This is a genomic window from Elioraea rosea (genome assembly GCF_007644105.1).
Classification (GTDB): domain Bacteria; phylum Pseudomonadota; class Alphaproteobacteria; order Acetobacterales; family Acetobacteraceae; genus Elioraea_A; species Elioraea_A rosea.
In genome coordinates this window covers 1-56502 of sequence record NZ_VFAC01000021.1, presented here as the reverse complement: position 1 = coordinate 56502, position 56502 = coordinate 1, and the positions used below count along the sequence as shown (strand labels likewise).

Here is a 56502-nt window from a genome sequence, read left to right as displayed (position 1 = left end):
GAGATCGTCGACCAGCGCCTCGAGCTTGGCGCGGCTGAGCTTGACCACGAGGTGCTTCGGGCCGGAGGCGTCGGCCGTGATGAAGGGCAGGTTGATCTCGGTCTCCTTGGCGGAGGAGAGCTCGATCTTCGCCTTCTCTGCGGCTTCCTTCAGGCGCTGCAGGGCAAGCTTGTCGCTGCGCAGGTCGATGCCCTGGTCGCGCTTGAACTCGTCTGCCAGGTAGTCGATCACGCGCTTGTCGAAGTCCTCGCCGCCGAGGAACGTGTCGCCGTTCGTCGACTTCACCTCGAACACTCCGTCCTCGATCTCGAGGATGGAGATGTCGAACGTGCCGCCGCCGAGGTCGTACACCGCGACGGTGCCGGCCTTCTTCTTCTCGAGCCCGTAGGCGAGCGCGGCGGCCGTCGGCTCGTTGATGATGCGCAGCACCTCGAGGCCGGCGATGCGGCCCGCGTCCTTCGTCGCCTGGCGCTGGCTGTCGTTGAAGTAGGCGGGGACGGTGATGACGGCCTGCGTCACCTTCTCGCCGAGATAGGCCTCGGCCGTCTCCTTCATCTTGCCGAGGATGAAGGCGCTGATCTGCGAGGGGGAATACTTCTCGCCGCGCGCCTCGACCCAGGCATCGCCGCCATCGGCCTTGATGATCTTGTAGGGGACCATGCCGATGTCCTTGGCGACCATCGGGTCCTCGAAGCGGCGCCCGATGAGGCGCTTCACGGCATAGAGCGTGTTCAGCGGGTTCGTCACCGCCTGGCGCTTGGCGGCCTGGCCGACGAGGCGCTCGCCGCTGTCGGCGAAGGCGACCATCGACGGCGTCGTGCGCGCGCCCTCGGCGTTCTCGATGACGCGGACATCCTTGCCCTCGAGGATCGCCACGCAGCTGTTCGTGGTTCCGAGGTCGATGCCGATGACTTTGCTCATGGTCTTCTCCTGTTCCGGCGAGACGCAACGGCCCTGATCAGGCGCCCTTGCATCCCCCAACTCCGTTGCTTGATCGCGGCCGTCGCCGCGTCGGACCAGTGGGATGTATTCAGCACCCCCACCCCCGACAAGGGGCGGGCGTTACAAGGCAGGCTCCTGCCGCGGCAGCGGAAGCGGCCCAGCGCGCTTCACCCGCCGCAGCGAGACGTTCGAGCGTATGTCGGCCACCATCGGCAACCGGAGCAGATGGTCGCTCAGGAACCGCTCATAGGCGGCGAGGTCCGAAACCACAACCTCGGCGAGGAAGTCGGCCGTGCCGGAGACCATGTGGCACGAGACGACCTCGGGCAGGCCGGCGAGCGCCTGGTCCAGCGCATCGGCGTTCTCGCGGGTATGGCGGTCGACCTTCACTTCCACGAACACCGTCAGGCCGAGGCCGACCGCTTCGGGACGCAGGATGGCGCGATAGCCCTCGATCACTCCTTCTGCCTCGAGGTGCTTCACCCGCCTGAGACAGGGCGAGGGCGAGAGGCCGATGCGGTCGGCGAGTGCGACGTTGGCGAGCCGCCCATCCTCCTGGAGTGCCGCGAGGATGCGAAGATCCGTGCTGTCGAGCGGTGGCATGATATGCCTCGAAACGATGCAGACGAGGCACAGTCTGCCAATATGTCCCCGCTTTTGCATCATCTTCGCAAGGACATGCCCCGGCTATCTCGGCAATCATCCCGTCCGTTGCAAGGCATCGGAAGGAGAACCGCGATGATCAGCCGCATCTGGTACGGCTGGACGCAGCCCGACATGGCCGACCGTTACGAGACCCTGATCCGCGACACGATCTTCCCCGCCATCCTCGCCCGGAGGGTCGCGGGTCTGGACCGGCTCGAGCTGCTCCGCCGCGACGCGGGCGGGGAGGTCGAGTTCGTCACGGTGATGGCGTTCCGGTCGATGGACGCGGTGCGGGCCTTCGCCGGCGAGGACTGGGAGACGGCCGTGGTTCCGCCCGAGGCACGGGCTGTGCTAGCGCGGTTCGACCCGCGCTCGGCGCATTACGAGGTGCGGGTGGCGGCGGCAGCGGAGACGGCGGCCGCCTCAATGGGATAGAGCAGCTTGGACCGACCCGGTGGAACCGGCGTCGGTTCCATCGGGTCGGGCGCTGCTCTAAGCCTTCGTATCGAGCGTCGCGCCCGGCTCGGCCGCTGGGGCCTGCTCGGGGCTCGCCTGCGGCGGCGCGCCCTTCGACACCACGACCATCGCCGGCTTGATCAGCCGCCCGTTCAGCGTCCAGGCGGGCGTCCAGGCCTGGATCACGTGCCCGACCGGAACCTCCGGGCTTGGCGCCTCGGCCATGGCCTGGTGGAGCTCAGGGTCGAACTTCGCCCCCGCGGCGTCTTGGCGGGCAACGCCGTTGCGCTCGAGCGCGCCCTGGAAGGAGCGGCCGATCGCGGCCACGCCCTCGCGCAGCTTCCCGACGATCTCGGGCTCGCCCTCCGCCTCGGGCGGCAGCGAGGCGAGCGCCCGCTCGAGGTTCTCGGCCGCCTCGACAACGTCGAGAGCGAATTTCTGCGCGGCGTAGTTTCGCGCATCCTCCACCTCGCGGCGGGCGCGGTTGCGCACGTTCTGCGTCTCCGCCTCGGCGCGGAGCCACTTGTCCTTGAACTCCGCCGCCTCCTGCTCGAGCGCCTTGATGCGCTCGGCAGCCTCGGCCATCAGCGCCTCGGAGGAGGAGGGGGAAAGCCCCTCGCGGAGCATCTCGCCCTCCGGACCGAGGGGGGAGGAGCCGGGCTTGTCTGGTGTGTCTGGCTTGTCCTGCATGGCCGGGCACACTTAGGCGCACGGCCCCGTGAAGGGAAGGGTGGAAGCCTCAGCCCTGCACGAAGCGCAGACCGTACCGCTCCGCCGGAGCGAGCAGCCGCGCGACGGCCGCCTCGTCGAGCGCAGGCGCCGGCCTGCCATCTCCCGCCGGGGTGCCGACCTCGCGGAAATAGCCGCAGAATCCGCCAGGCGTGACGGCGACGAGCATCCGCGCTGGCCGGTTCGAGCGGTTCTCGAACCGGTGCGGGATGCCGCGCGGGCCGAACACCGCCTCGCCCGCCGCGACCACGCGGCTCTCGCCACCGACCCAGAAGGTCACCTCTCCCTCGAGAACGCGGAAGGTCTCGTCCTCGCGGTCATGCACGTGCATCGGCGGCCCGCCCCCGGGCTCGACGGAGATGTCGAACAGCGAGAGCGTGCCGCCCGACTGCTCTGCCCCGATCAGGATCTCCACCCTGTCGGCGGCGACGAAAAGCGCGCTCATGCCGCCCTCGCGAACCGTACCGGCGCCTGATCTGCCACATCTGCGGCCTCGGCGCAGGGGAAGGGCGACGGCATGGGCGGAACGAGGCGCGCGCCCGTCCGCATTGCCGGCGCGGGCGGGATCATCCCCGCAAGCCGCGCGCCCCAGCGCCAGGGGCGCATCACCTCGGCCCGCACCGTCGCCATCGCTTCGGGAAGCACCTCGATCGCGAGAGAGGGCTCGACCGCGACGGAGACGACCGCGTGGCCGCAGCCCACCCCGGCCTCACCGAAGCGCATCGCATGGCGGCTGAGCCAGCCCTCGGTCGCGGCAAGCGCGTGTACTGCGGTTTCCGACAGGCGCGTGGCGATGGCGAGCTGCATCGCCGGGCGGGGCAGGGAAGCGGGCTCGACGACGACGCTCGCGATGCCCTCGCCGCTCGCGAAGGCGATCCAGGCGCCTTCGATCTCCGGCACGGGCATCGCCTCGGTGCCCCAGAGAAGAGCGAGGAAGCGGGCGACCCTCTCGGGCTCGGCGGCATGGAGCGTTGCGTGGATCAGCATGGCGTGCCCTCTCTTTTTCGTTCGTGTGCGAACAATGTCGCGCGGGCAGCGCTATGAACCCGGAATGTTTCAGGTACGTGTCCGTCGACGCAGGATGGGGTGCTGATGCGTGACTTCCGTCACACCGCCGCGCTGGCGGCCCCTATCGGCCGAGCGCGTCGCCGATGCGCCCGAGCACATGGCCGGGGCTCGCCTCCATCACGGAGGCGGGAAGCCCGAGCGTGGCAGCGGCGGCGGAGGAGCGGATCGCCGCGAGCCCATGCAGGCACGACCAGATGAACAGCGCGTCGAGTCGGATGGCGTCCTCGCCCGGGCTTGTGCCGCGCGCCACCGCCCGCCGCCGGAGGCCTTCGCAGAGCAGGGCGAAGGCATGCCGCGCCTGGCGCATCATCTCGGGATGGTCCTCGCCCGGAGGCAGCGGCGTGCCGAACATCAGCCGGTATTCGAGAGGATGGGAGATCGCATAACCGAGATAGGCGACACCCATCCGGCCGAGATCGGCATCGGCGTCGGCCGATTGCGGGTGGGCGTCGAGATGGCGCGCGAAGTCGCCGAAGGCGCGCGCGACGATCTCTGCGAGGATGTGGTCGCGGCTCGGGAAATGCTTGTAGGGCGCCTGATGCGACACGCCGAGGCGTCGCGCCACCTCGCGCAGGCTGAGCTTCTCGACGCCCTCTGCCGCGATGATGGCCATGGCTTCAGCCACGCAGGCCTCGCGAAGGTCTCGCTGGGACTTGGGCACGACGGACCACCACATAGGCTCGGGCGAGCCTCGTGCGGGGATCGCGCCAGGCTCAGCGACAGGGTCTCAGCGATAGCCCTCCCGCGTGCGGCCAAGCACGTCAAGCGCCTCGGCCCAGCTCGGTGGCCCGTCCCCGCGGCGCCGTTCGAGCCGCGCGAAGCGCGTGCCGGTCAGCGCCGCCCTGCCGGATGCCATAGCGGCGCGATGCGCAGGAGACAGGACGAACCGGTCGAGATCGGCCTCGGTTTCCCACATCGTCATGGTCCATGTCCGGTTGCCGAGGAGCTCGCGTCGCACCGAGTAGCCGATGAGGCCCGGCTGGTCCTTGAGCGTCCGCTCGACTGCCCACACGCCCTCCCAGAACGCCGACCGGGCCGCGCTGTCCGGGCCGAGCGTCGCCTCCGTGAGCGCGACGACGGCCGGCGCTCCGCCGTCGCCGCCGCCGGCGGTGGAGCGGAACGGGGTCGCGATGGCGCAGCCGCCGACCAGTGCCGCAAGAAGGGTCGCCGCGAGGCCTCGCTTGGTCGCCATGGCACGGGGTCTCCGACACGCGTTGGTTGACAGTGTCACCAACCGTAGCGATCGAAGTTGACGGCGTCAACCACACAGGCACACGGTAGGCGGCAACCCTGCCTCGGCGCTGCCGGGCCGTCAGCCCAGCAGCCGGCCGATCACCTTGGCTGTGTAGTCAACGGCCGGGATGATCCGGCCGTAATTGATCCGCGTCGGGCCGATTACCCCGATCGCGCCCACGATGCGGTCGCGCGCATTGCGGTAGGGGGCGACGATCATCGTCACCCCCGCTGCCTCGAACAGGCGGTTCTCGCTGCCGATGAAGATCTGCACGCCCTCCGAGGCCTGGGCGAGCTCGAGAAGGCGAAGCAGGGTTTCCTTCGCCTCGAGCCGTTCGAACAGGCCGCGGATCGTCTCGAGCCGCTCCAGCGCCGTGACATCGGCCAGAAGCTGCGCCTGGCCGCGGACAATCAGCGCGCGGCCCGCCGCCGCGCCGGCCTTGGTGGCGAGCCCGGCTTCGACCACCTTGCCCGTCAGGTCGTCGAGCTCCGTCCGGTGGGCGGAGATCTCCTCCTCGAGTGCGTTCCGGGCTTCCTCGAGCGTCCGCCCCGTCAGCCGGGCGTTGACGTAGTTGCTGGCCTGGGCGAGTGCGGAGGGGGGAAGCCCCTGCGGCGCCTCGATCACCCGGTTCTCGACCTGGCCGTCCTCCGTCACCAGGACGACGAGGACGCGGCCGGGGCCGAGCGAGACGAACTCGACATGCTTCAGCGCCGCTTCCGATTTCGGCGCGAGAACGAGGCCGGCGGCGTGCGAGAGGCCCGCGAGCAGCCCCGATGCCTCGGCCAGGACCTCCTCGATCGAACGTCCCTCGGCGCGGCAGCGGGCAAGGATCGCCTCCTCCTCCTCCGGCGTCAGCGCGCCGCGCTCGAGCAGGCCGTCGACGAACATGCGAAGGCCCCGGTCTGTCGGCAGGCGGCCGGCGGAGGTGTGGGGGGCGAAGATCAGGCCGCTTTCCTCGAGATCGGCCATGACGTTGCGGATGGTCGCGGGCGACAGCGCCATCGGCAGGCGGCGCGAGAGGGTGCGGGAACCCACCGGCTCACCAGTCGCGACATAGGCCTCGACGATCTCGCGCAGGATCATCGCCGACCGGCCGGGCAGGCCCTGCCCGCCAGGGTCGTCACGCCGGGTGCTGTCGCTTGCCATATCGCAGAAGGTATGGACGCCCCCCGTGGGGGTCAACGCAAGCGCAGAAAGGGTGATGGGGTGACGACGATTGCCGCCTACGCGGCCGTGGCGGTCGCCGAGATCGCTGGCTGCTTCGCCTTCTGGGCCTGGGCGCGCCTCGGCCGTTCGGGCTGGTGGCTCGTTCCTGGGATGATGGCGCTCGCGGCCTTCGCCTGGGCGCTGACGCGCGTGGAGGTCGAGGCGGCCGGGCGTGCCTACGCGGCCTATGGCGGGGTGTACATCGCCGCCTCGCTGCTGTGGCTCTGGGCCGTGGAAGGGCTGCGGCCGGACAGGTGGGACATCGTCGGCGCCGCCGTCTGCCTTGCCGGCGCGGCCATCATCCTGCTCGGGCCCCGCGCAGGCTGAAGGCGCCGCGCAAGGGGGGTCGCGCCGCGCCCGCGGCGTGGCTAATGTCCGCCGCCTCGCAGACACGCACACTCGATCCGAAGGGAAGGCCGCTCCCATGCGCCCCTCAGGCCGCGCCGCCGATGAACTCCGCCCCGTCAGCCTCGATACCGGCGTGTCGCGCCACGCCGAGGGCTCCTGCTTCGCCAAGTTCGGCAACACCCATGTTCTCTGCACCGCCTCTGTCGAGGGCAAGGTGCCGCCCTTCCTGCGCAACCAGGGCCAGGGATGGATCACCGCCGAGTACGGCATGCTGCCGCGCTCCACCCACACGCGGTCGGACCGCGAGGCGGCGCGCGGCAAGCAGTCGGGGCGGACGCAGGAGATCCAGCGCCTGATCGGCCGCTCGCTTCGCACGGTTGTCGATCTCAAGGCGATGGGAGAGATGACCGTCACCCTCGACTGCGACGTGATCCAGGCCGATGGCGGCACCCGCACGGCTGCGATCACCGGCGCCTGGGTCGCGCTCTCCTGCGCCTTCAACAAGCTCGTGCGCGCCCGCGTTCTGAACGCCTCGCCGATCCGCGGCCAGGTGGCAGCCATCTCGTGCGGCATCCATCGCGGGATGACCGTGCTCGACCTCGACTATGCCGAGGACAGCGAGGCCGAGGCGGACGGCAACTTCGTGCTGACCCGCGACGGCGGCATCGTAGAGGTGCAGGCGACCGCCGAGCGCCGGCCGATGACCCAGCGCGAGATCGACGAGCTGATGGCGCTCGCGCGCGGCGGCTGCTCGACGCTGTTCGACCTGCAGAAGGAAGCGGTGAATGGGTGACGCGCGCCGCCTCGCGCGCGGCGACAGGCTCGTCGTCGCCACCCACAATGCCGGCAAGCTGCGCGAGATCGGCGAGCTTCTCGCCCCATTCGGCATCGAGGCGGTGAGCGCCGGTGCGCTCGGCCTGCCCGAGCCGGAGGAGACGGGCGAGACCTTCGCGGAGAACGCGACGATCAAGGCCCGGGCCGCGGCGACGGCCGCGAACCTCCCAGCGCTCGCCGACGACAGCGGCTTCTGCATCGCCGCGCTGAGGGGCGGGCCCGGCGTGCGCACCGCCGATGCCGCGATGCTGCCCGACGGCTCGCGCGACTACGGCGTCGGCATGGCGCGGGTGCGGGCGAATCTGGGCGAGCCGGAGAACACGGCCGCCTGGTTCGTGTGCGCGCTCGCGCTCGCCTGGCCTGACGGCCGTGTCGATGTGTTCGAGGGACGGGTGGACGGCACCTGGGTGTGGCCGCCGCGGGGCGAGCGCGGCTTCGGCTTCGACCCGATGTTCCTACCCGAGGGCGGCAGCGAGACCTTCGGCGAGATGGACCCGGAGGCGAAGCATGCGATCAGCCACCGCGCCCGCGCCTTCGCGCTTTTCAAGGCGAAGGCGCTGTAGGCCGGCCGAAAGGGTGCCGCGACCGGCTGCCTCCATTCATACCGTGACGCGGGTTCCGTCGAAGCGGGTGAAGCTGAACCCGTCGAAGCTTTCCCGCAGCGTCATGCGCACCTCCCTGAGCATGCCGATGGCCACCTCCTCGCCAATGGGCATCGACGCGGCGGCGTCGGACCGCCAGTGGATGCCGCCCCAGTTGCGCGCGTAACCGTAATTGGTCGCGAGCTTGTTCAGCTCGCCGCCGAGCGTCAGCGGTGGCCCCTGGTAGGGGACAAGCCGCGTCGGATCGCGCGGATCGGGCTCGACCGGGTTCTCGATCACGCGTGTCTCGTCGAAGAACGCCTTGAGCATCGTCGCGACCGCAGAGGCCACGGAGGACGCGCCCCCGGGATAGGCGGAGAAGTTCGGTGAGCCGTCCGGATAGATCTGCGACAGGAGCAGCGTGCCGTGTTTCGCCCTTGTGCGATCCAGCGCCTCGGAGCGCAGGACGGCATCGGGAACAGGGTAGTCGGTGACGCCATTGACCAGCCGGTGATGCGCGAGCCCGCCATAGGCTTCCGGCCGCAATGTCCGGTGCACGAAGAATTTCTGCCAGTAGGCCGCGCGAATCGTGTTGTTCACCGCATCGACAACCAGCGCCGCTACATGCGGCGGGCCGAAGCTCGCGGCGGGATTCTGCTTCCGCAGGCCGCGATACGGGTTTGCGGGATGGGTCGGCGGCTGCGCGGCGGGGTACATCCCGCCGTAGCGCGGGTCGGGCCCGAACGCCCCGGTCGTGATCAGCTGCATCGCGAACGCCTGGAAGGGTGGGATGTGCCGGACCCATTCGCCGAGGTCGCGGCCCGTCGCGATGTAGCGCGGCGTCTCCTCGTAGGTCACGCCGCGGCGCGGCGGTTCGCCATTCTGGGCCCGGAGCCAGTCCTCCTCGTTGGTGAGGAACTCGCTTGAGGGCGTCGCCGGGCGGATGCGCGCGCTCATCCACTGCGCGCCGAAGGGGACGTCGCGCAACAGGAACTGCGAGATCATCGGGCCGTCCAGCACGCCAGGCGGCGTCACCACGCGCCCGCGCGGATCGGGGCCGTCGGCGTAGAGTGCCGTGCCGCGGAACAGTGTCGCCGGCGTCACGCGCCCAGCCGCCTTCGGGCCGCGGAAATCGCCGAGGGCGTTCAGCTCGGCGCAGGCGGCGACGACATCGCGATGGTCGGAGCCGTCGCGGAACGCGGCAAGTGGCACGTCGCGCAGCAGCGCCTGCCAGTACACCTCGACGGCCTCGCCGGCGCGTTCTTCCCCCGCAAGCGTGGGCGCAGGGGGGATGGTGATCTGGGTCGGGTCAAGGCCGCAGAAGCTGACCGCGAGGGTGCCCATCGGGTTGCCAAGGCGTCGGCTCCCGCCGAGCGGCACATTCTCGAAGTCCGCCGTCTCGCCGGACCGGCACGCCGTCAGGTAGGCCTGCCAGGCAGCGGGGTCGACCTCGCCGCGCGCGTTGTGCGGCAGGCTGCGCGTGTCGCTGCCGATGGCGTTCGGATAGCGCGCCTCGTCGCCGTTAACCGGGTGCGGGGCGACCGGGATGGCGCCGGTCTCGCGCGCGCAGGCCTCGCGGACCTCGCGCGCGCGGCGGTGGGTCATCTCATCGATCGGTCTTGCGCCGGCCGCCGCTTGCTGCGACGGGGCGGCCGGTTGGGCGGCCGCCGGCGCGATGGCGGCGGTGTTGGACGCGATCAGTCCTGCGCCCAGGCCGAACCCCGCGCCGCCGATCACGTCGCGGCGCCTGAGCGTTGAGCGGGGCGCATGTGGCCCGTTCCGGGCAGGTCTCTCGCCTTTCATGGTCTTCTCCCATCGTTTGACGAGCACACAAAAGGATGCGGAGGCGCAACGGCCTTGTCATCCTCCGAACGGAGGATGCGCATGGCGAGGCGACCTCGCAGGGCGGTCTCGGCCCCGTGCGCCGGATGCGCGACCGTTGGGGCTCCGGCCAGGGCGATTCCCGCTGTTGCGATGTCCGTCACGGCTGCCAGGATCGTCCTTGCGCTCACGGACATGTCCCCTTTGGCCGGTCCGGCAGCGCCGGACCGTTGCGCCATCCTTCAGGTCGCCGGCCTGATGTTCTGGTTCACGCGGAACAGGTTTTCGGGGTCGTATCGTTGCTTGACGGTAGCGAGCCTCGCGTGGTTGTCGCCGAACGCGGCCTTCACGCGCGCATCGCCCTCGTCGTCCATCATGAAGTTTGGGTACGCGCCGCCGAGCGTGTGGGGATGCACGGCCTCCCAGTAGGCCTTCGTCCATGCGGTGATGGCGCCGGCCTTCGCCGGCTCTGGGTCGATGCCCGCGATCACCATCGACCACGTGGCGTCACGGCAGTGCCACGCCGTGTCGCCTGGCGCGACGCGATGCACCGCGCCGTCGATGGGATAGAGATGCATCAGGCAGAGCTCTCCCGGCGCGCGAGCCGCCTGGTCGAGATGCGCCTCGATCGCCACGTCCGGCAGGGCCTTCACGAAATCGCCCCGCCAGTACCACTGCATCCCCCTCGGGTAGAGCCCGTCGAACATGCTCTGCACGGCCGGGTAGGGCATCATCCCCATCCAGTTGAACCAGGGCTCGGGGAGTGCATCGAGCAGTGGAGCGAGCGCTTTCCTGCCCTCCTCCTCCGGCCCGTCGTAGCAGCACATCAGGAGGCACATGGGCCTGCCCCAGTGTTCCTTCGGGAAAGGGTCGCAGGACAGCACCGTCTTGAGGCCGAGGAAGATGCCGAGCGCCTCCGGCGCCCGCGGCAGGAAGTCGCGATAGCGCTGCATGATCGTGCGCGCATGCGCCTGGTCGAACACGATCGGTCCGGCGAACACCTGGCCCACCGGGTACAGCCGGAACAGGAAGCTCGTGACGACGCCGAAATTTCCGCCGCCCCCGCGCAGCGCCCAGAAGAGATCGGCGTGCTCGGTCGCGCTCGCGGTCACGAAGCTGCCGTCCGCGAGGACGACATCCGCCTCGAGCAGGCTGTCGATCGTCAGCCCATGCTTGCGCGTGAGGTAGCCGTGCCCGCCGCTCAGCGTGAGCCCGGCGATGCCGGTGGTGGAGATGATGCCGGCGGGAACGGCGAGCCCGAACGCGCCAGCCGCGTGATCGAGGTCGCCCTGCGTCGCGCCGCCCTCGACCCGCGCCGTGCGGGCCAGGGGATCGATCCTGACCCCCTTCATCGCGGAGAGGTCGATCACGAGGCCATCGGTGACGCTGCCCAGCCCCGGGCCGTTGTGCCCGCCGCAGCGGATCGCGATCGGCAGGCCCGCATCGCGCCCCGCGTTCACGGCGGCGATCACGTCGGCGACGTCGGCGCACCGGGCAATGACGAGCGGGCGCTTGTCGATCATCCCGTTGTAGAGGGCCCGGGCCTCGTCGTAGCGCGGGTCGGACCGATCGATCAGCGTGCCGCGCAGACCGCTTCGCAGCGCCTCGATCGAGGCATCGATCGGAGCCCGGGTGTCCTCCCTCGCGGGCGCGTCAGGCATGGCCGTTCTCCTTGCTTCGTTCGTGTCGGGTTGGCCTGTCCGGAGCGCCGCCCTCACAGCCGCCAAAGCAGGTCGTCACGGTCGCCGAACACGCCGTCGAGTTCCTGCTCCGGCAGGAGGCCGATGTCGCGCTTCGCGTGCGCGCCGAGCCTCGGCTCGCCCGCGATCGCCATCCACGCGCACACCCAGGCACCGGTGCGCGCGACGAGGCGGCAGGCGCCGGCCACGGCCGAACCGGCGATGCCGGCGGCGCGGGACTGCCAGGCGCTGCCGGACACCGTCGTCGCGTCGGCGGGAGCCAGCGTGATGGGAAGGACTGCGGTCATGGTCTCCTCCGTTGATCCTGGCCGGCGCGGAACGGCGACGGCGATGGAGGCAGCCTGCGCCCGGTACGGCAGGCGAACCATCGTCCGGACTGGTGAGGGCCCCGGAGCCGACGCGCGCGGGGCCTGCTCATCAGAAATGATGAGGCGGCGCGTTCAGGCCGGTGGCGGCGGCGCCCGGCCGTTGCCCGGCTGGCGCAGCGCATAGGCCGCCGCCTCCGTGCGGTTGGCGCAGCCGGTCTTGGCCAGGATGCTGCGCACGTGGGTGGCGACCGTGTTCACGCCGATCGCGAGCACCAGTGCGATATCGGCGTTGGTCCTGCCCATCGCGATCAGGTCCAGCACCTCTGCCTCCCGCGGCGTCAGCGCATCGGGGTCGGGAGGCGGCGGCGCGACCTCGGCAAGGCGTTCCCTCACCCGGCGGGCCAGTGCGGCGAGGCCGAGCCGCGTCGCTTCGGCGAGCGTCTGGTCGAGGAGCGCCCGGGCGCGCGCGGCGTCCCCCGGTCCGCCTCGGCCGAGCAGCATGGCGGCGAGGTCGTGGCGCGTATGGGCGAGGGGCGCGAGCCCGCCCGTCGCCTCGTTCAGGGCGAGCGCGGCGGCGAAGTGCCGTTCCGCATCCGGCCAGTTCCCCATCGTGGCGGCGAGCAGGCCAAGCTGTCGGTCGGCCGCACCGACGCTGCCAGCGCCATTGCCGGGAACAAGGTTCCGCCCGGCATAGGGCAGCAGAAGCCCATAGAGGATCGCCGCCCTCGACGCGTCGCCGAGGGCGACGCAGACCTCAGCGAGGAAGGCCATGCTGCTGATCCATCGTCCGTCGCGTGCTAGGCCGACGAACCCGTCTGCGGCGAGCCCTTCGAAAAGCCTTCGCGCGGCGTCGTGCCGGCCGAGGTCGACGAAGAGCAGCGCCAGCCCCGGCCGCCAGACCGCGGCGGCATCATCGCGGGCGATGGCCTCGACCAGGGGGGCGACCTCGGACAGCCGGTCCTGCTCGCGCCGGAGCGCGAAGACGAGCAGCGCGAGTGGATCGCCGGCATCGGATCGGGTCGTCCGGTCGAGGCGGATGCCCTCGCGGATCAGCGTCTCCGCCTCGTCGAGGTCGCCACGATGAAGCGCGAGCGCCGCCCTGAACCCGATCTCGAACAGGGTGAAGACGAGCTGGCGCACCTGCCTGCCGACCCGGTGCAGCGAGGCGATTGCGGCGCGGCACGCCTCCATCCGCCCGAGCTCGAGGGCGAGGCCGGCACAGAGGAGGTGGGTCTGCGCGGCGATCTCCATTTCGCCGCCGCGTTCGGCCATCGCCGCCACGTCATGTCCGAGAGCCAGCATCGCCACCGTCTCGTGCGGCTCCGCCGGGATCTCCAGCTGCACCAGCAAGCTTCGGGCGGTGATGCCATCATCCCCGAGCGACCGCGCAAGTGCGGCGGCTTCGCGCGCGGTGACCCTGCCCGCCGCGACGTCACCCGAGTAGAACTGCGCGCGCGCGAGTGCAGTCAGGACCCTGACCCGCCTTGCCGTCTCCGACGCCGGCAGCGCGGCAAGCGCTTCCTGAAGCAGGGACCGGTTTCGCTGCCCGATGTAGCCCCTCCGAAACGTCGAGACCTCGAAGCTGACGGCGGCATCGGCGAGGAGATCGGGCAGACGGTGCCGACGCGCGAGCTCCACCGCAGTCCGCAGGCTCGTTCGCGCGGCGTCGTAGTCGTTCGCCTTGCGCTGCGCGTCGCCGACGCGGACCAGCAGCGCGGCGTGCGCGCGTGCATCGGGTTCATTCTGCTGCAGCATCAGGTCGAGCGCGGCCTGGAACAGGCTCGTCGCCTCCTCGAACGCCAGGACCGCCTCGGCCTGCTGCCCCGCGCGCTGGGCGTAGTCGATCGCCTTCGCGGTGTCGCCGCCTGCCTCCCGGAAGTGGCGCGCAAGCTCGGGCAGCACGGCATCAGGGTCGTGCCGGTTGAGCCCCTCCAGCGCCTCGCCGACCGCGCGATGCAGGCGCTGGCGCTCGCCCGCGCGCAGCTCGTCCTGCAGCGTCATGCGGATCAGCGCATGGGTGAACTGGTAGCGATCGGGCCTGACATCCTCGACGATGCGGGCATCGAGCGCCTCGTCGAGTGCGGCGGTGACGGCGTCGGACCCGTCCTTCCAGACGCGGTGCAGCAGCGCGACGTCGAACTCGCGGCCGATCACGGACGCGACGCGCAGCACCTGGTTGCACGCGGGCGAGAGCAGGTTCAGCCGCTGCCCGATCACCTCGCGCACGCCTTCGGGGATGCGCAGCGAGGCCGGCACCGCCATGCCCCGGGCTGGGTCGAGCAGCCCCCGCTGGCCGAGGAAGCGGACGATCTCGCGCAGGAAGAGGGGGTTGCCCTCGGTCTGCGCATGCAGCGCCCGCGCGAGGGAGGGCGGTGGCGCGGTACCGGCCATCCCCGCCATCAGCGCACCCGACTCCTCCGCGGCGAGGCCGGTGAGGCGAAGCCGCATGACGCCAGCCGACCGCACGACATCGCCCAGCGCGTCGGAGAGCGGATGCTGTCGCGACAAGGCGTTCTCGCGATAGGTCGCGATCAGCATCAGCCGAGCCGTGCCGAGCTCGGGAACCAGGAAGCGGAGGAAGCGGAGCGAGGGCGCATCCGCCCAGTGCAGGTCATCGAGGACCGTGACGAGGGGGCGCCGGCGCGACGCGGCGAGAAGGAACGCCGCCATCGAGGCGAACAGGCGGAAGCGTGCCGCGGCGGGGTCGCTCGGCGTCGCGACGAGGCCAATTCCGGGGATGCGCGCGCGAAGCTCCGGGATCACCTCGGCGATGTCCGGCGCGCCGGCGCCGAGATCCTCGCGCAGCGCGTCCTCGCCGAGCGCGCCGGCGAGTGTGCGGAGCGCCTGCGCCCAGGGCCAGTACGAGGGCGCACCGGCCTCCTCGTGGCAGCGGCCCCACAGGACGAGCGTACCGGCCTCTTCGGCTTCCGCCGCCAGCGCCTGGGCCGTTCGCGTCTTGCCGATGCCAGGCTCGCCGGAGAGGAGGACGAGGCGGCTTTTTCCCGCGAGCGTGTCGGCAAGCGCAGCGCCAAGCTGCGCAAGCTCGTCCCGGCGCCCGACGAAGGGATCTCCCGAATCCGGCATTGCGGCCTCGGCAGCCTCGGATCACGGATGATTGTCCCGGATGCGAAACCCGATGACAAGGAATTCGGCGCGGGCCAGACTAGTCGCGCCGGGCAGACAAGAAACGATTGGCGCACCCTCGGCCGGTGCGGGAGGTCGTGCATGCCCCTGTTCCTGATCGAGCGCAATTTCGCCGAGGAGCTGGAGGTCACGGCGGACGGCACTGCCGAGATCCGCCGCATCAACGACGAGATCGGCGTTCAGTGGATCTTCTCGTTCCTCAGCGCCGACAAGCGGAAGACCTACTGCCTCTACGAGGCGCCAAGCCCGGAGGCGATCCGTGCCGCGGCGGCGCGCGCTGGCATTCCGGCAGATGTCATCGTCGAGGTGAGCGAGCTTCGCCCCGACATGTTCGGCACGCCGCTCGTTCCGTCAGCGTGAGTGCGTCGCGGGGCGTGGTCATGCCCGCCGGCCGTTGCGAATGCAAACTGACTAACAACTCCGGAGGAAGCAGCCGATGTCGCTCACCCGTCGCACGACGCTCGCCGCGCCGGTGCTCCTGCTCACCCCCCACGCCTTCGGCCAGGCGGCGTTCCCCACCAGGGCGGTGCGCATCGTCGTGCCCTATACCCCAGGCGGGGTGAGCGACATCACGGCACGGCTGATCGCCGAGCCGATGGCCGCACGCTTCGGCCATCCCGTGCCGGTCGAGAACAGGCCGGGCGCGGATGGGATCATCGGCACCGATGTCGTCGCCAAGGCTCCGCCTGACGGCCATACGCTCGGGCTCGTCTCGGTCGCGCACTCGGTCAACGCGGCCTTCTATCGTCTTCCCTTCGACACGCTGCGCGACTTCACCTTCATCTCGATGACGACGCGCACGCCGCTTGTGCTCTGCGCGCCGAAGGCGTTCGGACCCTCCACGCCGGCGGAGCTCGTCGCCTACGCCCGCGCCAATCCGAAAGGCCATGTCACCTTCGCGGGCACCGCGGGCGTCGTACGCCTCGCGCCGGTGCTGTTCGCCCAGCGCGCCGATGTCGAGTTCACCTACATTCCCTATCGCGGCTCGACCCAGGCGCACCCTGACCTCATCGCCAACCGCGTGAACATCATGTTCGACACGGTTCCCGCCGCACTGCCTCACATCCAGTCAGGCGCCCTGAAGGCCCTGGCGACCACGGGCGCGCAGCGCGCCCCGCAGCTTCCCGACGTGCCGACGATCGGCGAGGCCTTCATGCCGGGGTTCGAGGCGTCCACCTGGGGCATCGTCATCGCTCCGGCCGGGCTTCCTGCCCCAACCGTGGCGCGGCTCAACGAGGCAGTGGTCGCGGCGCTGAAGGTTCAGTCGGTCGTCGACCGTCACCGCACGCTCGGCGCAGACATCGTCACGACGAGCCCCGAGGAGACGGCGCGCATGGTCGCAACCGAGCTCGCGAAATGGGGCGACGCCGCTGCGAAGGCCGGGATCGAGAAGCAGAACGTCTGACCTGCCTGCCGTGGCTCCCGGCTGGCGCAAGGCCGGGGGCCACGCCACATAGGGGGCGTGTCGAACCCTTCTCCAGAGCCCGTCGCCCTCTACGTCCACTGGCCGTTCTGCCTGGCTCGCTGCCCCTACTGCGACTTCAACGCGCATGTGCGGGAGCGGCTGGACGAGCCGCGCTACCGCTCCGCCATCCTCGCCGAGCTCGCTTTCGAAGCGGCCCGCATCGGCCCACGCCCGCTCGGGAGCCTGTTCTTCGGGGGTGGCACGCCGAGCCTGATGTCGCCCGACACCGTGGGCGCGATCATCGCGGCGGCGAAGGCGGCGTTCCCGGGGGCAGAGGAGCCCGAGATCACGCTCGAGGCGAACCCGACAAGCGTCGAGCTCGGTCGGCTCGCAGGCTTCCGCGATGCCGGCGTCAATCGCATCAGCCTCGGCATCCAGGCGCTGGATGACACCGCGCTTGCGTTCCTCGGGCGGAAACACACGGCGGAGCAGGCGCTCGCCGCGCTCGCCCAGGCAAGGAGCCTGTTCCGGCGCGCGAGCTTCGACCTGATCTATGCCCGCCCGGGCCAGAGCGTTACCGCCTGGCGCGACGAGGTGCGCCGCGCGCTCGGCTTCGGGCTGGACCATCTTTCGCTCTACCAGCTCACCATCGAGCCCGGCACGCCGTTCGAGCGCGCACATGCGCGCGGCGAGATCGCGCTGCCAGACGAAGCCGAGCAGGCCGCGCTCTACGCCGCGACGGTGGAGGAAGCGGCGAAGGCCGGCCTCTCGCCCTACGAGGTGTCGAACTACGCGCGGCCGGGAGACGAGAGCCGCCACAACCTCGCCTATTGGAGCTACGCCGACTACGCAGGCATCGGCCCCGGCGCGCATGGACGGATCCCGCTCGCCGGCGTGCCGACCGCGACGGTGCGCATCCGCGCGCCCGAGGCGTGGATGGAGGCGGTGGAAAGGCGCGGCCACGGCGTGCGCGAGGAGGAAGCTCTCCCGCCCGAGGCGCGTGCACGCGAGATGCTGCTGATGGGGCTGAGGCTCACGCGCGGCATCGATCCTGCCCGGTTCGCCGCGCGTGCCGGGATGCCGCTCGAGGACGCGCTCGAGCCGCGCGCGCTGGCGCAGGCGATCGGCGAAGGCTGGCTGGCGTGGACGCGGCATGGCGCCCTCGCCGCGACCGCGGCGGGGCGCCTCAGGCTCGATGCGTTGCTTCCGGTGCTAGTGCGCTAGAGGACGAAATCGCTCGCGGTCAGTGTGTGTGTCCCCTGCAGCGCGATGGTGATGTCGGCCGCGCCGTCGCCGTTCACGTCGCCCTGGATGTAGGTCCAGCCATTGAAGGCCTGGGCGCGGAGCTCGCCTGGCGAAAGGTTCCAGGAGTGACTCGGTTCGCCGCTGAAGGGCTGCGCGCCGATGAAGGTGAAGACGTCGTTCAGCCAGCCGCCGTCGGTCGTGTCCGCGTCGATCTGCGACAGGTCGATCTTGTCCAGGCCGCGCTGGAAGTCGGTCACGACGTCCCAGATGCCGCCGCTCGCGCTCTCGGACACGGCCTTCCAGACGAAGCTGTCGTAGCCGTTGCCGCCGGTCATCTGGTCGAACCCGGCGCCGCCGATCAGCGTGTCGTTGCCGTCGCCGCCGTTCATGACGTCGTTGCCGGCCTCGCCGAACAGCATGTCGGCGCCGCTGCCGCCGTTCATCGTGTCGCTGCCGTCGCCGCCGACCAGCATGTCGTTGCCGTTGTCGCCGCCCATCCTGTCCGCGCCGGCCCCGCCGTAGAGGATGTCGTTGTCCTCGGCACCGTTCATCGTGTCGTTGCCGTCGCCGCCGACGAGCACATCGTCGCCGGTGCCGCCGATCATCGTGTCGTTGCCGGCATCGCCGTACATCTCGTCGTAGCCGGAGCCGCCATACATCCGGTCATTGCCGTCGCCACCGCGCATGTAGTCGGTCGCGCCGTCGCCGTACATGAGGTCGTCGCCGCCCTGGCCGTAGAGCTGGTCCTGGTCGTCGCCGCCAGAGATCGTGTCGTTGCCGTTTCCGCCCTCGATGCGATCCTTGCCGTAGGCGCCGTAGAGCGTGTCGTTGCCATCGCCTCCGTAGAGCGTGTCGTCGCCCGCCTGGCCGCGCAGCACGTCATCGCCGCCATTGCCGTAGGCCGTCTCCGACACAGCGGTTCCCCACCACACGTCGTTGCCGCCGGAGCCGAAGAAATCGCCGAAGTCGATCGGCACGTAGGGGCCGTCGGCGACCGGACCATCGAGAAGCGACTGCATGCCGGCCCACTGCACGGCCGGCAGCTGCACGGCCGGGAGCTGAACGGCCGGAAGCTGCACCGCCGGAAGCTGCACGGCTGGGAGCTGCACGGCTGGGAGCTGCACGGCCGGGAGCTGCACCGCACCGCGCGAGAGCGACGCGAGAAAGTGGAAGTCCTGCATGGTGATCCTGCTTGCCATCGTTTCCTCCTTTGTTGGTGTTTCGTGGCGTTGGAGGAATGACGGGGCCCTGTTGCGACAATGTTGCATTCGATATGAAATCGCGTTTCAAGGCTTTCTGCCTCAGACATCTCCCCAGCGACGCGGCACCGGATCGCCCCCCATCCGAAAGGTCCCAGCAGTGACTGACCTCTCCCTCCGCGCCCTCGAGAACCAGATCGATCGCCTGATCGAGCCGTGGGCGAAGGACTTCTCCCCAGGCGTGACGCTCGGGGTTGTCCGGGGGCGGGAGCTGATTGCACATCGCCACGCCGGCTTCGCGAGCATCGAACACGGCGTGCCGATCGGGCCGGGAACGCGGTTCCGCATTGCCTCGGTCTCGAAACAGTTCACCTGTGCGGCGATCCTGCTTCTGGCCGAGCGCGGGCTGCTCGACATCGCCGCTCCGGCGCGCTCCCTGCTTCCTGATCTGCCGGAGGCCTATGCGCCGATCACCATCGCGCAGCTGATGCACAATACGAGCGGCATCCGCGACATGCTCGAGATCCAGCGCCAGGGCGGCGGCGATCTCGGCACGCCGCTGACCGCGACCGACCTGCTTGCCGGCATACAGCGCCAGCGCACGCTGAACTTCGCGCCGGGCACCCGCTATCTCTATAGCAACTCGAACTTCTTCCTGCTCGGCCTGATCGTCGAGAAGCTGTCGGGCCTCCCGCTCGAGCGCTTCCTCGAGAGCGAGATCTTCGCGCCGCTCGGCATGACCGCGACGGCGCATACGCCGAACGTTTCTGTGCCGGTTCCTCATCTCGCCGCTGGCTATGTCGAGCACGAGGGACGGATGATCCGCGCCCCCCACGCCTTCCCGCTCGGCGGCGAGGGCGGGCTCGTCTCCTCGGTGACTGACCTCGCGATCTGGGCGGTGAATGCGCGCGAGCGCGGCGTGCCCGGGCCGCGCGTGCTCGACGGACTCGAGCAGCCGGCGCCATTCGTGAACGGCGAGGCCAACTTCTACGCGCGCGGCCTGATCACACGGCGCTACCGTGGCGTCGCGACCCTCAGCCATGGCGGGCTCTGGCCTGGCTTCCGCACCGAGTACCTGCGGGTTCCTGGCCATGACCTCGCCGTCATCGCGATCGCGAACCATGGCGGCATCGATCCGAACCAGCTCGCCTATCGCGTGCTCGATGCGATGCTCGACCGTGCCGGCGTCGTCTCTGCGCCGGCGATGCCGGGAAGCGATGCCGTGCGTGGTCTCGCCGGGCGCTTCATGTCGCCCGAGAGCGGTGCGACGGTGGACATCACCGTCGCCGAAGATGGGGCGGTGACGCTCAACACCTATGGCATGCCGGTCGTGGCGGCGCCGACGGACGATGGCTTCCTCGCCGTGCCGCGCTCGAGCACCGTGTTCGCCGTGCGCGCGATCGACGGCGAGACCATCGAGGTGCGGCTAGATGCCGGAACGGTCGAGCGCTGGGTGCGCGTGCCCGACGGCGCGGTGCTGCCAGACGATCTCGCCGGCACCTACGAGAGCGCGGAGATGGCGGCGCGCTGGATCGTCTCGCGCGAGGTGGATGGCGGTCTCAGCGTGCGCGCGCATGGCCCCGTCGTGCGCGGCCCGGAATGGCGCATCGAGCCGATCACCGAGCGCGACATGCGGCTGCACATCCTGGGCACGCTCATGCGCGGCTGGCTCGACGTGCGGCTCGAACGCGACGGTGCGGGCGCGGTCGCCGCGCTGTTGGTGAGCGGTGGACGGGCGAAGGCGGTGCGCTTCGAGAGGGCCTGAGTGGGGCGGGCGGCGGTCCCATTCCGCCGTCACTTGACGATTCGCAAGAGAAAGGAGAGCCGCTCCGCGCGCCGCTTGACTCCTTCATAGGCTAACCGTATCGAGCCGCCGCACATCAGGCGGCGACGATGATTGCAGGCGAGTTCATTCCGGTCTGGCACCACCATGGCGTGCGGTGAGGGAAACCGCGCCCAGGGTCCGGGGCAGTGACCGACCTGGCAAGGCGTGGAACCCCCGCGCCGTGACGGCCCTCTCCGTCTCCTCCCCTGCACGCTCCGGTATGCGCTGGTTGCTCGCGGCGTCCGTGCTTGGCGCCGTGCTGTGCGCCTTCGCAGCCGAGTTCATTCTCCGCGAGATCACCTACCTTCCCGGCCAGTGGCGCCCCGACCCCGTGCTCGGCCTCACGCGGCCGCCGCACAGCCTCGTCTTCGTCGGTCTCGAGGGCGGGGTGAAGCTGCGGTTCGACCGGCATGGACTGAACAACGACGACGCGGTGTGGGACGCAGCCGCAGGCGCCGTCGCGCTGATCGGGGACAGCTTCGTCGAGGCTGTCGAGGTTGCGCGCGGGCAGAACATGACCAGCCGCCTCGCGGAAAGCATCGCGCCGGTGCGCGTGCTCAATCTCGGCCGTGCCGCGGCAACGCCGCAACTGCTTCCTGCCCTGCTCGAGGGTGTCGACGCCGCTGGCGCGCTCGGCCTCGTCGTCATGGTGGTATCGACAACCGATGCCGGCGAACTTCGCGGCGCAGCGCAGGCGATGAGCGCGGAGGAGCGCGGGCGCTGCCCGGTCGCGCGGCAGGGCGGGGGCGGAACCGGGGCACTCGCCAGCGCGCAGGAGGTCTCGGCCCTTGCCGCGCGCATTGGGAGCCGCCTGCGCGAGACCCGGCGACGGATTGCGGGAACCATCGCCTTCGCCCGACCGCGCCAGGCCGTCGCGGGCGCGGGGCCCGACCATGCGGCCGAGGACGCAGCCGCCGCGCAGCTTCTCGCGGGCTGCCTCCGCCGGCTCTCGGCGCGGCATCGTGTCGTCGGCGCGCTCCTGCCTCCCGTCACGCTCGGCGACAGCACGCGCGCCGTGCGGCTTGGGGGCTGGCGGCGCGACGCAGCGATGCACCAGGCCGGCTTCGATGCCGCCGCCATCCCGCTGCTGGTTCCGCCCGACGCAGTGATCTCGCGGTTCGCCGCGGCGCCTGCCGTCGCCGGCTTCGCGAACGCCGTGGTGGGCGAGGGGCACCTGAACGAGGAGGGTCACCGCGTCGTCGCCGCATGGCTCGCCTCGGCGCTTGCGGGGCATCTCCCGCGATGATGTTCAACGGGCTCGAGTTCCTGGCCTATCTCGCCGCGCTCGTCGTGGTGTTCGCCGTCACGCCGTGGCGCACGGGGCGCAAGCTCGTCCTGATCGCCGCAGGGCTCGTCTTCTATGCGAGCTGGGATGCCGCGTTCCTTCCGGGCCTGTTGGTCTATGCCCTGCTCGGGTGGGGCGCGGGACGGGTGATCGACACGCTTGAGGAGGATCGGCGCCGCGCCGCCGCCGGCGTGGCGGTCGCGCTCACCTTCGTCGCCGCGCTGGGCTGGTTCAAGTATCGCCGCTTCCTCTCGCTGCAGCTGGCGGCACTCGGGCTCGGCAGCGGCATCGAGGCGCCGCTCGCGCCACTCGGCATCTCGTTCTTCACCTTCGAGATCGTCAGCTACGTGATCGACGTGAAGCGTCGCGACACGAGGCCGTTCTGCACGCTGCTCGATTTCTGCGCATTCCTCATGTTCTTCCCGCGCATGATTGCGGGGCCCATCGTGCGGCCCGCCGATTTCGCGCGCCAGCTCGAGGATCCGCGCGCACTGAGGCTGACCGACCCGTTCAAGGCGGCGGAGCTCTTCGTGATCGGCGCCGTGCTCAAGGGGGTGATCGGCGATGCGCAGGTGGGCTTCGTCGATGCGGTGTTCCGCGAGCCGTGGCTGTTCACCTCCTCGACCGCGGTGCTCGCCGCCATCGCCTACGGTATCCAGATCTTCTGCGACTTCGCCGGCTACTCGCTGATGGCCTCGGGGCTGGCGCGCCTGTTCGGCTTCACCATGCCTTGGAACTTCGACGCGCCCTATGCCGCGCGCTCGATCACCGAGTTCTGGCGGCGCTGGCACATGTCTCTGTCGTTCTGGCTGCGTGACTATCTCTACATCCCGTTGGGGGGCTCGCGCGGCAGCCATGCCGCGACCTGCCGGAACCTGATGGTCACGATGCTCCTCGGCGGCCTCTGGCACGGGCCGGACTGGACCTTCGTCCTCTGGGGCGGCGCGCATGGCGCGCTGCTGGCGGCCGAGCGCACCTGGCGCGTGCGCGAGCTGCCAACTCCACCACGCGCCCTCTCCACCGCGCTTACTCTCCTGATCGTGCTCGCGCTGTGGATCCCCTTCCGTGCGCCAGGCCTTGCCGGCACCTGGGCGATGGTCGCAGCGATCGCCGGTCCCGGCGCGGGGATGACCACCTGGCACTCGCCCTGGACGCTGCTCGCGCTCGCCGCGATGCTTCCGGCCCATGTGCTCTACGAGACACGGCCGGCCTTCCGCGACCTGTTCGACCCGACCGCGCCCGAGCGCCGCGCGGGCACCACGGCGCTTGCCCGCGCCGTGGGCGTCGGCGTCGGAGCCTGGTGGCGGTCATCTGGACGCAGCGGACAGAGAACGCGTTCATCTACTTCCAGTTCTGAGGTGCGGATGCGCGCCGCGCTGGTGCTTGCCGCGTCTCTGTTGGCCGGCGCCGCCGCAGCGGTGCCGCTCCCCGAGCCGCCCGATCGCGCCATCCTGCCCGTGGTCGGACGCGAAGCGGCGGTGACGCTCGCCGGCACGGGCCAGGCTCCGGCAGCGCTCGTCGTCAGGCTGCTGCGCGATGACGGAACGGCGGTTCCCGTCCGCGCCGTCACGCGCACGCTGCCCGATCGGTGGGAGGTGCAGCTCACCGTTCCGGCGGGCGGGTGGTATCGGCTCGTCGCGCGGGGGGGCGGCGAGGAATGGGTCGGCACCAGGCGCTTTGCTGCCGGGCTCGTCATCGCGATCACGGGACAGAGTCAGGCCGACGCGTTCGTGCGCGAGATCGGAGCCCCGCTCGGCTCGGCGCAGGCACGCGATCCTCTGCCTGCGGGCCTCGTCTCGTCCGTCCTGATTCCCGCAGGCGGGGCAGGGCCCTGTACTGGCGATCACAGCGCACGCTGGGTGCCGGCGGATGATCGCCGCGCGAACCAGATCGGCGCGCGCGCCTTCGCCGAGCGCCTCGCGGCGCATGCGTCGATGCCCGTTGCGCTTCTCGCCACGGCGTGGGGTGGCGTCGGAATCGAGGCCTTCGCCACGCAAGGGTGCCTCGCGCAGCGCATCGCCGCCTTCGGCCGTGCCGCCGATGGCGTGCATGCGGTTCTGATGCTCGGCCACGGCACGACGGATGCGTGGCGCGGCACGGCGCGCGAGACCTATGCGGCAGGCCTCACCGCGTTTGCGCGGGTGATCGCCGAAGGCGTCCCTGGTGTCGGCGGTGCAGCGCCGCTCGCCGCGCTCGCCCCTGCCTCACGTCAGCACGCACCGCTCACCATCGCACGCTCGGCGTGGCTTGCCCGCGCGCTGCTCCCGGCCGGAAACGCCGAGACGCTCGCGACATCGCTCGGCTTTGCCGCGCCAGCACGGGCGCCGCGCTTCGAGGCCGGCCTGCGTTCGGTACGCACCGCGCAACTCGATGCGATCGAAACCGGTCTGTTCCGTTTCGGCGGGGCGCTCGATGCCGTGCCAGTGCGGGCGGACGGCGTGCACTGGGCGGAGGCCGCGCACGCCGAGGCGGGGCGGGCACTCGCTGACGCGATGGCCCATCATCTCGGTTTCTCCGACAGGAACCCGCGCGGCCCGGCGTTGAGCGAAGCGCGCAGCGACGGGAGGCGCATCGTCCTCCGCTTCGAAGGCGACGCGCCTCTGGCGCCGCCGCCCCGCGGGCGCCGGCCCTGTTGCATGGTCGTCGAAACGCCGGACGGCCGGCGCATTCCCGTGCTGCACGCCGCGCCGCTCGACGACCCCTTCGCGATGCTTCTCACGCTCGGCTACACGCCGCCGGCCGGAACCCGCGTTCTGCTCGGCCCGCCGGGCGCTGCAGGCCCGTTCGAGGCAGGCAACGATCTTCGCGATGTGCTTGGCCGCCCGACGATGATCGATCCGATCGGCGTTGCCGTCATACCGCAGGCGAGGTGACGGTCCAGGATGTAGGGCATGGGTGAGTGTCGCCGTGACCGGCACCGCATCACGGTTGACCCAGGCGCGCAGCGGGGCGGGTGAGGCTGGTGCCGACACGCGGATTTGAACCGCGGACCTACTGATTACGAATATGCGGACATGATCCGCCGCACACCGCAACGAGCCACCAAATGCCTTGTCCTTATAGGGGTCCGCGCATAAGGTGGTCGCCACGAACCGCCACGCGGACCCGCTGCGGACCTTGCCGCCGGGTCCGCATGGGGTCCGCGACAAAGGGGCGCCCCATGCCGAAACTGACCGACCGCTACCTGCGAACCCTGGCCCCCGAGGCCGGCGCCAAGGACCGGCTTGTGTTCGATACGGACTGCCGGGGGCTTGGCGTGCGGGCCACCGCTGCCGGCGCGCGGATCTTCCTCGTGCAATGGACGGACGCGGCGACGAAGCAGAAGCGCCGCGAGACGCTCGGCACCTGGGGCAGCATCACGATTGAGCAGGCACGCGAGGCTGCGCGGGCGCGGCTTGGCGACGTGGCGAAGGGCATAGACCCGCGCGCCGTCCGCCTCGTGCAGCGCGAGGCGGCCGAGCGCGACAAGGCCGAGCGCGCCCTGACGCTGGCCGCGCTAGTGGACGACTGGGGCAAGCTGCATCTCGCGAACAAGCGCCCGCGCTATGCGGCGGAGGCGCAGCGGGCTATCAAGCACGCCTTCGCCGCGCACCTGAAAAAGCCCGCCGCGCGGCTGACGAAGGCCGAGGCGGTGGCCGTGCTGGACGGGCTGACGAAGGCCGGCAGCGCGGCCATGGCGGGCCGCACGATGGCCTATGCGCGCGCCTGCTACGCCTGGGCGGAGAAGCGGGGCAAGGTGCCCGGCAATCCCTTCGCAGCCCTGCCTATTGGCGCCGGCATTGTCGCGCGCGAGCGCGTGCTGACGGCAGAGGAAGTCGGGCGGGTGTGGAACACGGCCAGCGCGATGCCGGAGCCGTGGGGACCGTTGTTTCGCGTCCTTCTGACGACGCTGGCGCGCCGCGACGAAGTGGCCGGCATGCGGTGGTCGGAACTCTCGCCTGACCTTGCGATCTGGACCATTCCGGGCTGGCGAATGAAGCGCGGCCAAGAGCATGTCGTGACGCTACCCGAAGCGGCGCGCGATGCCTTGCGCGCGGTGACTCGGATCAAGGGGCAGGACCTCGTGTTCAGCACCACGGGCAAGACGCCTGTCTCGGGCTTCACCAAGGCCAAGGCGGCGCTGGACCGAGCGGCGAAGGTGACGGGCTGGCGCCTGCACGACATTCGCCGCACGGGCGTCTCGGCGCTGGCCGCGATGGGCGTCAACCCGGTCGTTGCCGACATGCTGCTCGCGCATCAGCCGACGCGGCTTTCCACGGTGGCGCGCGTCTATCAGCGGCACGACTTCGCGCCCGAGCGCGCGGCGGCGCTGCGGGCCTGGGCGGAGCATGTGCAGAGGTGCGCAGACTCGCGAGCTTCCGACGCGATGAACATCCTCAGCATCGAGAACGAGAGGGCACGCCGAGGCGCGGCATGACCAAGGGTGGCGCCGCGCAATCACGAGCGCGCAAGGGGAGACCGCGCGCGGTTAAGCCGCCTCCGGGCGAGCCGGCAATCCTTCGCAGGGGGACTTTCATTGGTGTGGAAACCCTGCACGAGATCGCAAAGCAGAACGGGCTTGAGATCGTCGCCGACGAGAAGGCCACGTGGCTCAGCGCGCACTTCATCAACAGTGCAACGAAGGACTTTGCTAATGCGCGGGTTGCAGAGAAAGAAGACGACCCGCCGGGTGCGCGGCAAGAGTGGTGTGCAGGCGTCGCGGAGGCATGCAGGCGCGTAACTGTAGCATTCGGTGAGCAGGGCTCTCGCTTCCGCCATCGTGTCCATTCGCACCTCAAGGCGGGGATACCGCCCGACAGTGGCGAGACCCTTAAAGCGTTCCGGGAGATGCGCCACCTGCTGATGGGTGGCTTTGGGCCGGATTGGAGGCAGCACCTCGACAGCAACATCGAGCCGAAGGTTACCGAGCTGCTCTATCTCGGGCTTCCGCGCTTTGTCGATTTCGCGCGCGCGCTCGGCATGATCGCGGAGCACGCCGAGAACCACTGGGGCAAGCAGGTAAAGACGCCGGGCGGTAGCCGGCGGGATAAGCTGCGGATCAACAATGCGATGCGCCTGGCCGCCGAGTATCGGCGCCTCTTCGGCACGCTTCCCACCGTATCATATGCGTATCGGCCAGAGATTGACCCGAAGCGCGAAACCGTGCCCGGCGGCCCCGCTGTTGAATGGTTCCGCTCGCTGCTCTTGACCATCGAAGGCGCCGAATACACGCGGGATCAGATCGCGCATTGGATCAACTCGGGCGTCAAGGAACTGCGCTCTTACGATCGAGACGGTATTGCCGATCATTCCTGAATTTCCGGGAATGATCCGCATTTTCCAGCGCCGCCTTCTGTTGTGGTCACGTCCATACGGCGGCGCGCTAGTGCGCCGTGCGCCCTGGGGTGGCGAGTGACCCCGGAGACGTAACCGGCATGATCGAACTGCTTTCCGAACGTGATCTGCGAGACCGCTACGGCATCCCCGAGCGGACCTCGCAGCGGTGGCGCATGACGGGCGATGGCCCGCCCTACGTGCGCCTTGGTGCACGGCGTGTCGCCTATCGGCGCGACGACGTCGAAGCGTGGCTTGATGCCCGCACCTTCCCGCATCGCGCGGCCGAGACCGCGAGCGCGGCCGGCTGAAAAAAGACCCCCGCGCGGGGCTGCCGGCGAGGGTCGGAAGGCGGAATCAGTCTTTGCACGCTCAACATAACCGCCTCTGGTCAACGTTTCCAGCGTCCCGCGCCCCATCGACGGAGGCGCAGTTGCGCAACCCCACTTACCTCCCCCGCATCACTGATGGCGGCGTCACCACACACTGCCCCACGTGCGGACTACGGCGGCAGCCGAGGCGCCGGCTCCCAGAGCCACCCCCCTTGCCCCTGTTCATCTGGGCGCGGCAGCGCGAAGCGGGGCGGCAGCACTACGGCCGCGTCGTGCTCCTGCACGGTTGCTGCGACGAAAACGGAAACCCGCGCGCGGCGCTGATCCTGCCTGGCCAGCGGACCCCGCGAGCATTTCGGTCGATTGGCGCCGCGCTCGCGGCTCAGCGTAAAGCGGAGGGCTGGCGATGACGTCGCGCGAGATCGCCGCCCGTCTCGGGCTTCGGCGGGTGAGGCCGGCTGAGTGGCGTGGCACCTGTCCGGCCTGCGGGTATGTCGCCGCCTGCGTCCTGAGCGAAGGGCGCGACGGTGCCCCGCTTCTGTGGTGCGCGTGCTGCCGCGACAGGAAGGCCATGGGCGCGGTTCTGCGCGGCGAGGGCTACCAGCATCCCGCCCAGCGTGACCGCATTCCAGCGCGTTCCTCGGGCCAGCGCGAGGCATGGGCGCGCGCGATGTGGCAGCGCGGTCAGGCTGCGGCGGGAACGGTTGTTGACCGTTACCTGGCCGCGCGCGGGCTCGCCCCTGTGACTGGTGGTGCGCTGCGCTACCTGCCCGCCGACCGGCACACTGAAAGCGGACACGTTGGCCCGGTGATGCTGGCCGCAGCCTGCGACGTGGCGGGAACGATCAGGGCCACACATCGCACATGGCTGCAGCCTGACGGCGCCGGCAAGGCGAGCGTTGACCCGCCCCGAAAGACGCTCGGGCATCCGCTCGGTTGCGCCGTGCGGCTGATGCCGGCGATTGACGAGGTGGTGCTGGCGGAGGGGCTCGAAACTGCGCTCAGCGCGTCGGTGCTGTTCGGTCTGCCCGCATGGGCTTGCCTGAGCGCAGGCGGGCTCGAAGCCGTGCGGCTACCGGAGACCATCCGCGATGTCGTCATCGCGGCTGACCGCGACGTGCACGGCGAGGGCGAGCGTGCGGCCGAAACGCTAGCGATGCGGCTGGCAAGAGAGGGGCGCGCAGTGCGCATCGCGCTCCCCAACACGCCGGGAACCGATTTCAACGACTTCCTGATCGAAAGGAGCAAGCGCCATGTCTGACGCTGTGACGATCCGCGATGTGCGCGCTGTGGCGCCGGTGACTGCCGCCGAGCTTCTGGCGATGGACCTGCCGCCGCGCGAAATGCTGTTCGACCCGGTGATCCCGACGAGCGGACTCGTGCTGCTCTACGGGCCGCGCGGCATGGGCAAGACGTATGTTGCACTCTCCATCGCCTACGCCGTGGCCAGCGGCGGCGGCGCATTGCGATGGCAAGCACCTAAGCCGCGCCGAGTGCTCTACCTTGACGGAGAGATGCCGGCCGCGACGCTGAAAGAGCGGCTGCGGGCCCTCGTGCTCGCCAACGACAGGCGGCCGCCCGACGACGAATTCCTCCGCTTCCTTCCAGCCGACTTGTTCGAACTCGGCCTGCCGAACATCGCAAGCGAGGAAGGCCGCGCGCTGATCAAGCGGTGCTCGGCGGACGTTGACCTCGTGATCCTCGACAATCTGTCATGCCTCGCGTCCGGCATGCGCGAGAACGAGGCCGACGATTGGCAGCCCATGCAGGACGTGTTGCTCAGTCTGCGCCGCGCCGGGGTCGCAGTGCTGACGGTCCACCACGCCGGCAAGGGCGGGCAGCAACGCGGCACGTCTCGCCGCGAGGATGTGATGGATACGGTGATCGCGCTTCGTCGCCCTGGGGACTACGAGCCGCAGCAGGGCGCGCGCTTCGCGGTGCATTTGGAGAAGGCGCGCGGGATCACGGGCGACGGTGCCATCCCTTTCGAGGCGCGGTTGACCGAGGCTGAGGGCGGCGGGCTCGCATGGGTGGTGGCGGACCTTGCGACTGCGCAGCGTGACCGGGCGCTGACGTTGCTGGCCGAAGGGCTGAGCTTGCGCGACGTCGCCGAGGAAACCGGACTCAGCAAGAGCGCCGTACACCGCATTAAGCGGGCCAATGGTGCTGACGATGCCCGCCACTGACCTGCGCGCGCTGGCCCGGCGGCGCACGGCAGAAGCCCTTGAGGCGGGACGCAGCGCGGTTCCGAAGCCACACTGTCCCACTGTCCGACCCCCTAGGAGCGGGACGGCGGGACACATGCCCATGAACATAGGATTTCTAACGGTTTCCGCTGTCCCACCGCGACCTGCCGGCAAGGGCGGGGCGGGACAGCCGCAGTCGGTGACGCTCGCCGCAGCGAAACTTTCTGCGATGGTGCGCGAACATGGCCCTGCACACCCTGATGCGCTGGCCGCTGCCAAGGCGGTGCTGGCTGCGTGCCGAGGCATCACTGCGAACATAGACGGCGACTGGCTGGACAACGGCCTTGAGAACAGTGGCCATCAGGTCTGGCGACTGGACGCGCGCGCGGGCGCAGGCGGCTAGCCAAGTGATTTACTAGCTGAGCAGGAGAGGGTGACGCGTCATGAGGCGGGCCCTCCAAACAACCTAGGGCACATGGTCAATCGCACTCGATGCGGTGCCGGTCCTGCGACCTTATGGCGGCGTCAGCGGGCAGGTTCCGGCGACGAAGTTTCGCCCGGTCTTGTTGTAGCGCAAACAGGTTCAGCGAACCGGGTGCTGGAGGAAGGCCAGGTAAAGCAATCGTCGCAAGACAAGCTCCAAATCCGGGTCTGCCTTTAGGATCTCCAGCGCTGACCTGCAGGGAGAAATGTGTGCATGTGCAGGGTGAAAACCCGCCCCTGTGTCAGTTTCATCAAGCACACAGAGAAACTGCCCTGAGACGTCAGTAACGGTGAGTTTCCGCACCTGCTCAGCCGTAACTGCGTAAACCGCGTGGATTTGTTGCCCCACGGGGATCCGGATCTGTCGAACCGCCGCGTCGTGGTCAAGACTTTGCGCCCCCCCTACGCGCCAGACCGAGAGCGTGCCGTTCGGAAAATCACTGGCCTTGATGAAGCTGATTTTCACGCCATTGTTGCCGATGTGCATGGGGTCGAACGCTGCGCGATACAGCATCTCGTGGTCTTGCACGGGCCCAAGGGAGCGAGTATCAACTTGGCTCCGTTCAAGGATGCAGCGGCCATGAGGGCAGCTCATCAGCCAGCAATCAGATCCCAAACCCGTGGATCCTGTAGTCTGCGAGATAAACTTTCGATTGTACTGGCCGGAAATCGCCAAGGGCTGTACGTCGAAACGGGGTATTCCACTAGCACACCGACTGCCTCGCCATCCGATCGAAAGTGGAGGGTAAACGAGCACTTAAAGTCAGCGCGCAGCCAGCTGAGCGTGACTTCGCCCGTTTCCGGGTCCACTTCGACGTCGGGGCGTCGTGCACCCCGAAGTGGGGCATCAGCAAGCACGCGCAGCGTTGCGATAGCATTGTCGGAAGGAATGACACTCTCGGGTCCGGCCCACCCAGGCCGAAGCGCTTCAAGTGCTCGAATGACCGGCTCAAGCGTAGGTAGCTCGCGCTGAAGCGCGTTCGCTGGCTCCATGGCCGATTTATGAATGTAAAATCGGCGAAGAGCATTAGTTGACGCAGTCCAATTCCTCACGAACGACTTGGGGGACTCTAAGATCGCGCGGGAAGATGGCTCTTCCAGTGAGATTAGGAAGTCGCCAATCGGTTCGTAGATAGATTCAGAATGCGAGCGACTCGCATTCGTCGCAGAAACCGTCGCTTGCACAATGCCGTCGCGCGCCCATCGGAATCTGGGTAGCAATCCTGTTGACCCACTGGTCGTAGCGCCAGACGGAGCGGAATCGGCAAGCTGATCATGCATATTGACCTGTCGAACATTAGATGCGTCGCGACTACGCCAGAACAACGCGGGCGCGGCGCCACTGCTATTGCTGGGTACATCACAAAAATTCTTGCCGATTGGCGTCATGCGAATAGTCCTTTATAACCTTCCTGCATTAGTCTAGTAGCCTCGTCTGCAAGTTCGCCAAACACACTAATCACATCTTCTTGTCGGTACGGCTCCGCCCTTGGAACTGTGTTGATATCGACTGTAAACGCTGCAACATGGAATGTGGATACCGGCCGCGTCAGCCAGGGGGTATCAGTTCTGGATTGAAAAATTTCTTGCACTGCAATCGCCCACCTGCAAAGACGATTCATTTGGACACCAGGATGCTTTTTTAGTGTTTGCCGTATATTTATCGCGAACTCTAAATCAGCGGCGTTTTCGGGCACCTGCTGCAGTTGAGCCGCACTGCCAACCAACTTCGCTGCCTCATGAGCGGATGCAACTTTTTCCAACAGCTGCAAGACGCACGCTATACGCAGGACAGCTTGCCCAGCGCAGAGCGGATCGGCATAGCGTTTAAGGAGGCCGAGCGCGGCAGGGATGTCGCGAATGGCGGGCGCGGGTTCCGCACTGTCGAATGCCGTTACTATGAGTTCGATACGTCCGGGTTGGGATTGCAAAGTGAATTGATGAGCATCGACCGTGCCCGTAGCTTGGGGACCAGGGGCACCGGGCGGGCTTTTTTGAAAATGATCGGGCGACGAGCCGAACGCCTGCGTCCAAAGTTGTAGAGCGTCAGCTACGGTCGGCTGCTGCTTGAACAGCACCATGTGTAACGCTGCACCTTGCCACGCCACCTGAACTTTCCCCGATCGCTCCGACCCAAGCCATAGTAGGTGCCTTCCGGTCGCCTTTGCTAGACTTCACAGCTTCGCAGAGGCTTGGCAGTACGCACCCGATGAAGGCGTCCACAGAAATCACCAACCAGTGTAGGGCGCAGCAAACGGACGGCAATAAGCACCGCCGGGCATCTTGAAGCGGAGGCCAGGCGCGCCGGCCGCTTCAGTGTCGTTATGGGTAGAGGGTGACGATCGGGCGCTCCGGAGTGATCGCCGGGCGCCGGTCCGGCGTCTCCGTAACCGCATTCAGTGGCGCGATCAGCAGCGGGAAGGTTAGTGCTTATCGCGCCCCAAGCAGAGAGCATCTACTGAACCGCACCCGAATTGATTACCTTAGACACAAAGTCTTGGGAGACACGGCGGACCGCTGCAGATGCGGCGGCGCCGAGCGCCTGAGCGCCTGCCGCGCAGTCTCCAGGTCGTTCGTCCGTTCCAGTCCCAAGCAAAAGACCTCTGTAAGCTTCACGTCCGCCGGCGCCAGTGACCTCCACGTTCAACGAAATCTCAACACTCGCAGACGCGGTCGACTGCCAGAACCCGGGGTGGAACGAGAGCCTTGCCGTTAGAGCGTCGGAGAGCACCACTATCCGTGCTTCTCCAGGGCGGGGCGACTCCCCGGCTGGCCCAGTCCTTGTGTTCGGGAACGCTGCAACAGTGGCGCGCCGAAGTGATGAACTGATCGCGTCACTCATATCCAAGGGGTAGGTGTGTGCTGAGCACGTGACGCCAGTGACTCGAGCAGTGCGCGCGCTGGCGAAAGCGTCGTCGGAGGTAGCAAGGAGTATGGGCGCGTTGGAGGTGCGGCTCGCCATGACCATGGCCGCACCTGCAACACTTGGTTCGACGGAAGCTTCATGCACGCATCCCGGCGCGACCGCTAAGGCGAAAAGTGCAAACACCCTCCGAATCATATGCAAACCCTCCCGAGGTGAAGACGACTGAGATCGAGGAGCGTTTGATACCAGCAGATGTGTCAACCTTCGGTTATGCTGCCTGCGGCTTCGGGAACTAGACCGACACGATGCGGCCTCGTTGTGCGTGCGCGAGGCCAGCGGAAGAGTCCTGCCGTGTTGCGGCGTGCACTGTTCCTCGTTTGTATCGCGGCGCGCGCGGGCGCAGCCCTCGCCCTGCCGCAACCCATCGTCACTGGCCAGTCTTCAGTCATCGACGGTGATTCTCTGGAAATTACGGACAGAGCATCCGCCTGCACGGGATAGACGCGCCCGAGCTAAGGCAATCGTGCGTCAGGCCGTCGGGCGAAAAGTGGGAGTGCGGCAAGGAAGCGGCTGAAATGTTGCATCTGCGCGTGCGTCTGCGGATGGTGCACTGCGTGCCGCTCAGCCGAGACCGCTACGGGCGCGTGGTCGGCCGCTGCACGTTAGACGGCAGCGACTTGGGCGGATGGATGGTGCGGCAGGGATGGGCGCTGGCGTTTCGCCGATATGGCCTGGACTACGTCGCGGACGAAGCTGAAGCGGAGCGTGAGCGTCGCGGGATGTGGTCCGGAAGCTTCGATAAGCCTTGGGATTGGCGGCAAGGGTGGCGTGAATAGTCTAGCGATCCGGCGGAGAGCGAGATGGACCACGACGACGAACCGGCAATTACCAATGTTAACCGCTTATGCGGATCCAGGCTCGCGCCTTGTACCGCCGCCTTGAGCCGTCGACGGCGGCGGTGATCTGACCGGACGCATAACCACCCATCCCGACATCTCGATGTGCTCGGCTAGGACTTCGGCAACGATGCGGGCCGATAGCTCGTGAGCGTGCCGGTGCGCCTGGCCGCTCTTCCGGAACCTGAGGGCATAGGAAAAGGCTGCAGCAAGGCTGGCGCGATCAACGGGGACGAGTTTCTCATCGGTCATCCTCCAAGCCTAGGCGCCACAAGCGAACATAACAAGAACATCCAATTCTTCGGTGGCGTCCCCCACCGGACGCGCGCGCGGGCAGAACACCCTTTTCGGATCAGAGTCGCGAGCCGCCGGGTCCGCGTGGGGTCCGCGCGGAAACTCGGCGCTGTGGATAAGCTTGCTAAGTGCTGGTGCCGACACCCGGATTTGAACCGGGGACCTACTGATTACGAATCAGTTGCTCTACCGCTGAGCTATGTCGGCGACACAGGCTTCGGCTCGGAGACGGGCGGTGCCGGCTCCGATCCGGGGGCTTCTACGCTGCGTCGCCGGTCGGTGCAAGCGCCGGTGACGCGGCCCCGCCAAGCCCCCAGACGTCCCCGGGCGGGCCCTTGCGGATCGCGGCGACGAGGCTGCGAACCTCCTGACGCGCCGCCACATGGCTCATGGAGAAGGACACGCCAACGCCTGCCTCCTTCACGTCCATCAACGTCAGCCCCTGGAGGAAGAGCTCGCGGAAGATCACCCGCTCGCCGAAGCCACGCACGGTGCGGAACCCGATGCGCTTGGCGAGCACGTCGAGTGTCGCGCCCACGTCCTTCTTGTTGCGCGCCTCGGCCGAACCGAGCCGGTTGCGCATCACGATCCAGTCGAGGCGCCCGCGATCGCGCTTGAAGCGCGCCTTGCGGGCCTCCCACACCATCTCGCTGTAGACGGACGGGCTCACCACCGCATGGTCGTCGGGGTCTACGCGCGCGAGCATCGAGAAGTCGACAAAGCTGTCATTGATCGGGGTGATCAGCGTGTCCGCCCTGGCATGGCCAAGGCGAGACAGATGCGTGTCGGAGCCGGGGCTGTCGATCACCACGAAGTCGTTGGCGGTCGAGAGTTCGGCCATGGCGGCGGTGAGCGCCGCGTCCTCCTCGGCCTCTGCGTCCGCCCGGCGGTCTGCCTCGCTCCGGTGTACCGCGCGCGCCTCGGGAAGCGGCAGTGCCACGCCCTTGGCTGCGGCGAAGGCGGCGCGCGCCTCGATGTAGCGCGTTAGTGTCGCCTGGCGTGCATCGAGGTCGATCGCGCCGACGCGGTAGCCCTCGCGGAGCAGGGCGACGATCACGTGCATCGCGGCGGTGGACTTGCCCGACCCGCCCTTCTCGTTGCCGAGCACGATCACATGCGCCCGGCGGTCCACCGTCACGCTCGCCATGGCGTGGGCCTCAGAGTCCGGGAACGGGAGGGGGAAGGGCGAGCGTGCGCTCCGGCGGCGGGGGTGCGCTGCCCCAGCGGAGGGAGGCGACGGCCCCGCACGATGAGCAAACGGGCGCCCAGGCCTCGTGCCGCGTGCCGCACGCGGCGCACCACCAGCCAGGCTCCTGCGGCGCGGCGGCGGCCTCCCGCAGATGCAACTCAGCTTCCGCGCGGCCTGCCTCGGTGGCCGGGTTCTCCGCAGCGGCGATCTGCGAGAGCAGGGCGAAGACGCGCCGGTCGTCGAGCCCGGCCTCCTTCGCGCGCGCGGCGTGGGACCGCGCCTTCTGCCAGAGCTTCGCCTCGAACGCTGCCTGGGCTGCCATCAGCTCCGCCTCGCCCGACCCGTTCGCGTAGCTCGCGAGCGCCTCGACGCGTCTGGAGCGGGCCTCCTCGTCCTCGCCCGGGCGTGGCGCGAGGGCGAGGGCAGCGAGTATCGGGTGCGCGGCGGTCACGATGCCGCGCTCGAGCGCCGAGTTGGCCCGCCGCCTCTGCCCCTGCGCCTCGAGAAGGGCGACGCGGGCGGCATGGGCGGGCGCGAGGTCCGGGGCGAGCTCGACCGCCTCCTCGACCATCCGGAGCGCCGCCTTCTGGTCCTTCTCCTCCGCCGCGGCGCCGAGCAGAAGCGCGGCGCGGCGGTGGCCCTCCTCCGAGCCCTTCGGCGCGGAGGGCAGAAGCGTCAGCGCGGTGCGCCAGTCGCCCTGCCGCGCGGCAGCGTCGAACACCAGGGCTCGGGCCCATTGCGCATCGGGTCGCATCGCCAGGGCCGCACGCCCTGAGGCGGCGGCCTCGTCCTTGTCTCCTGTCTCGAACGCCAGCGCGGCAAGCCCGCGATAGCCGAGGAAGGCGCCTGGCGGGCCGATCTCGGAAAGCCGGCCGAAGGCCAGTTTGGCGCGGGCATCGTTGCGCTGGGCTCGCGCAGCATGGCCTTCCACGAGCAGGGTGAGCGGCGTCTCGCCGACCTTCTTCCGCGCCCGGCCGGCGAGCCGCGCCGCGCCTGCCCCGTCGCCCGCAGCAAGCGCGGCAAGCGCGCCGACGATCGCCTCGTCCCCCTCGTCGCGCCGGCGCATCGCCCGCCGCGCCCGCCGGCGTATGCCGGCAACGCGAAGCCTCACGAGCAGCCGCACCAGCAGCGCGAGCAGAAGCAGAAGCAGGACGGTCGCAAGCCCCGCGAGCCAGAGCGGCGCCTCCACCGCGTAGGCGCCGAAGCGGAGCGAGACGAGCCCCGGGACCGTCATCAGCCACAGCGCGAGCGCGACGGCGAGGACGATCGGGATGAGGATCCGAAGGGCTGTGCGCATCGGCGGTGCCCCCTAGCGCGTGCGCGAGAGGCTGGCGAGCGCCCCTTGGGCGGCAAGCAGCGCCTCCGCCCGGGCAAGCCACGGCGCGAAGGCCTGCGCGGCGCGGCCGGTCAGCGACTTGCCGGCCGCGACGGCTGCGGTGACATCGCCTGCCGCGAGCGCTCGCTCTGCCGAGGCGAGCTTCTGGGCGGCCGTGCTGCCGACGATCACCTCGTCGCCGCGCCGCACCGTCAGGAGGCCGGAGAGCCGCGAGGTCGCGCGCTCCCACACCCCGTCTCCCTCCGCTTCGGCGGCGCGGATTGCGGCCTGCGAGGCCTCGGGGAAGGAGAGGCGGAGCTCGGCCAGCGTCGGCGGCGGGCGTTCCGCGAAGGCGGCGAGCGCGTCGGGCGCGGCCACGCCCTCCGGTAGCTGTGCCAGCGCCGGGCCAAGCGGCCTGCCCTGGTCGAGAGCGGCTGCAACGCTGCCGACGGCCGCGAGCCTCGCCTCGAGCGCGGCGACGGCGGCGGACTGGTCGGCCGGAGCGGGGCGGGATTCGAGCGAGGCGATGCGCCCCTGGAGTGCGGAGATGGCGCTCCGCGCCTGCTCGTCCGCCGGCGAGGGGGCGGGCCGGGCCTCGAGCGCCGCGATCCGCCGGCCGAGCTCGGTCAGCGCGGCGCCGTCTCCCGCCGGGGCGGGCCGGTTCTCCAGCGCGGACAGGCGACGGTCGAGCGTCGCAAGCCCAGCCCGCGCCTGATCATCCGAGCCAGACCCTGCCGCGGCCTGCGACCGGTTCTCAAGCGCGGCGATCCGCTCGGCGAGCTGGGCGATGCGGGGGTCCGGGGTCGCGGCCGGGGCGGGGCGGTTCTCGAGCGAGGCGATGCGCCGCTCGAGCCCGGCAAGCGCCGGGTCGCCGCCGAGGCCCGGGGCTGCAGGGCGGTCGAGCGCGAGCCAGACGAGCCCTGCCGCGAGCAGGACCACGGCGATCCACACCGGAAGGAGGCGCGGCCCCCGGGCGGGTTCCTCCGCGTCGTCCTTGGTGGTCGCTGTCGGGGGTGGCGGGGTCGGAGGGGTCGGCTGGCGGGCGTTGGCGGGGCTGGCGTCAGCGCCCTTCGCTTCAGCCTTCGTCTCTGGCGGCTTTGGCTGGGACGATGGGGGTGGGGGAGCCTTGGCAGCGGCTGGCGGCGCGGCAACGGGAGGGGCGGCAACGGGAGGCGCCGCGACGGGAGGAGGGGGCCCCGCCTTCTCCTCGACCTTGCGCTCGGCCGGCTTCGCCTCGGGCGGCTTGGCTTCGGGCGGACGCGTCACTTCGGGCGGGCGCGTCGCCTCCGGCTTCGCCTCGGCCCTGGTTTCCGGCTTGGCCTCGGGTCTGGTTTCCGGCTTCGCCTCGGGCGGCTTCGGCGCAGCGGCGCTGCCCTCGGGCTTGCCGCTCGACGGGGGCACGCTCGCCTTGCCCGGCTTGGCGTTTCCGTCCGCCCGCTTGTCGTCGGTCATCGCGGCCCCCCTCTCCTCGTTCTCATGCCCCCGGCGTCCCGGCCGAGCAGGGCAAGCATGCTCTCCTGGTCGGGCCGCGACGCGGTCAGAACGGCCCGGAATCCGTATTGGCCAAGCGTCGCCGCGACCACAGGGCTGATCGCGATCGCCGTGATCCCCGGCAGAGTATGCGTCAGCCGCAATGCTCGCGCGACCCTCGCGAAGACGCGGCCGGCCGAGCGGGAGAAGAACAGCGCCGCGGTGACCCTTCCCTCCCGCAGGGCGGAAGCGGCCTTGCCGAGCTCCGGTTGCGCGACGACGCGGTAGGTCACGCGCCGGTGAACCCTGAAGCCACGTCCGCGCAGGTCGACCGCCAGAGGTCGCCCTGCCCCCCGCGCGGTTGCGAGAAGCAGCGGCGCGCCGCCGGGGTCACACAGCCGCGACGCAAGGGCTGCGAGGTCGCGCGCATCGCCCTTCGCGCTCGACACCGCCGTGAAGCCCCGCGCCGTCGCCGCCTCCGCCGTCGCATCGCCCACGGCGAGGAGTGGCAGCCGCCGGTAGCGTGCCGGCAGGTGCCGCACCGCATTGATCGAGCCGACGATAACGGCCTGTATCTCTCCCGGCGGGGGAAGCGAGGCCGGGACCGGCTCGATCGCGAGAAGCGGGGCGGCAAGGCCCTCGCGCCCCATCGCCGCGAGCGCTGCGACGGTCGCGGCCGCTTCCGGTGCCGGACGGGTGATGAGAACGAGCCCCTCGCTGCTCACGGCAGGAAGATGTCGGGCGGGCTGTCGCGGCGCAGGCTTTCCCCGAGAACGCGGCCAAGCGCTTCCGCCTCCTTCGCCGGCCCGTTGATGGCGCGATGCAGAAGGAAGGAGCCGTCAGGGCGCGCGACGAGACCGACGAGATGCAACGTCCCGTCTGCCGCGAGCGCCGCGTGGCCGCCGATCGGCGTGCGGCAGGAGCCGTCGAGGGCCGCGAGCATCGCCCGCTCGGCCTGGCTCACCGCGGCGGCCTCGGGGTCCTCGATGCCGGCAAGGAGGTCATGCAGCTCCGTGTCGGTGGCGCGGACGGTCACGCCGACGATGCCCTGCCCGGCGGCCGGCACCATCGTCGCCGCATCGAGCACCAGCGCGGCCTCCGCCTCGAGGCCGAGGCGTCTGAGCCCGGCATAGGCGAGGAAGGTCGCGTCCACCTCGCCCGAGCGCACCTTGGCGATGCGGGTCGCGACGTTGCCGCGGATGAGCACGGGCCGCACATCGGGCCGCCGGTGCATGAGCTGGGCGAGGCGGCGGACGGAGGCGGTGCCCACGCTTGCGCCCTGGGGGATCGCAGCGAACGGGTCGGATGCATCGGGGGTGCCGCAGCGGGGCCCGAGGATCAGCGCATCGCGCGCATCCTCGCGCGTCATGCAGCAGGCCAGCACGATGCCTTCGGGAAGCGTCGTCTCGAGGTCCTTCAGCGAATGGACGGCGAAGTCGATCCGCCCATCCGCGAGCGCCTCGTGGATCTCCTTGGCGAACAGGCCCTTGCCGCCGATCTCGGCGAGCGCCCTGTCCTGCACCCGGTCGCCCGAGGTGGTGATGGCGTGCTCCTCGAACGCATCGGCCGCGTGCAGGACCGGGCAGAACCGGGTGATCCGCTGCATGAAGAGGCGCGTCTGGGTGCGCGCGAGCGGCGAGGCGCGCGTGCCGACGCGGAGAGGAAGAGCGGAGCGGCCCCCGTGCTTGGGCTTGGTTGGGGCCGGCATTCCGGGCTCGGGCTGGCGTGACATGGCGGGGGTGCCTACAACGCCCCCCACATGGAGGGAAGAGCGGCCATGGCAACCGTGACCGGTGCTGAGCACCCGCGCGAGGCTCCCGGACCGATCTTGGGCATCGAGACGAGCTGCGACGAGACGGCCGCCGCACTTCTCGCGCCCGACGGCACGGTGCTGGCCGAAGCGCTGTTCAGCCAGCACGAGGAGCACCTGCCCTATGCCGGCGTCGTGCCCGAGATCGCCGCCCGGGCGCACCTGGCGCGGCTTCCGGCGATGGTCGCGCGCGTTCTCGAGGGCCAGCCCGCCCCCGCTGCCGTCGCCGCCACCGTCGGGCCGGGGCTGATCGGCGGGCTCGTCGTTGGCGCGGGCTACGCCAAGGGCTTCGCGCTGGCGCGCGGCATTCCCTTCCTCGCGATCAACCATCTCGAGGCGCACGCCTTGTCGCCCCGATTGCCCATGCTGGGCGCGCCGCCCGACTTCCCCTACCTCACGCTTCTCGTGTCTGGCGGGCACTGCCTTCTCGCCGAGACGGGGGGGCCGGGCGACCATGCGCTGCTCGGCACCACGCTCGACGATGCGCCCGGCGAGGCCTTCGACAAGGTGGCGAAGATGCTTGGCCTCGGCTGGCCCGGCGGGCCGGCCATCGAGGCGCTCGCGAAGGAGGGCGATGCCGCCCGCTTCGGCCTGCCGCGCCCGATGCTCGGCAAGCGGGGGTGTGACTTCTCCTTCTCCGGGCTCAAGACGGCGGTCGCGGTGATCGCGTCGGGCTATCCGGATGGTGCGCTGCCGCGGCGCGACGCCGCCGACCTCGCCGCCGGGTTCCAGGCCTCCGCCGCCGCCTCGCTGGCCGACCGCGCGGGGCGGGCGATGGCGGCCTTCATCGAGCGGCACGGCCATGCCGCCACGCTCGTCGTCTCCGGCGGCGTTGCGGCCAACGGCGCGATCCGCGCGGCGCTCGCCGCCGTCTGCGCCCGGCATGGCTTCGCGCTCGCCGCCCCGCCGATCCGCCTCTGCACGGACAATGCCGTGATGGTCGCCTGGGCCGCGATCGAACGGCTTCGCGCAGGCCTCGCGGCGGACGGGATGGACGCCGCGCCCCGCCCGCGCTGGCCGCTCGGCGAGGCGGCGTGAACTACCGCCACGGCTTCCACGCCGGCAACCATGGCGACTGCCTCAAGCACGCACTCCTCATCGCGCTTCTCTCGGCGCTCGCGCGAAAGGACGCGCCCTTCGCGGTGATCGACCTCCACGCGGGGCGCGGCACCTACGATCTGGAGGCAAGCGAGGCGCGGCGCACGGGCGAGTGGAAGGCGGGCATCGGCCGGCTCCTCGAGGACACGCCCGCGCCGCTTCTCCCCTTCGTCACGCTCGTGCGCGGCCTCGGCCTCTATCCCGGTTCGCCAGCGATCGCGCGCGCCATGCTGAGGGCAGGCGACAGGCTGTTCGCCAACGAGAAGCACCCGGAGGAAGCCGCCGCCCTTGCCGAATGGGCCAGGGGTGAGGGCCGCGTCTCTGTCCGGCAGGGGGATGCCTACGCACTGAAGGGCCTCGTGCCGCCGCCAGGCTCCAGGCGCGGCCTCGTGCTGTTCGACCCGCCCTACGAGGCGGAGGACGAGTGGCAGAAGCTGATCGCGGGTCTGCGCGCGGCGCACAAGGCGGCGCCGACGCTGATGCTGGCTGCCTGGTATCCCGTGAAGCATCTCGCACCCGTGCGGGCGTTCCGCGACGCGGTGGCGGAAGCGGGCTTGCCCCGGCGCGTCGATGCCGCGCTCTATCTCCGCCCGCCGCTCGATCCGGAGCGGCTGAACGGCTCGGGGGTGATGGTGATCAACGCTCCCTACCGGTTCGAGGAGGAGGCCCGGCCGATCCTCGACGCCCTGCAGCACCGCCTTGCCGATCCCGGCGCGGGAACGGTCCATCTCGAGGCGAAGCCGTGAGCGGCCGCGTCGCGGTGATCGGCGCGGGCGCCTGGGGCACCGCGCTGGCGGTGCGGCTTGCCGATGCGGGGCGCGACGTGTCGCTCTGGGCTCGGGACCCGCGCCGTGCGGCTGAGATCGCGGTGACGCGGGAGAACGCACGGCTGCTTCCCGGCGTGACACTCCCCTATTCCCTCCGCGTGACGGCCGATGCGGCCGAGGCCATGGCGCGGGCGGACGCGGTGCTGCTCGCTGTTCCGGTCCAGGGGCTGCGCGGCGTGGCGGCGGCGATCGCGCCGTGCTGGCCGGGCGTGGCGCCCGCCGTGCTCTGCGCCAAGGGAATCGATGCCGGAACGCTCCGCCTGCCACACGAGACGGTGGCCGACGCGCTGCCTGGCGTGTCGCTGGCGGCGCTGACGGGCCCCAATTTCGCGCACGAGATCGCGGCAGGGCTTCCCGCCGCCGCCGTGCTTGCCGCACCCGACGAGGCCGTGCGCGACGCGCTGGCGCCCCTTCTCGGCTTCCCGCGCTTCCGCCTCTACCCCTCGCCGGACCTCGCGGGCGCAGCGCTCGGCGGTGCGGCGAAGAACGTCATCGCCATCGCCGCAGGCGTGGTCGAAGGGCTCGGCCTCGGCGAGAACGCGCGCGCTGCGCTGATCACCCGCGGCGTGGCGGAGCTCACGCGCTTCGTCCTCGCCGAGGGCGGGCGGTCGGAGACCGCCGCCGGCCTCTCCGGCCTCGGCGACCTCGTGCTGACCTGCACTGGCGGGGCGAGCCGCAACCACAGCCTCGGCATCGCGCTCGGCCGCGGCGAGACGCTCGAGGCCGTGCTCGCGGGCCGCGCCGGGGTGACCGAGGGGGTTGCGACTGCACCGGCCCTCGTCTCGCGCGCGGCAGGCCATGGCGTGGAGCTTCCGATCGCCGAGGCCGTCGCCGCCCTGCTCGCCGGGCGCGACACGGCCCGGGCCCTTGCCGAGGCGCTGCTCGCGCGCTCGATACGGGGGGAATGACGGCGCGCGCCGTCCGCCCCTACACTGCGGGCAGCGGACCGTTTCTTGAGGGGAAAGGCCGCGCAGCGGAATGACGTCCGGGCGCGGCGAGAAGAGGATGAGCATGACGAGCAAGCGAAGCATTTCCCGCCGTGGCGCCGTCGCCGCCGCGGCAGCCGCCGGTGCGGCAGCACTTCCCGCGCCGGCGATCAGCCAGGGGCGGATGGAGTGGCGAATGGTCACCGCCTGGCCGATGAACCTTCCCGGGCCGGGCGTCGCTGCCAACCGGGTTGCCGAGCGCATCTCGGTCCTCTCCGGCGGGCGGCTCACCGTGCGGGTGTTCGGCGCGGGGCAGATCGTGCCGCCGCTCGGCGTGTTCGACGCGGTGAGCCAGGGCACGGCCGAGATGTACCACGCCGTGCCGGCCTACTGGCTCGGCAAGCTGCGCGGCATCGGCTTCTTCGGAAGCTTCCCCTTCGGCATGACGGCGCAGGAGCTCGTCGGCTGGATGAACTGGGGCGGCGGCCAGGCGCTATATGACGAGGCCTATGCGCGGTTCGGGCTGAAGCCCTTCCTCGCCGGCGATTCCGGGCCGCAGTTCATGGGCTGGTTCCGCCGCGAGATCCGCTCGATCGACGATTTCCGGGGCCTGCGCTACCGCAACGCGGGGCTCGGGGGAGAGATGTACCGCCGCGCCGGCGCCTCGGTCGTCACGCTTCCGGCGGGACAGATCTTCCAGGCGCTCCAGTCGGGCACGATCGACGCCGCCGAGTTCATCGGGCCGTGGAACGACATGACGCTCGGCTTCCACCAGGTGGCGAAGTTCTTCTACTACCCCGGCGTCCAGGAGCCTTCGTCGTCGGAGGAGATCGGCGTCAACAAGGCGAAGTACGACGCGCTGCCGGACGACCTGAAGGCGGCCGTCCGCTTCGCCGCGCAGGCGAGCTACATGGAGGGGCTGACCGAGTACGACTACCGCCACCCGCTCGCGCTGAAGGAGGCGGTGGAGAAGCATGGCGTGCAGGTGAAGGAGGCGCCGCGCGACCTGATCATCGCGCTCGGCAACGCCGCGGGCGAGGTGCTGAAGGAGCTGCGCGAGGACCAGGACGCGCTGACGCGGCGCATCGCGGAGAGCTACGTCACCTACCGCAACCTCCAGGCCGGGTTCGCGCCGCTCTCCTACAGCGCCGTGCAGCAGGCGCGGACGCTTCCGATCACCTGGGGGTGAGGCGTGGCGGACCGGGCGGTTCCCGCGGAGATCGCGCAGGAGCTCCTCGGCCTGCTCGGCGCCGGGCGGCAGGTCGAGCCGCTGACCGCCCGGTTTCCCCGCTTCGGCCTCGCCGATGCCTACGCCGCGTCGGCCGCGCTCACCGCGCTCCGCGAAGCGCGCGGCGAACGGCCGGTGGGGCGCAAGATCGGCTTCACGAACCGGGCGGTCTGGTCAGGCCATGGCATCTCAGGGCCGATCCATGCGCCGATGTTCGACACGACCGTGCGGCAGGCCGCGGGCGAGGCGGGGACGTTCGATCTCGCCGGCCTTCCCGAGCCTAGGATCGAGCCCGAGCTCGTCCTGCACCTCGCGCGCCCCCCCACACCGGGGATGGACGAAGCGGCGCTGTTCGGCTGCGTCGATCGCGTCGCGCACGGGTTCGAGGTCGTGTTCTCCATCTATCCCGGCTGGCGGTTCGGCGCGGCGGATGCGGCCGCCGCCTATGGCGTGCATGCCGGGCTGGTTCTCGGCCCCTGGCACGAGGTGGACGACGATCGTGCCGGCTGGTTCGACGCACTGTCGCGCTTCGGCGTACGCCTCGCGCGGCACGGCGGCACCGAAGTGGAGGGCCATGCCCGCAACGTCCTGGGCGGGCCGCTCTCCGCGCTTCGCTTCCTCGTCGAGGAGATCGCCCGCTTCCCCGCGACGAGGCCGATCGCACCGGGAGAGATCGTGACAACCGGGACGTTGACCGAGGCGATGCCGGCCATCCCTGGAGAGACATGGCGGAGCGCTTTCAGCGGCATTCCGCTCGAAGGCCTCGCGCTCACCTTCCGCTGAGCATCACTCCGTCGCCGCCTTGAGCGCCGCCCCTGCGGCGAGCGGGCACAGCGGCAGCGCGGCGGCGGCCATGGCGGCGAGCATCGCGAGATGCGGGCGAACCGCGAGTCCGCCCAAGGCGGCATCGACGGCGGCGACGCCGAAGATCAGCGCGGGGATGGCGAGTGGCAGCACGAGGAGCGGCAGAAGCACGCCGCCGCGCCGCGCGCCGAGCGTGAGCGCCGCGCCTGCCGTGCCGAGAAGCGACAGGACGAGCGAGCCGAGTGCGAGGGCGGCGACCAGAACGGGGAGCGCATCGAGCGGCAGGTTCAGCATGATCGCCGCAACCGGCGAGGCGAGCAGAAGCGGCACGCCCGTCGAGAGCCAATGCGCGGCCGCCTTCGCGCCCGCCACCATCGCCGGGTCGAGGCCCGAGAGCATCGCCTGGTCGAGCGTTCCGTCCTCGAAATCGGCGCCGAGCAGCCTGTCGAGCGGCAGGAGCGCCGCGAGAAGGGCGGCGACCCACACGACGCCGGCGGCGATGCGCGCCAGAAGCTCCGGCGCAGGCCCGACGCCGAAGGGAAAGAGCCCGACGGCGAGAAGGAAGAAGGCGACGGCCGCGAGCGTGTCGCCCGCGTTCCGGCGGGCGAGAGCAAGGTCCCGCCGGAGCATTCCCCAGAACGGGCTCACGCTGCCTCCGTCTCTGGCGGGCGGACGTTGAAGCGAAGCTGCGCGGCGTTCGGCAGCGGCAGCGGCAGGTGCGACGAGGCGATGATGATGCCTCCCGCGGCGCGATGCGCGGCCATGACCGCGCCGAGCGCGGCGACGCCGGCATGGTCGAGCGCCACGGTCGGCTCGTCGAGAAGCCAGAGCGTGCGGCGGGCGAGAGGCAGGCGGGCCAGCGCGACGCGCCGCCGCTGCCCGGCGGAGAGGATCCGGATCGGCGCAGAGCCGAGATGGGAGAGGCCGAGCGCGACCATCGCCGCCCCGGCATGCGCCGGATCGACGCCTGCGATGCGCGCCTCATGCGCCAGCGCCTCCTCCACGGTGAAGGCGGTCTTGATCGCGTCCTGGTGGCCGACGAGGGTGAGGCGTCGCGCGTGCGCGGCCCGGTCGGCCAGCGCGTCGGCGCCGTTCCAGAGCAGCCTCCCGCCGACGATGCGCCCGAGCCCAGCAAGCAGGCGGAGGAGCGTCGTCTTGCCCGCCCCGTTCGGCCCGGTGAGGGTGAGCGCCATGCCCGACGTGAGGGTGAAGCTCACGCCGGCGAAGATGCTCCGCCCGCCGCGGGCGGCGGCGAGGTCTTCGGCCTGCAACACTGTTGCGAATCCTTCGCGGTTGGACGGCCCCAACCCTATGGTGTAAGCCCATGTCCCGCAAACGCGGCCGGGCCCTGTGCGCCCTCTCCGCCGCGTCAGAAGCGGAGCGAAATCCCATGAGAATGATCGGGCAGGACAGCCTGAAGACCCGCCGGACCCTGACGGCGGGCGGCAAGAGCTATGACTACTTCTCGATCCCCGAGGCTGGAAAGGCGCTCGGCACCGACCTCGCCCGCCTGCCGGTGACGCTGAAGATCCTTCTCGAGAACATCCTCCGCTTCGAGGACGGGCGCACCTACACGACGGACGACGCGAAGGCGCTCGCCGGGTGGCTCGATGCCGCGCGCTCCGACAAGGAGGTGCCGTTCCGCCCCGCCCGTATCCTGATGCAGGACTTCACGGGCGTTCCTGCCGTGGTCGACCTCGCGGCGATGCGCGACGGCATGATCCGCCTCGGCGGCGACCCGCAGAAGGTGAACCCGCTCGTGCCGGTCGATCTCGTGATCGACCATTCGGTGATGGTCGACGAGTTCGGCAAGGCAGACAGCTTCACGAAGAATGTCGATGTCGAGTTCGAGCGGAATGCCGAGCGCTACGTGTTCCTGCGCTGGGGCCAGGGCAGCTTCAACCGCTTCCGCGTGGTGCCGCCCGGCACCGGCATCTGCCATCAGGTGAACCTCGAATACCTCGCCCAGGCGGTGTGGACCGACACGGTCGACGGCGTCGAGATCGCCTATCCGGACACGTGCTACGGCACCGACAGCCACACCACCATGGTGAACGGCATGGGCGTGCTCGGCTGGGGCGTGGGCGGCATCGAGGCAGAGGCCGCGATGCTCGGCCAGGCCATCGCCATGCTCATCCCCGACGTGATCGGCTTCAAGCTGAAGGGCCGCCTGCCCGAGGGCGCGACGGCGACCGATCTCGTGCTGACCGTGACGCAGATGCTTCGCAAGAAGGGCGTCGTCGGCAAGTTCGTGGAGTTCTATGGTCCCGGCCTCGACGAGATGACGGTGGCCGACCGTGCGACCATCGCCAACATGGCGCCGGAGTATGGCGCGACGTGCGGCTTCTTCCCCGTCGATGCCGCAACGCTTGGCTACCTCAAGCTTTCGGGCCGCGACGAGGCGCGCATCGCGCTCGTCGAGGAGTACTGGAAGGCGCAGGGGATGTTCCGGGAGAAGAACACTCCCGACCCGGTGTTCACCGACACGCTCGAGCTCGACATGGGCACCGTGCAGCCCTCGCTCGCCGGCCCGAAGCGGCCGCAGGACCGCGTGCTGCTGAAGGACGCGACCAAGGCCTTCGCCGACGAGCTCACCAAGTCGCTCGGCGTCGCGCCCGCTGACGTCGCGAAGAAGATGAAGGTCGAGGGAACCAACTACGAGCTTGGCCATGGCGACGTAGTGATCGCCGCCATCACCTCCTGCACCAACACCTCCAACCCCTACGTGATGGTCGCCGCCGGCCTCGTGGCGCGGAAGGCGCGGCAGATGGGGCTCACGGTGAAGCCGTGGGTGAAGACCTCCCTCGCTCCGGGAAGCCAGGTCGTCACCGAGTATCTCGAGAAGGCGGGGCTGCAGGTCGATCTCGACGCGATGGGCTTCAACCTCGTTGGCTATGGCTGCACCACCTGCATCGGCAATTCCGGCCCGCTCGCCGACCCGATCGTGGATGCGATCGAGAACGGCAAGCTCGTCGTCGCCTCCGTGCTCTCGGGCAACCGCAACTTCGAGGGCCGCGTGCACGCGAACGTCCGCGCGAACTACCTCGCCTCGCCGCCGCTCGTCGTCGCCTACGCCATCGCCGGCACGATGAACATCGACATCGCGACCGAGCCGCTCGGCACCGGCAAGGACGGCAAGCCCGTCTATCTCCGCGACATCTGGCCGTCGAACAAGGAGATCGCCGACACGGTGCACGGCACGCTGACGCGCCAGATGTTCCAGTCGCGCTACGGCGACGTGTTCAAGGGCCCGAAGCAGTGGCAGTCGATCGCCGTCGATGGCGGCGAGACCTATCGCTGGAACGACGGCTCGACCTACGTGAAGAATCCGCCCTATTTCGAGGGCATGACGATGGCGGTGGGCGACGTCACCGACATCAGGGGCGCGCGCATCCTCGCCCTTCTCGCCGACAGCATCACGACCGACCACATCTCTCCGGCCGGCTCGATCAAGAAGACCTCTCCGGCAGGCGAGTACCTGGTCGAGCGGCAGATACAGCAGCGCGACTTCAACAGCTACGGCGCGCGCCGCGGCAACCACGAGGTCATGATGCGGGGCACCTTCGCCAACATCCGCATCAAGAACGAGATGGTTCCCGGCATCGAGGGCGGCATCACCAAGCACCACCCCTCGGGCGAGGTGCTGCCGATCTATGACGCGGCGATGCGCTACAAGGCCGAGGGCGTGCCGCTCGTCGTCATCGGCGGCAAGGAATACGGCACCGGCTCCTCGCGCGACTGGGCGGCGAAGGGAACGATGCTTCTCGGCGTGAAGGCGGTGATCGCGCAGAGCTTCGAGCGAATCCACCGCTCCAACCTCGTGGGCATGGGCGTGCTGCCGCTCGTGTTCAAGGAGGGGATGGACCGCAGGACGCTCGGCTTCACCGGCGAGGAACTGCTCGACGTCGAGGGGCTGACGGCACTGAAGCCGCGGATGGAGCTTTCCCTTGTCATCCACCGCCCGGGCGGGACGGTGGATCGCGTGCCGGTTCTCTGCCGTGTCGATACGCTCGACGAGGTCGAGTACTACCGCCACGGCGGCATCCTCCAGTACGTGCTGCGGGGGATGGCAAAGGCGGCCTGACGCCTCACGTCTGTCGCGGCTTTTTTTGGAAAGGGGGGCATCCGCCCCCCTTTTCTTTTTCTTCACGGCGCGCGAGGTTTGCCGTGCATGAACCATTTCGATTCCGAAGCTGCCGCCGCCCACGCCGAAGGCCTCGCCGCCGCCTGGACCGGCGAGGGCGGGCCGGGCGGGGCGATCATCCTGCTCGACCGGAACGGGCCTACGCACGCCGCCTGCGGCGGCTTCGCCGACCTCAACACCCGCGAACCCATCGTGCCCGACACGGCGTTCCGCTGGGCCTCGATCACCAAGCAGGTTCTCGCCGCGCTCACCCTCCGCGCCCGACTGCCGCTCGACGACACGCTCGGCACGCACCTTCCCGAGCTCCCGGAGACCGTCGGCGCCGTCACCATCGGCCGCGCCCTCGACATGACGTCGGGCCTGCCGGATGCGATGGAGGCTGCCTGGCAGTGCCACGTTCCGCCGACCGCGGCGATGTCGCGGTCGATGCTGTTCCAGCTCGTCGCCCGCCTGCCGGGGCTGAACTACCCGCAAGGGGCGGAGATCTCCTACACGAATACCGGCTACCGGCTGATGCAGCACGTGCTGGAGAAGCGCCTCGGCGGCCCGGTCGGCGAGGCCTGGCGCGAGGCCTATTTCGCGCCGCTCGGCATGGCGGCGACGCACTTCCCCGATGACTGGACGGACCCTGTCCCCGGCCTCGCGCGCGGCTACTGGAAGGACGCAGCGGGCGCCTGGCGCGAGGGGCGCTACGGGCCGCATTTCTCGGGCTCGGGCGGGCTGGCCGGCTCGGCGAATGATCTCGCGCGCTGGTGCGCCGCGCTGCTCGCCGGGGAGGGACCGCTTGCCGGGGTGCTCGACCAGCTCTCCGCCCCGCGCAGGCTGACCGATGGGCGCAGCACGGGCTACGGGCTCGGCCTCGGGCGGTCGCCTCTCGGGCCCGACATCCTGTTCGGCCACGGCGGCTCGCTTCCCGGCTTCAAGAACCACGTCCTGGTCAGCCGCGATCTGGACGCCGGCGTCGTCGTCCTGACCAACCGGGAGGAGACCGACAGCCTCGGCCTCGCGCTCGCGGTGATGGCGGCCGGCCGCGGCTTCACCCAGGCCCCGCCCGTTCCGCCCGACACGCTTCGCCCGGGCCTCTACGCCGATGCCGAGGGCGGGCCGTACTGGGTCGAGGTCGCCGCCGACACGGTCACGTTCCTCGGCGCCACCGAGCGCCTCTATGCCGGGGAAGATCGCTGGGCCGTCTCGCGCAGCCCCTACATGTGGATCAGGCTGAGGCAGGAAGGCGAGGCAATCGCGGGCGAGATCAACCACGCAAGGCGCCGCTTCGCCCCGATCGCGCCCGACGCGCGCTGCGACCCGGCCTGGTCAGGCCGCTGGCGGAACGAGACGGTCGGAAGCTCCTTCGTCGTCGATGCGAGCGGCGCGACGCTGACGACGGGCGCCGGGCCGCTCCGGTCGGTTCTGCCGCTCACGCCGCTCGGGGCCGGGCGCGCGCTGTTCCGGCGAAGCGACGGTCCATGGGCGCAACGGCCCTGCGTCCAGTTCGACGGCGATCGCGCGCGGGTTGTCACGAACCGCTGTCGCGTGCTGGACTTCCGCCGCGTCTGACCGCGCCCTATCCGTCGCCGCACCTCTCGGGAGAAGCCGCATGACCCTTCGTTCCACGCTGCTGGCCGCAGGGCTCGCGGCGGGCATCGCCTTGCCCGCCTCGGCGCAGTCGGTCCTGCGGGTCGTTCCGCATGCCGACCTCCGCACGCTCGACCCCGTCGCCGTCTCGGTGGTCATCACCCGCATGCACGGGCTGATGATCTACGAGACGCTGTTCGCATGGGACCAGTCGCTCACGCCGCAGCCGCAGATGGTCGATACCTGGTCGGTCAGCGACGACCAGCTCACATGGCGCTTCACGCTGCGCGATGGCCTCGCCTTCCATGACGGCAAGCCGGTGACGACGCGCGATGTCGCGGCTTCGCTTCGGCGGTGGATGTCGCGCGACACGGTGGGGTCGCGGCTCGGCGACGCGCTCGCCTCGCTCGACATCGTCGACGACAAGACGTTCACGATGGTCCTGAAGCGCCCCTTCGGGCTGATGACCTACGCGCTCGGCTCCGCGGTCGGGCAGATCCCGGCGATCATGCGCGAGGAGGATGCGCGCACCGATGCCGGAACGCCGATCAGCACCACCGTCGGCTCCGGCCCGTTCCGCTTCGTGCGCGAGCAGTGGATGGCCGGCCAGCGGGTCGTCTACGAGAAGAACCTCGACTACCGGCCGCGCTCCGAGCCGCCGAGCGGGCTCGCAGGCGGGCGCGTGGTGAAGGTCGATCGCGTCGAGTGGCGCAACATCCCCGATGCCTCGACGGTGGCGGCGGCGATGCAGGCGGGCGAGATCGACATCTGGGAACAGGTCGCGACCGATCTCGTTCCGGTGGTGTCGCGCCAGCGCGGCACGGTGGTCGACCGGCTGAACACGCTCGGCACCCAGGGCATGCTCCGGCCGAACTCCCTGCACGCCCCGTTCAACGACCCGCGCGCCCGGCTTGCGCTCGCCTACGTCGTGAACCAGGCCGACGCGATGGCCGCGGGCTTCGGCGACGAGCGGTGGTGGAAGCGCTGCGGCGCGTTCTTCGTCTGCGGCACCGCCTATGCCTCCGAGGCCGGGTCGGACGCCTACGCCACGCCGAACATCGAGCGCGCGCGCTCGCTGATGGCCGAGGCAGGCTATCGCGGCGAGCGGCTCGTCTTCGTCACCACCAACGACATTCCCTGGATCGGGCGCATGGCCGAGGTGGTCGCTGCCGGGATGCGCCAGGCGGGTATGAACGTCGACCTTCAGTACAATGACTGGGGCACGGTGATCACCCGCCAGCCGAGGAAGGACCCGCCCGACCAGGGCGGCTACAACCTGTTCGTGACCGGCGCGTCGGGTGCGACGATGTTCCACCCTCTGACCAACATCGGCACCAACATGTCCTGCGACGGGCGCAACTGGGCAGGCTGGCCGTGCGACGAGGAGGCGGAGAAGCTGCGCGCCGCCTTCATCGACGCGACGAACGACGCCGACCGCAAGCGCATCGCCGAGCAGCTCCAGCGGCGCCTCGCCGAGATGCAGCCCTACATCGTCCTCGGCCAGGCCGATGTGCCCTATGCCCGCCGCGCGAACATCGAGGGCGTGCTCGCCGCGCCGGTCATGGTGTTCTGGAATGTCGAGAAGAAGTGAGAGATGGCCCGATACTTGCCGTGGCTGGGCCATCTCTCTGCGTCTTCCCTATCGTGAAGTGTCACCCCGTCGTGCCAGCAGTGCTGCGGGGATGAGGGCGGCGGCGCAGGCGGCGGCCATGGCCAGGAACGCGAGGCCGCCGAACCGGGCGTAGAGGGGGCCGCTCGCCGCCGTCAGAAGCATCGTCGCGAGCCCCGGCCCGAACGCGGCGTGCAGCGTCTGTGCCGTCGCGCCGAGCTCGGGCGGCACGAGCCGGGCGATCATCCCCGCGGCCCCGAGCATCGTCGCGCCGAAAGTCAGCGCATGCAGGAGCTGGAGCGAGGCGAGCAGCCAGGGCTCGACCGTCGCCGCCGTCACGGACCAGCGCAGCACGCCCGCGGCCGCCCCGATCGCCAGCAGCCCCGCAGCCCCGGCCCGGCCGGCGATGTCCCGCGCCCCCATCAGCAGGGCGATCTCGGCCACCACGCCGACGGTCCAGAGCACGCCCGAGACGTCCGGCCCGATCCCCGCCCTCTGCCACCAGAGGACGGAGAAGCCGTAATGCATCGCGTGGCTGCCCTGCGTCAGCCCGGAGGCGAGGAGCAGGAGCAGGAACCTGCGGTTGCGGAGCAGGCCAAGGCCGAGGCCGCGCCCCTTCGCCCGCGCGGTGCCGAGGCCGGGCAGCATGAGCGCCGAGGCGGACGTCGCCACGTACCCCGCTGCCATCGCCCAGGGCACGATGCCTGCGCCAAGGTGCCGCACGGCCACCCCGCCCGCGAGCGTGCCTGCGATGAACGAGATCGATCCGATGCTGCGCACGCGCCCGAAATCGCAGAGGCCGAGCGAGGCGGCCCGCAGCGCCAGCGCATCGCCGAGCGGGACGAGCGGGGCGGCAAGCGCGCCGGTCAGCGCGCATGCCATGGCGAGCGTGAGCGGACCTGGTGCCGCGAGAAGCAGAAGCGAGGATGCCGCCGCCGCAGCGGCGGAGAGCGCCGCGACGAGCGCGCGCCGCCCCGTGCCGTCTGCCGCGCGGCCGATCAACGGGCCCGAGAGAAGCCGCGCGATCTGCTGCGCGGCGAGCGCGGCTGCAACTTCCGATGGCGCGAGGCCTTGAAGGGCTAGGAAGGCCGGCAGGAAGGGGAGCGTTACGCCCGGGCCGGCGAACACCGCGGCGTAGTAGAGGGCAAGCCGCCGCGCGGCCGTGCTGTCGGTGCTCACGGGCAGACGTTGCTCACGCGCCACACCCTAGACGGGAAAAGTGTGTCCATCACGCGCGTTTGCGTTGGAAGCGCCTGACGTTCCAAGCACGATATCGTCCGCATGGTCCGCCTCGCCGCCACACTTGTCTGCACCCTCGCCGCCGCCCTGATGTCATCGGGGCTGGCGCGTGCGCAGATCGCACCCGCCGTCGCCGAGGCATCGGAGCGGGTAGAGGCGCGCGGCCCCATCCTGCTCGAGCTCTTCACGAGCCAGGGCTGCTCGGCCTGTCCGCCGGCCGACAGGCTGCTCGCCTCGCTCGCCGCGCGGGACGACCTGCTCGTCCTCTCCTTCCACGTCGCCTACTGGGACCACATGGGCTGGTCCGACCCCTACGCCATTCCGGCGAGCGCGCGGCGCCAGCGCGGCTACGCCAGGGCGATGCGGAGCCGCAGCATCTACACGCCGCAGCTTGTCGTCCAAGGCTCCTCCGCCGTCGTCGGCAGCGACGGGCCGCGGATCGAGCGCCTCCTCGCCGACGCGGCGCCGACCGTGGCGCTCGCCATCAGCCGCGAGATGGCGGGAACCGAGCGTTTCGTGATCTCGGTGCCGAAGGTGGCCGATGTCGCCATCCCGCTCGAGCTCTGGGTGGTGCTCTACACGCGCCACGGCGGCGGGTTCGTTGCCGGGGGCGAGAATGCCGGCCGCACGCTCGAGCATGCGAATATCGTGCGCCAGGCCGGCATCGTCGCTGTGGTGGAGGAGACGCCGGCGGTCGTGACGATCGACCGCCCCTCCCTCGAGGCCGACGGCGTCGCCCTGATCCTGCAGGGCAGGAACCTTGGCCCGGTCGTCGGCACCGGGAACCTGGCGCTGAAGTAGAAGTTTCGCCTCGCGCGGGCTCCGCCCGCCGCCGGCGACAGCATGAGAGAAACGCCTCGCGCGGGCTCCGCCCGCTGCCGGCGACAGCATGAGAGAAACGCCTCGCGCGGGCGCCGCCCGCTGCCGGCGCAGTTGCGAAACCCCGCACCCTCCGTCCAGAGTGACCCCATGACCGGCGGCGACCTCGACCGACCGCGCGTGCGCGCGGTGCTGGGCCCGACCAACACCGGCAAGACCCACCTGGCGGTCGAGCGCATGCTGGCGCACGCCACCGGGGTCATCGGCTTCCCCCTCCGCCTTCTCGCCCGCGAGAACTACGACCGCATCGCCGCGCGCGTCGGGCCCGCCAAGGTCGCGCTCGTCACCGGCGAGGAGAAGATCGTCCCGCCCACGGCGCGGTGGTTCTGCTGCACGGTCGAGGCGATGCCACTCGATCGGAGGTTCTCCTTCGTCGCGGTCGACGAGATCCAGCTCTGCGCCGACCCCGACCGCGGCCACGTCTTCACCGACCGGCTGCTGCACGCGCGGGGAACGGACGAGACGATGGTGCTCGGGGCGGAGACGATCCGCCCGCTCCTCCGCCGCCTGGTGCCGGAGGCGGAGGTGGAGACGCGCCCGCGCCTGTCGAAGCTCACCCACACCGGGCCGGCCAAGCTCACCCGCCTGCCGCCACGCTCGGCCATCGTCGCCTTCTCCGCCGCGGAGGTGTACGCGATCGCCGAGGCGCTGCGGCGGAGGCGCGGCGGCTGCGCGGTGGTGATGGGCCGGCTCAGCCCACGAACCCGCAACGCCCAGGTCGCGATGTACCAGGCCAAGGAGGTCGACTTCCTGGTCGCGACCGACGCGATCGGCATGGGGCTGAACATGGACATCAACCATGTCGCCTTCGCCGGCCTCGCCAAGTTCGACGGCCACCGCCCGCGACTTCTGCACGCGACCGAGCTTGCCCAGATCGCCGGCCGCGCCGGGCGCGGCATGGCAGACGGCACCTTCGGCACCACCGCCGACGCCCCCGCCCTCTCCCCCGAGCTCGCCGGGGCGATCGAGGACCACCGCTTCGACCCGCTCGACCATCTCTACTGGCGCAACCCCACGCTCGACTTCTCGAGCCTCGACGCGCTTCTCGCCTCGCTCGAACGGCCGAGCCCCGGCGCGGGCCTCGTACGCGGCGTGGACGCCGCCGATCACCTAGCACTCGCCTTCCTCGCGCGCGACGCCGATATCCGCGAGGCAGCGATCTCGCGCGAGCTGCTGCACCTGCTCTGGGATGCCTGCCAGGTGCCGGACTATCGCCGCCTCGGAGACGACAGCCACGCAAGGCTCTGCGGCCGCATCTTCCACGCGCTGCGCGCCCCGCCGCACCGGCTTGCCGCCTCGTTCGTGACGACCCAGCTCGCCGCGCTCGACCGCACGGATGGCGACCTCGACACGCTGATGGCACGCATCTCCGGCGTGCGCGTCTGGGCCTATGTCGCCTCGCGCCCGGGCTGGGTGGAGGATGCCCAGGCGCTGCAGGCGGCAACGCGCGCGCTCGAGGACCGGATCTCCGATGCGCTGCACGAGCGCCTGACGGCCCGCTTCGTCGACCGCCGCGCCGCGCACCTGATCCGGCGCCTCGACGCGGGGGCGGAGGAGGAGCTTCTGTCTGCCGTCACGCGTGACGGCGCGGTGGTGGTGGAGGGCCACAGCGTCGGCCGCGTCGAGGGCTTCACCTTCCACCCCGACCCGGAGGCGTCCGGTGTGGGCAGGCAGGCCGTGCTGCGTGCCGCGCGCCGCGCGCTGGCCGGAGAGATCCCCCGTCGCGTCGCCGCCCTCGAGGGTGAGGGGGACGAAGCGTTCTCGCTCACAGGCAATTCCCGCATCGCCTGGCGCGGGGCGGAGGTGGCCCGGCTCGCCGCCGGCGCCGACCCGCTGCGGCCGCTCGTCGTCGTTCCGGGCGGAGACTTCCTCGACGGCGCCCAGCGCGAGCGCATCCGCCGCCGCATCGCCGCCTGGCTCGGCGGGCTGATCGCGCGGACGCTCGCCCCTCTCGTCGCGCTTCGGGCAGCGGGGTCGATCGAGGCGTCGCTGCGCGGCCTCGCGCACCGGCTCGGCGAAGGGCTCGGCGTCGCACCGGGGGAGC

General features: G+C 70.3%; 50 protein-coding genes and 1 tRNA gene (1 of these 51 only partly in view). 27 read left to right on the top strand and 24 right to left on the bottom strand.

Annotation, left to right across the window (positions count from 1 at the left end; genetic code table 11):
* Both dnaK and FIF60_RS13625 read right to left on the bottom strand, forming a co-directional pair.
* Positions 1–921, bottom strand: the beginning of a protein-coding gene (dnaK, locus tag FIF60_RS13630) for a molecular chaperone DnaK (RefSeq protein ID WP_144186644.1). The gene continues 1014 nt to the left of window position 1, outside the view; only the first 921 of its 1935 coding nucleotides appear in the window; the start codon lies at positions 919–921; the stop codon falls past the left edge of the window.
* A 141-nt stretch (positions 922–1062) separates the two neighbouring features.
* Positions 1063–1545, bottom strand: a complete 483-nt coding sequence (locus tag FIF60_RS13625; RefSeq protein ID WP_144186643.1) for an Lrp/AsnC family transcriptional regulator — start codon at positions 1543–1545, stop codon at positions 1063–1065.
* A gap of 135 nt (positions 1546–1680) precedes the next feature.
* Here FIF60_RS13625 and FIF60_RS13620 point away from each other — a divergent pair, with 135 nt between their 5' ends.
* Positions 1681–2022, top strand: a complete 342-nt coding sequence (locus tag FIF60_RS13620) for an antibiotic biosynthesis monooxygenase (protein ID WP_144186642.1) — start codon at positions 1681–1683, stop codon at positions 2020–2022.
* Positions 2023–2079: 57 nt separating this feature from the next.
* Here the strand turns inward: FIF60_RS13620 and FIF60_RS13615 are convergent, their stop codons facing one another.
* The 6 genes from FIF60_RS13615 to hrcA all read right to left on the bottom strand — a co-directional run bounded on the left by FIF60_RS13615 (position 2080) and on the right by hrcA (position 6220).
* Positions 2080–2733, bottom strand: coding sequence for a nucleotide exchange factor GrpE (locus FIF60_RS13615; RefSeq protein ID WP_144186641.1), 654 nt, complete (start codon positions 2731–2733; stop codon positions 2080–2082).
* A gap of 49 nt (positions 2734–2782) precedes the next feature.
* Positions 2783–3217: a cupin domain-containing protein gene (locus FIF60_RS13610; protein WP_144186640.1), complete on the bottom strand. Its 435-nt coding sequence runs from the start codon at positions 3215–3217 to the stop codon at positions 2783–2785.
* Complete coding sequence (locus tag FIF60_RS13605; RefSeq protein WP_144186639.1) at positions 3214–3759, bottom strand: hypothetical protein; 546 nt, start codon at positions 3757–3759, stop codon at positions 3214–3216. The genes FIF60_RS13610 and FIF60_RS13605 overlap by 4 nt, the downstream gene beginning before the upstream one ends.
* 142 nt (positions 3760–3901) lie before the next feature.
* Positions 3902–4465 (bottom strand): TetR/AcrR family transcriptional regulator, encoded by a 564-nt coding sequence (locus FIF60_RS13600; protein ID WP_204251195.1) that lies wholly within the window; start codon positions 4463–4465, stop codon positions 3902–3904.
* A 102-nt stretch (positions 4466–4567) separates the two neighbouring features.
* Positions 4568–5032, bottom strand: a complete 465-nt coding sequence (locus FIF60_RS13595; protein WP_144186637.1) for an antibiotic biosynthesis monooxygenase family protein — start codon at positions 5030–5032, stop codon at positions 4568–4570.
* Positions 5033–5152: 120 nt separating this feature from the next.
* Positions 5153–6220 carry a heat-inducible transcriptional repressor HrcA gene (gene hrcA / locus FIF60_RS13590; RefSeq protein WP_144186636.1) on the bottom strand — a complete coding sequence of 356 codons (1068 nt, stop codon included), beginning with the start codon at positions 6218–6220 and terminating at the stop codon, positions 5153–5155.
* Positions 6221–6280: 60 nt separating this feature from the next.
* On the opposite strand from hrcA, the gene FIF60_RS13585 reads away from it, so the two are divergent.
* From FIF60_RS13585 to rdgB, 3 genes are all read left to right on the top strand, one after another.
* Positions 6281–6607: a YnfA family protein gene (locus tag FIF60_RS13585; protein ID WP_239451621.1), complete on the top strand. Its 327-nt coding sequence runs from the start codon at positions 6281–6283 to the stop codon at positions 6605–6607.
* A 97-nt stretch (positions 6608–6704) separates the two neighbouring features.
* A complete protein-coding gene (gene rph, locus FIF60_RS13580; RefSeq protein ID WP_144186634.1) occupies positions 6705–7421 on the top strand; it encodes a ribonuclease PH in 717 nt (238 codons plus the stop codon).
* Positions 7414–8025 carry an RdgB/HAM1 family non-canonical purine NTP pyrophosphatase gene (gene rdgB, locus FIF60_RS13575; protein ID WP_144186633.1) on the top strand — a complete coding sequence of 204 codons (612 nt, stop codon included), beginning with the start codon at positions 7414–7416 and terminating at the stop codon, positions 8023–8025. The genes rph and rdgB overlap by 8 nt, the downstream gene beginning before the upstream one ends.
* 36 nt (positions 8026–8061) lie before the next feature.
* Here rdgB and FIF60_RS13570 read toward each other — a convergent pair whose 3' ends face one another.
* From FIF60_RS13570 to FIF60_RS13555, 4 genes are all read right to left on the bottom strand, one after another.
* Entirely contained in the window at positions 8062–9648 is a 1587-nt protein-coding gene (locus FIF60_RS13570; RefSeq protein ID WP_204251194.1) for a vanadium-dependent haloperoxidase, read from the bottom strand.
* Positions 9649–10106: 458 nt separating this feature from the next.
* Positions 10107–11525 carry an FAD-binding oxidoreductase gene (locus FIF60_RS13565; RefSeq protein ID WP_144186631.1) on the bottom strand — a complete coding sequence of 473 codons (1419 nt, stop codon included), beginning with the start codon at positions 11523–11525 and terminating at the stop codon, positions 10107–10109.
* Between the two features lie 53 nt (positions 11526–11578).
* On the bottom strand, positions 11579–11851 hold the full coding sequence (locus FIF60_RS13560) for a hypothetical protein (RefSeq protein WP_144186630.1): 273 nt from the start codon (positions 11849–11851) through the stop codon (positions 11579–11581).
* 153 nt (positions 11852–12004) lie between these two features.
* The gene (locus tag FIF60_RS13555) at positions 12005–14956 is read right to left on the bottom strand and encodes a helix-turn-helix transcriptional regulator (protein WP_144186629.1); all 2952 of its coding nucleotides are present in this window, start codon (positions 14954–14956) and stop codon (positions 12005–12007) included.
* Positions 14957–15097: 141 nt separating this feature from the next.
* Between FIF60_RS13555 and FIF60_RS13550 the strand changes: the two genes are divergently transcribed.
* The 3 genes from FIF60_RS13550 (at position 15098) to hemW (ending at position 17645) form a co-directional block, all read left to right on the top strand.
* On the top strand, positions 15098–15376 hold the full coding sequence (locus FIF60_RS13550) for a nickel-binding protein (protein ID WP_144186628.1): 279 nt from the start codon (positions 15098–15100) through the stop codon (positions 15374–15376).
* Between the two features lie 76 nt (positions 15377–15452).
* A complete protein-coding gene (locus FIF60_RS13545; RefSeq protein WP_144186627.1) occupies positions 15453–16421 on the top strand; it encodes a Bug family tripartite tricarboxylate transporter substrate binding protein in 969 nt (322 codons plus the stop codon).
* Positions 16422–16478: 57 nt separating this feature from the next.
* Positions 16479–17645, top strand: coding sequence for a radical SAM family heme chaperone HemW (hemW, locus tag FIF60_RS13540; RefSeq protein ID WP_144186626.1), 1167 nt, complete (start codon positions 16479–16481; stop codon positions 17643–17645).
* On the opposite strand, the gene FIF60_RS22280 is transcribed toward hemW, so the two are convergent.
* Entirely contained in the window at positions 17642–18865 is a 1224-nt protein-coding gene (locus tag FIF60_RS22280; protein WP_144186625.1) for a calcium-binding protein, read from the bottom strand. The genes hemW and FIF60_RS22280 overlap by 4 nt on opposite strands.
* 160 nt (positions 18866–19025) lie before the next feature.
* On the opposite strand from FIF60_RS22280, the gene FIF60_RS13530 reads away from it, so the two are divergent.
* From FIF60_RS13530 to FIF60_RS13490, 9 genes are all read left to right on the top strand, one after another.
* Positions 19026–20630 carry a serine hydrolase domain-containing protein gene (locus tag FIF60_RS13530; protein WP_239451620.1) on the top strand — a complete coding sequence of 535 codons (1605 nt, stop codon included), beginning with the start codon at positions 19026–19028 and terminating at the stop codon, positions 20628–20630.
* Between the two features lie 241 nt (positions 20631–20871).
* Positions 20872–21936, top strand: coding sequence for a hypothetical protein (locus FIF60_RS13525; RefSeq protein ID WP_144186623.1), 1065 nt, complete (start codon positions 20872–20874; stop codon positions 21934–21936).
* Positions 21933–24848 (top strand): MBOAT family O-acyltransferase, encoded by a 2916-nt coding sequence (locus tag FIF60_RS13520; RefSeq protein WP_158639214.1) that lies wholly within the window; start codon positions 21933–21935, stop codon positions 24846–24848. Before FIF60_RS13525 ends, FIF60_RS13520 begins: the two co-directional genes overlap by 4 nt.
* Positions 24849–25135: 287 nt before the next feature.
* Positions 25136–26392, top strand: a complete 1257-nt coding sequence (locus FIF60_RS13515) for a tyrosine-type recombinase/integrase (RefSeq protein ID WP_158639213.1) — start codon at positions 25136–25138, stop codon at positions 26390–26392.
* A complete protein-coding gene (locus FIF60_RS13510; protein ID WP_144186620.1) occupies positions 26389–27270 on the top strand; it encodes a hypothetical protein in 882 nt (293 codons plus the stop codon). The genes FIF60_RS13515 and FIF60_RS13510 overlap by 4 nt, the downstream gene beginning before the upstream one ends.
* A gap of 119 nt (positions 27271–27389) precedes the next feature.
* Positions 27390–27599 (top strand): helix-turn-helix transcriptional regulator, encoded by a 210-nt coding sequence (locus FIF60_RS13505; RefSeq protein ID WP_144186619.1) that lies wholly within the window; start codon positions 27390–27392, stop codon positions 27597–27599.
* A 427-nt stretch (positions 27600–28026) separates the two neighbouring features.
* Complete coding sequence (locus tag FIF60_RS13500; RefSeq protein WP_144186618.1) at positions 28027–28881, top strand: DUF7146 domain-containing protein; 855 nt, start codon at positions 28027–28029, stop codon at positions 28879–28881.
* Positions 28874–29806, top strand: coding sequence for an AAA family ATPase (locus tag FIF60_RS13495; RefSeq protein ID WP_144186617.1), 933 nt, complete (start codon positions 28874–28876; stop codon positions 29804–29806). The genes FIF60_RS13500 and FIF60_RS13495 overlap by 8 nt, the downstream gene beginning before the upstream one ends.
* A 199-nt stretch (positions 29807–30005) precedes the next feature.
* The gene (locus FIF60_RS13490; RefSeq protein WP_144186616.1) at positions 30006–30209 is read left to right on the top strand and encodes a hypothetical protein; all 204 of its coding nucleotides are present in this window, start codon (positions 30006–30008) and stop codon (positions 30207–30209) included.
* A gap of 180 nt (positions 30210–30389) precedes the next feature.
* Here FIF60_RS13490 and FIF60_RS13485 read toward each other — a convergent pair whose 3' ends face one another.
* Entirely contained in the window at positions 30390–30803 is a 414-nt protein-coding gene (locus FIF60_RS13485) for a hypothetical protein (RefSeq protein WP_144186615.1), read from the bottom strand.
* Between the two features lie 871 nt (positions 30804–31674).
* Positions 31675–32370, bottom strand: a complete 696-nt coding sequence (locus FIF60_RS13480; protein WP_144186614.1) for a hypothetical protein — start codon at positions 32368–32370, stop codon at positions 31675–31677.
* 1267 nt (positions 32371–33637) lie between these two features.
* Here FIF60_RS13480 and FIF60_RS22395 point away from each other — a divergent pair.
* A complete protein-coding gene (locus tag FIF60_RS22395; RefSeq protein WP_144186662.1) occupies positions 33638–33991 on the top strand; it encodes a thermonuclease family protein in 354 nt (117 codons plus the stop codon).
* Between the two features lie 486 nt (positions 33992–34477).
* On the opposite strand, the gene FIF60_RS13470 is transcribed toward FIF60_RS22395, so the two are convergent.
* The 6 genes from FIF60_RS13470 to hemC all read right to left on the bottom strand — a co-directional run bounded on the left by FIF60_RS13470 (position 34478) and on the right by hemC (position 40051).
* Positions 34478–34552, bottom strand: a tRNA-Thr gene (locus FIF60_RS13470).
* Positions 34553–34604: 52 nt separating this feature from the next.
* A complete protein-coding gene (locus FIF60_RS13465; protein ID WP_144186613.1) occupies positions 34605–35492 on the bottom strand; it encodes a division plane positioning ATPase MipZ in 888 nt (295 codons plus the stop codon).
* 10 nt (positions 35493–35502) lie between these two features.
* Positions 35503–36831 (bottom strand): heme biosynthesis HemY N-terminal domain-containing protein, encoded by a 1329-nt coding sequence (locus FIF60_RS13460; protein WP_144186612.1) that lies wholly within the window; start codon positions 36829–36831, stop codon positions 35503–35505.
* A 12-nt stretch (positions 36832–36843) separates the two neighbouring features.
* The gene (locus tag FIF60_RS13455) at positions 36844–38301 is read right to left on the bottom strand and encodes a hypothetical protein (RefSeq protein ID WP_144186611.1); all 1458 of its coding nucleotides are present in this window, start codon (positions 38299–38301) and stop codon (positions 36844–36846) included.
* Positions 38298–39044 (bottom strand): uroporphyrinogen-III synthase, encoded by a 747-nt coding sequence (locus tag FIF60_RS13450; protein WP_144186610.1) that lies wholly within the window; start codon positions 39042–39044, stop codon positions 38298–38300. Before FIF60_RS13450 ends, FIF60_RS13455 begins: the two co-directional genes overlap by 4 nt.
* A complete protein-coding gene (gene hemC / locus FIF60_RS13445; RefSeq protein WP_144186609.1) occupies positions 39041–40051 on the bottom strand; it encodes a hydroxymethylbilane synthase in 1011 nt (336 codons plus the stop codon). Before hemC ends, FIF60_RS13450 begins: the two co-directional genes overlap by 4 nt.
* Positions 40052–40096: 45 nt before the next feature.
* Between hemC and tsaD the strand changes: the two genes are divergently transcribed.
* The 5 genes from tsaD (at position 40097) to FIF60_RS13420 (ending at position 44991) form a co-directional block, all read left to right on the top strand.
* Positions 40097–41167, top strand: a complete 1071-nt coding sequence (gene tsaD, locus FIF60_RS13440) for a tRNA (adenosine(37)-N6)-threonylcarbamoyltransferase complex transferase subunit TsaD (protein WP_144186608.1) — start codon at positions 40097–40099, stop codon at positions 41165–41167.
* Complete coding sequence (locus FIF60_RS13435; protein WP_144186607.1) at positions 41164–41973, top strand: 23S rRNA (adenine(2030)-N(6))-methyltransferase RlmJ; 810 nt, start codon at positions 41164–41166, stop codon at positions 41971–41973. Before tsaD ends, FIF60_RS13435 begins: the two co-directional genes overlap by 4 nt.
* A complete protein-coding gene (locus tag FIF60_RS13430) occupies positions 41970–42962 on the top strand; it encodes an NAD(P)H-dependent glycerol-3-phosphate dehydrogenase (RefSeq protein WP_144186606.1) in 993 nt (330 codons plus the stop codon). The genes FIF60_RS13435 and FIF60_RS13430 overlap by 4 nt, the downstream gene beginning before the upstream one ends.
* A 97-nt stretch (positions 42963–43059) precedes the next feature.
* Positions 43060–44169, top strand: a complete 1110-nt coding sequence (locus FIF60_RS13425; RefSeq protein ID WP_239451618.1) for a TRAP transporter substrate-binding protein — start codon at positions 43060–43062, stop codon at positions 44167–44169.
* Between the two features lie 3 nt (positions 44170–44172).
* Positions 44173–44991 (top strand): 2-keto-4-pentenoate hydratase, encoded by an 819-nt coding sequence (locus FIF60_RS13420; RefSeq protein ID WP_144186604.1) that lies wholly within the window; start codon positions 44173–44175, stop codon positions 44989–44991.
* A gap of 3 nt (positions 44992–44994) precedes the next feature.
* Here FIF60_RS13420 and ccmB read toward each other — a convergent pair whose 3' ends face one another.
* Positions 44995–45642, bottom strand: a complete 648-nt coding sequence (gene ccmB, locus FIF60_RS13415) for a heme exporter protein CcmB (RefSeq protein ID WP_144186661.1) — start codon at positions 45640–45642, stop codon at positions 44995–44997.
* Positions 45643–45656: 14 nt separating this feature from the next.
* Positions 45657–46286, bottom strand: coding sequence for a heme ABC exporter ATP-binding protein CcmA (gene ccmA, locus FIF60_RS13410; RefSeq protein ID WP_144186603.1), 630 nt, complete (start codon positions 46284–46286; stop codon positions 45657–45659).
* A 116-nt stretch (positions 46287–46402) separates the two neighbouring features.
* On the opposite strand from ccmA, the gene acnA reads away from it, so the two are divergent.
* The 3 genes from acnA to FIF60_RS13395 all read left to right on the top strand — a co-directional run bounded on the left by acnA (position 46403) and on the right by FIF60_RS13395 (position 52322).
* A complete protein-coding gene (gene acnA, locus FIF60_RS13405; RefSeq protein WP_144186602.1) occupies positions 46403–49096 on the top strand; it encodes an aconitate hydratase AcnA in 2694 nt (897 codons plus the stop codon).
* An 87-nt stretch (positions 49097–49183) separates the two neighbouring features.
* On the top strand, positions 49184–50713 hold the full coding sequence (locus tag FIF60_RS13400; RefSeq protein WP_144186601.1) for a serine hydrolase domain-containing protein: 1530 nt from the start codon (positions 49184–49186) through the stop codon (positions 50711–50713).
* 40 nt (positions 50714–50753) lie between these two features.
* On the top strand, positions 50754–52322 hold the full coding sequence (locus FIF60_RS13395; protein WP_144186600.1) for an ABC transporter substrate-binding protein: 1569 nt from the start codon (positions 50754–50756) through the stop codon (positions 52320–52322).
* A 48-nt stretch (positions 52323–52370) separates the two neighbouring features.
* Here the strand turns inward: FIF60_RS13395 and FIF60_RS13390 are convergent, their stop codons facing one another.
* On the bottom strand, positions 52371–53519 hold the full coding sequence (locus tag FIF60_RS13390) for an MFS transporter (protein ID WP_158639212.1): 1149 nt from the start codon (positions 53517–53519) through the stop codon (positions 52371–52373).
* 102 nt (positions 53520–53621) lie between these two features.
* Between FIF60_RS13390 and FIF60_RS13385 the strand changes: the two genes are divergently transcribed.
* Both FIF60_RS13385 and FIF60_RS13380 read left to right on the top strand, forming a co-directional pair.
* A complete protein-coding gene (locus FIF60_RS13385; protein ID WP_144186598.1) occupies positions 53622–54380 on the top strand; it encodes a DUF1223 domain-containing protein in 759 nt (252 codons plus the stop codon).
* 168 nt (positions 54381–54548) lie between these two features.
* Positions 54549–56502, top strand: a 1954-nt coding sequence (locus FIF60_RS13380) for a helicase-related protein (protein WP_144186597.1), incomplete at its 3' end; no start/stop codon positions are given.

Bases quoted from the DNA above. Each gene is read 5' to 3' on its own strand.
- FIF60_RS13625 (WP_144186643.1), bottom strand. From the start codon at position 1,545: ATGCCACCGCTCGACAGCACGGATCTTCGCATCCTCGCGGCACTCCAG.
- FIF60_RS13620 (WP_144186642.1), top strand. From the start codon at position 1,681: ATGATCAGCCGCATCTGGTACGGCTGGACGCAGCCCGACATGGCCGAC.
- FIF60_RS13615 (WP_144186641.1), bottom strand. From the start codon at position 2,733: ATGCAGGACAAGCCAGACACACCAGACAAGCCCGGCTCCTCCCCCCTC.
- FIF60_RS13610 (WP_144186640.1), bottom strand. From the start codon at position 3,217: ATGAGCGCGCTTTTCGTCGCCGCCGACAGGGTGGAGATCCTGATCGGG.
- FIF60_RS13605 (WP_144186639.1), bottom strand. From the start codon at position 3,759: ATGCTGATCCACGCAACGCTCCATGCCGCCGAGCCCGAGAGGGTCGCC.
- FIF60_RS13595 (WP_144186637.1), bottom strand. From the start codon at position 5,032: ATGGCGACCAAGCGAGGCCTCGCGGCGACCCTTCTTGCGGCACTGGTC.
- hrcA (WP_144186636.1), bottom strand. From the start codon at position 6,220: ATGGCAAGCGACAGCACCCGGCGTGACGACCCTGGCGGGCAGGGCCTG.
- rph (WP_144186634.1), top strand. From the start codon at position 6,705: ATGCGCCCCTCAGGCCGCGCCGCCGATGAACTCCGCCCCGTCAGCCTC.
- rdgB (WP_144186633.1), top strand. From the start codon at position 7,414: ATGGGTGACGCGCGCCGCCTCGCGCGCGGCGACAGGCTCGTCGTCGCC.
- FIF60_RS13570 (WP_204251194.1), bottom strand. From the start codon at position 9,648: ATGACCCACCGCCGCGCGCGCGAGGTCCGCGAGGCCTGCGCGCGCGAG.
- FIF60_RS13565 (WP_144186631.1), bottom strand. From the start codon at position 11,525: ATGCCTGACGCGCCCGCGAGGGAGGACACCCGGGCTCCGATCGATGCC.
- FIF60_RS13560 (WP_144186630.1), bottom strand. From the start codon at position 11,851: ATGACCGCAGTCCTTCCCATCACGCTGGCTCCCGCCGACGCGACGACG.
- FIF60_RS13555 (WP_144186629.1), bottom strand. From the start codon at position 14,956: ATGCCGGATTCGGGAGATCCCTTCGTCGGGCGCCGGGACGAGCTTGCG.
- FIF60_RS13550 (WP_144186628.1), top strand. From the start codon at position 15,098: ATGCCCCTGTTCCTGATCGAGCGCAATTTCGCCGAGGAGCTGGAGGTC.
- FIF60_RS13545 (WP_144186627.1), top strand. From the start codon at position 15,453: ATGTCGCTCACCCGTCGCACGACGCTCGCCGCGCCGGTGCTCCTGCTC.
- FIF60_RS22280 (WP_144186625.1), bottom strand. From the start codon at position 18,865: ATGGCAAGCAGGATCACCATGCAGGACTTCCACTTTCTCGCGTCGCTC.
- FIF60_RS13520 (WP_158639214.1), top strand. From the start codon at position 21,933: ATGATGTTCAACGGGCTCGAGTTCCTGGCCTATCTCGCCGCGCTCGTC.
- FIF60_RS13515 (WP_158639213.1), top strand. From the start codon at position 25,136: ATGCCGAAACTGACCGACCGCTACCTGCGAACCCTGGCCCCCGAGGCC.
- FIF60_RS13510 (WP_144186620.1), top strand. From the start codon at position 26,389: ATGACCAAGGGTGGCGCCGCGCAATCACGAGCGCGCAAGGGGAGACCG.
- FIF60_RS13505 (WP_144186619.1), top strand. From the start codon at position 27,390: ATGATCGAACTGCTTTCCGAACGTGATCTGCGAGACCGCTACGGCATC.
- FIF60_RS13500 (WP_144186618.1), top strand. From the start codon at position 28,027: ATGACGTCGCGCGAGATCGCCGCCCGTCTCGGGCTTCGGCGGGTGAGG.
- FIF60_RS13495 (WP_144186617.1), top strand. From the start codon at position 28,874: ATGTCTGACGCTGTGACGATCCGCGATGTGCGCGCTGTGGCGCCGGTG.
- FIF60_RS13485 (WP_144186615.1), bottom strand. From the start codon at position 30,803: ATGCTGTATCGCGCAGCGTTCGACCCCATGCACATCGGCAACAATGGC.
- FIF60_RS13480 (WP_144186614.1), bottom strand. From the start codon at position 32,370: ATGGTGCTGTTCAAGCAGCAGCCGACCGTAGCTGACGCTCTACAACTT.
- FIF60_RS13465 (WP_144186613.1), bottom strand. From the start codon at position 35,492: ATGGCGAGCGTGACGGTGGACCGCCGGGCGCATGTGATCGTGCTCGGC.
- FIF60_RS13460 (WP_144186612.1), bottom strand. From the start codon at position 36,831: ATGCGCACAGCCCTTCGGATCCTCATCCCGATCGTCCTCGCCGTCGCG.
- FIF60_RS13455 (WP_144186611.1), bottom strand. From the start codon at position 38,301: ATGACCGACGACAAGCGGGCGGACGGAAACGCCAAGCCGGGCAAGGCG.
- hemC (WP_144186609.1), bottom strand. From the start codon at position 40,051: ATGTCACGCCAGCCCGAGCCCGGAATGCCGGCCCCAACCAAGCCCAAG.
- tsaD (WP_144186608.1), top strand. From the start codon at position 40,097: ATGGCAACCGTGACCGGTGCTGAGCACCCGCGCGAGGCTCCCGGACCG.
- FIF60_RS13425 (WP_239451618.1), top strand. From the start codon at position 43,060: ATGAGCATGACGAGCAAGCGAAGCATTTCCCGCCGTGGCGCCGTCGCC.
- ccmB (WP_144186661.1), bottom strand. From the start codon at position 45,642: ATGCTCCGGCGGGACCTTGCTCTCGCCCGCCGGAACGCGGGCGACACG.
- acnA (WP_144186602.1), top strand. From the start codon at position 46,403: ATGAGAATGATCGGGCAGGACAGCCTGAAGACCCGCCGGACCCTGACG.
- FIF60_RS13400 (WP_144186601.1), top strand. From the start codon at position 49,184: ATGAACCATTTCGATTCCGAAGCTGCCGCCGCCCACGCCGAAGGCCTC.
- FIF60_RS13395 (WP_144186600.1), top strand. From the start codon at position 50,754: ATGACCCTTCGTTCCACGCTGCTGGCCGCAGGGCTCGCGGCGGGCATC.
- FIF60_RS13385 (WP_144186598.1), top strand. From the start codon at position 53,622: ATGGTCCGCCTCGCCGCCACACTTGTCTGCACCCTCGCCGCCGCCCTG.